This is a genomic window from Desulfovulcanus ferrireducens (assembly GCF_018704065.1).
GTDB classification, from domain to species: Bacteria; Desulfobacterota; Desulfovibrionia; order Desulfovibrionales; family Desulfonatronovibrionaceae; genus Desulfovulcanus; species Desulfovulcanus ferrireducens.
Genome location: NZ_JAGUQP010000018.1, coordinates 1 through 57,671 on the forward strand (window position 1 = coordinate 1; position 57,671 = coordinate 57,671).

Below are 57,671 nucleotides of genomic sequence, written 5' to 3' on the forward strand. Positions count from 1 at the left end.
AAAATTGTTCTTGAAAACAAAATAAACTAACCAATAAATTTTAACCATTAACTATTGACAAAAAACACAGTTGCTGAGTTAATTTGCAAGCGCATTTTCTTCAATGCTAACAAAGAGTTGGACACATCTAAGGCTTGCTTGCGGGCTGTGCATAATGGGGTTAGTTAATAGAATATTATTTAACGCCTTTTCTGTTGTTATGATGGGTTTCGAAAGTTCGATGGAATAACCTCCCTATGCACAGCACTTCCGCAATTTTCGCCAAGATGTGTTACCCAACCCGTTTGTAATGCATTTCAGAAAATGCACTCTTCAATTGTGCAGTAATTTTAGGATGTTAATCATGTCAGAGTTGAGTTAACTGACCAGCCTCTAGAGGTGACGCTGAAACTGACAAATTTTGTCTAGGCTAATGGGGTAAGTTCACTAATTAATGAGATTGATAGAAAAAATGTCATTGACGAATACACTACTTACGGGGTGGTATATCTGCTCCGCAGAATTTACAGCGCACTCTTTCCCGTCTTTTGCTCGCAGGGACAACCTGGTTTCTCTTGCACTTAGGGCATGTGCGTTTGAGGCCAAGAAGAGTACCGATAGCTGCCGGTATAAATAGTAGATTCATGACCCCTCATTTTTTTCGTGTGAATATGAAAATATGTTAATAGCTTCTGATATTTGCTCAGAAGAGCCAAGGACAAAAAGCACATCGTTGGACTGAAGCTGCATGTCTGCTCCGGGGTTGGACAATATTTGTGAATCCCGTCGTATTGCCACTACGGAAACCCCATAACGCCTTCTTAACTCGATCTGGGCAAGGGTTTTCCCAATTAGCGTTGAGCCTTGCGGGATTCTAAATGTACTTATATTGACATCATGAAGCTGAAGTTTCAAGTCAGAAAAAGATGCCGACGCTTTAGAAAGACTCCGAAACATCTCGTAACCATCTGCTCGCACCTCAGCAACCAGCCTTTCGATTTCATCTCTGGGCACAAGATATTTCGTCAAAACCCGAGTAAAGATTTCTACTGATGTCTCAAACTCTTCCGGGATGACGTCGTCGGCCCCTAATTCATACAGAGGCTTCATCTCTTGGAGATAACGGGTTCGTACGATCAAATGAAGTTTCGGATTAAGTCTCCGAATGACTTCAGTAATTCTGCGGGTTGCCGTTGGATCGTTAATAGCAACTACAACAATTCTCGCATCTTTAATGCCTGCGTACTGAAGTGTGGTCTCCCGGGTTGCATCGCCATAATGAATTGGTTCACCCTTTGCTTGTTCGCTTCTTACTGTTTCGGGGTTCATCTCAATGATTGCATAGGGGATGCCAGCTACTCTGGCGGCTCGTGCTACATTTCTCCCGTTCACTCCGAAGCCGATGATAATAAGGTGGTCTTTCCTGTCCATGACCTCTATGTCTGAAACAGGATAAAAGCCTGACACTAATCTTTTCGGCAGAGGCAACCGCAGGATGATATCCACTAGGCGGGGTGCCAAGGGTATAATGAAGGGTGTCGCCGCCATGCTAAGAACAGAGACAGATAGAAACAGCTGGTAAATATTTCCAGCAAGTAAACCGTGTTCAACACCGGCTCTTGATAAAATGAAAGAAAACTCACCGATCTGGCCGAGTGCAAAGCCGACTAAAATTCCGGTGCGAAGTGGGAATCCCAGTAAAATGGTAACAGAACCAGCGATGATGGCTTTCAAAACCAAAACGCTTAGTGTAATCAGCGTGATGATTCCTGGCTGCTGGAAGAGAAAACCGACATCAAGCATCATGCCAATGGAGACAAAAAAGAAGGTTGTAAAGACATCCCGAAAGGGTAAAATATTCCCGAGTGCATGGTGGCTGTATTCAGATGCAGAAATGACCAGTCCTGCTAAAAACGCGCCCAGGGCAAGTGATAGCCCTGCCTTGGAGGTTAGCCACGCAACCCCAAAGCATATTACAACCACGCTTAACAGGAAAAGTTCATGATTACGTGTTCTGGCGATTTGATACATCACCCGGGGAACAATCCATCTTGCAGAGACTATCACCAACAGTATGATGCCGATTCCTTTGGCCAGAAGAACGAGGAGGGATTCGCCTAAATTCCCAGTTGCTCCAGCCAGTAGCGGCGTGACCAAGATCATCGGAACAACAATAATATCCTGGAAGATAAGGATGCCAAGAGTTGTACGTCCGTGAGGGCTATCAACTTCGGCTCTTTCTTGGATTAGTTTGAGTACAATCGCCGTGCTACTCAGGGCTACGAGAAATCCGATAAAGACCGCCTCACCAAAAGCCTGGCCAAACTGCCTGGCTATGAACAAAGTAGCCGAAAAGGTTAACAACACCTGAAGCGAGCCGCCCAGCAAAACGGACTTCCTGATTTGCAACAGCCTTTCAAGCGAGAACTCGATCCCGATAGTAAAAAGCAATAACACAATACCTATTTCGGCTAAAATTTCAACTTCATGAATTGCCTCAATCAGTCCAAGTCCGTACGGCCCGACAAATATACCCGTAAGGAGGAAACCCACAACCGTCGGCAGGCGAAGTTGATGGCATATAAAGAGGACAGCAATGGACAGCCCAAATATGATGACTATGTCATTTAGCAGTGGTATTTCCATATTCTAATTTCATCTGTGTCTGGAGATATGTATCATAAGTTGAGTTGAGAATTTTGGGTTGTCGCATCCTCTAGGGAATGGGGCCAAAGTTTGTTCTCACAATGGTAGCTTAACATATCAAAGCTTAGGCTACATCTTTTTTGACAAACACCGGTGGTCTTTTCTCCTTTTTTGGGAGATCATTATAACAAAAAGGGGCGCCTTCTGGCGCCCCTTTTTGACTAAATATTATTTACCTAGCTTACCAGCCCAGGACATAGTAACGTACATAGATATAAACCATGGCTAAGGCAATGGTCATTATGGTTACTGGCACACCATATTTTAAAAAGCGGATAAAGGTAATTTTATGTCCTGCCTTTTCGCTCATACCAACGACAATAACATTGGCTGAGGCCCCAATGGGAGAACCGTTACCGCCCAGACAAGCGCCTAAGGCCAAGGCCCACCAGACCGGCATCATGGCTGCATGCTGGATGTGTTCCATCGTTGCTGCGTCAGTTAAGCCGTAAACCTTGTGGACCATATCAATGAGCAAGGGGTTCATGGTGGCCACAAAGGGGATATTGTCCACAATAGCTGAGGCAATTGCAGAGAACCAGACCAGGACCATGGACAGGGTGAGCATGTTATCCGGTTGGGGATTGGTTATTTGGATCATTTTTTGCGACATGAGCTCAATAAGCCCGACCTTGACCGTGCCGCCAATGATGATGAACAGGCCAATAAAGAAGAAAATGGTTGGCCATTCCACTTCGGCCAGGATTTCATGCGGCTCTTCTCCGGAGATGAGCAACAATGTGGCTGCACCCATCAAGGCTACTGTGGCCGGTTCATAGTGAAATACCCCATGCAGAATAAAGCCGATAACAGTTAGCCCTAGAACAAAGAGCGATTTTTTAAGCAAAAGAGGGTTTTTTATAAGCTCGTTTTCATTCATGGCCATGACGCGTTCTTTGTTTTTCTGCTCAACATGAAGACGCTTGCCAAAAATGATTTTCCAGCAAAGCATCCAGATAATAAAGATGATGATAACGGCCGGGGTTAGGTGGATAATAAAGTCCATAAAGTTTAGCCCCGCTTTAGATGCGATCATGATATTTGGTGGGTCACCAATTAACGTGGCAGTCCCGCCAATATTTGAAGCCAGGGCTTCGGTAATCAGGTAAGGAACCGGATCCACTTCCAGTTGCTCTGCAATTAACAGAGTTACCGGAGCCAGAAGAAGAACAGTGGTTACATTGTCCAGAAAGGCCGATCCAATAGCCGTAATCACGGCAAAGATGGCCATTATGGTATATGGTTCTCCTTTGGCTACCTTGGCAGATTTGATGGCTACGTATTGAAAAACCCCTGTTTTGGTCATAACATTGATGATGATCATCATTGAAATGAGCAAAAAGATAACGTTCCAATCTACACCAAGCTCAATGTCGTGCAGTGCTTCGTGTTGCAAAAGGATTTTTGTAATTAAAACCAGGGCAGCTCCAAACAGCGCCACTTTGGTCTTATGTACCTTTTCAGATACAATTACCGCATAAGATATGACAAAAATTAAGGTTGCCGTCCAAAACATTTATTCCCTCCCGTTTTTTGCAATTTTGATGCTTATGTAATTGAGCATTGGCGGTTTAAAAAATCGAATATTGGAGATAGATTAATTGCATGGTTCTTTTTGTAAATTAAGATTTGAACTTTACTCGAATTTATAAAACTTTTCACATAGAACAACTTTAGTCATTATTTCCTTCGTTTTGGAGATTATACAGATATTTTTTCTTATCTTCTTCCTTTTTTATCTTGGCCAGGTCAACTGTTTGTAGTTTTTTAAGATTACAGTTTAAACAGGTTTTGACCATATAGTTTAAAATGTCTCGTCGATGGACTTCACCCAGAAGTACGCCATCTTCATCCAGTACTGGGAGGGCATTTATTCTTTTTTCCACAATCAGAGCTTCTGCTTCCATGGCATGGTCTGTAGGTCTCAATGCTGTAAACTCAGTGATCATAATTTCTTTAGCTGTTTTACTTCTAGCAGCTTTTATACATTTTTTTAAAAAGTCATCACTGTCACTAAGGGAGCGGAGCAGATTGGAATCAATATAGCTTGGTAAAACGACCTTTAGGAGGTCATAACCTGTAATAATTCCTTTTAGTTTCAATTCGTCATCAACAACATATACTTGTCTGGGAGCTAGTTCAGCTATTTTACACATTAGTGTTTCAAAGTCACAGTTTGGGCTGACCAGCACCAGATTGGTGCGCATGATTTTCGAGATTAACATCTTCTCCTCCAAGGGGTTATTGGTTAAATGAGTAGTTGAGTGGGTAAAAGGTTGAGTAGTGGGGGAGTGGGGCAATTCTTCAAATTCCCCCTTTACCTACTCAACCCAATTAAGTCACTCAACTAATCTCCAGGTGCTTTATGTCTAGGGTTGGATATAGTCCCTTTAAAGGCCCGTCCGGATAAGGCTGGATAATATTAAAAGTAATGTCCTGTCCTTTTTGGGCATGCCCCTCTCCGTTTTTGCCGTCATAAAAAGCGCCATTGGCCTCTAATATATGTTCCAGGCGGTGTTTAAAGCCCTCAACAAATGCTTTGCCATTGCCCTGAAAAATCATGGCTCCTTTTTCTACTTTGCTGTCAACCCTAGCAAGTTCATCCAGATCAATGATATGTTTTTTTAAGTCTTCCCGGGAGCGAATAAGTCCCCAAATGAGATGGTTGGCCGGTATCTCCAGTGGTTCCTGGGCATCAATAATACAATGGGGCATGACAATGCTTCCCTCACCGATTGTGATAGGGGCATCTTTTTTCCCACAGACAAAGGAGTTGAATCCGACAAAGATGTTTTGTCCGAGTTTGGTATGGATGACTTTGCCGCCGTGAGCAGTAATATTGTTACCTTCAAGAGTTGAATTTATGATATAACAGTTTTCCTGGGCATTGGAGCCTTTGCCAAGAAAAGCGTTTTCCAGATAGGCCCTTTGTGCTACAAGGACATTTTCACCGATTTGCACATCCCCTTTAACCACGGCATAGGGACTGACTGAAGCTCCCTTTGCTGATGGAAGGGCTCCGGACGGGACATGTTCAAAAATATCTTCAAAGTCTTTTTTCCGGCTTTCAACAAAGTCTATGAGAATTCCCTTAGGCTGTTCTCCAGGCTTTAAGCTGATATAGGTCTTTAAACTTTCCAGTTGGAAACGATAACGGAAATCGAAATTTCCTTCCGAACGTACCCAGATTAGACCTGGTTCTACCCAGTGGTGAGCAAGTTCTCCTACCTGGACATAGGCATAGTTGCCTATGATACAGTCATGGACAGTGGTCAGGTCAACGGTGGCAAACGGGGCAATGAACGAGCCTTCTACAGGAGCGCCGTGAATATTGGCATAGTGCATGGACAAGGTATTTTTTATCCAGAACTCTTCTGGCTCTTCCGGATCATGGGAAAAACTATGAATAAGGGTTTTAATGAGGAAACTATCCCGGATTTTGATCTCCTCATCTTTGTGTAAAGGGATGTCTATTCCATCTACCTGAAAAGACTCTCCTTTGGTTTTCAGTTCATCACCGCGAACGTCTGTTTTATATAGTATAGAGTGTTCAACACTACATTTTCCTAGAAAATAACTGCCAGCAAGACTGGAATTAAAGAAATAAAAATGCAGTGGATGTCTTAAGGAAAGGCCGTAAAAGGCATAAAACTTTGAGAATTGCTCAATGGGAATGGTCTCCAGGATGTACTTACTGCAGTCAAAACTAGGTTCACGTAAGTTAACATTAATTCGATTGATGATGCGGTGCATTAACTTTGTTAGGCTGCTGTTGTTCATAATACCTCCTTTTTGACAGGGAGCGGTTTTACGAACCGTCACCTGCATTTTGTTTTATCCGGTTGTTACGGGCATACCCATTATTGGCCATAGTACATAAACCGCCAGTCCAACGACAATCATCAGTAATATACTGGCGGGAATTCCATATAAGAAGAACTCTCCGGTTGTAAACTGTTTTGAGTCGTAAGCAATGGCATTAGGTGCGGCGCCAACCAAGAAAAGGAATGGCATACCAGCGGTAACTAATGATGCATAAAGGATAACATCAGGAGCTACACCAAGATAAGGGGCAATAACCAGAGCTACTGGCAGGGAAATGGCAATTGCTGCCACGTTCATGATAAAATTTGTCATGAGCATGACAAAGAAGGCAATGCTCATGACAAAAATAAACCAGTGAGATTCCTTAAACATGTTCAACCAGTTGACAGCTAGCCACTTGGCTGCCCCGGTTTCCCAGAGACAAAAACCAATACTCATGGCGCCGGCAAAGAGGAGGATGATGTTCCAGGGGACTTCTTCAAGATCTTTGAGGTCCAGGATGCGAAGTATGAAGAATAAGATGGTAGAAAGCAGGATGATGGCTGTTTTATCAATGGCCTTTAGCTCCGGAATAAATGAGCGCAAGGACATGACCACAATTACGCCAATAACGATTATCCCGGCAATAATTTCGTCTCTGGTAATTGGGCCTAGCTGGGCGTTGAGTTCTTTAGCCTTCTCTCGAAGCCCGGGGATTCTGTCTTTTTCCGGTTTAAGAAAAATCATGAAAAATCCCCAGAGTAAAAAGGTCATGAGCCAACCAATAGGGGCCATGTAATATGTAAGCTGGAAGAAGGTTACGTCCTTGTTCACTATTTCGTTAAAAAAACCGAGAGCAACAGCCCCGCGGGCAGCACCAAGCAGGGTGACGATACTTCCAGCACCGGCCACATAAGCCATACCCATGAATAGACCCTTACCGAACTTTGTTGGCTTGTTGCCTTCGCCATATAGAGAATAAATGGCCAGAAGAAGGGGATAGATGGTGGCAGCTACAGCAGTATGGGCCATGAAATGGGTCATGGCTGCTGTGACCAGAAAGCATCCCAAGTAGATCATGCTTGTCCTTTCGCCCACAATCATGAGCATTTTATAGGCCAGTCTTTTGGTTAGGCCTGTCTTGGTGAATACAGTCCCGATGATTAACGAGGCAAAGATAAACAAGACTGATGGATCCATAAAATCTTTGAAAGCCACCTTAGCTGGACGGATAAGAAACATGGCCTGCAAGACCCCGATGGCCAGACTAGTCACACCAATAGGCACAACTTCAAAGACCCACCAGGTTCCAGCGAGCAAAAATACGGCTATTGCGCCTTTACCTTCTCGAGACAGTGGAAAATGTTTACCGAAAGGATCAATGGCATCGGGCCATTGCGGTGACTGGTAAACAATAGTGAACAGAGCAATGCCAAGAAAAATAAAAAGTACTCGTTTCCAATCAAATTTGTTGTCCAAGCTTTGCGCTGTCATCTATTAAACCTCCCTATTAATTTTCTGGTAGTGTACAGTTTTCAATAATAGAGCAGACAAGATTGAATAAATCGATGGACCTGAGCAGACCGATAAATTGACCTTGCTCATTGAAGACGATCAGAGCGTGACAGTGGTTCAAAATCATTTGGTGTGCGGCTTTGTCCAAGGTGGTGGTGGCAGATATGGTTTCAGATTTCTCTAATGGACGCATTATGTCTTTGATTAAAGTTTGCGGTACTTTTTTACATAGTTCTTCCAGGGGGTGTGCCCAGAGTTCATGAGTTTTTAAAATAGACTCCATAAAATCTGTACTATAGCCAAATCGGGAAAGATCTAGATCGGAGATTTCCCTGTATTTTGGCTCTATTCCTCTTAGAACATCCAGAATAGTCAACTGTGAAAGTACCTTGCCGAGTTTATCGACTACAATGATGGTCGTGTGGGTTTTTTCCTTAGTTTTTACGTGCTGTTGCTTGAGCTTTAAAATGGCTTCATAAAGAGTAGTATCTTTTGTTACACAAACGTACTCGTCTTTAGGGATCATGATATCTTGAACAAAAGTCCGTCTCATGTTTACCTCCTTATATTTCACAAAAGGATCGTCTTTGCTGTTAGTTTTGGATTTAGAATCTTGATTTTTTAATTGCTTTATTATGATATCGGACTAGATTGATGTGTCTACAAAAATTAAGGTGTTTACGATTTTGTTTTAAATTTTTAAAATTGATCAATTAAAATATACAATATTATCTCATTTAAAAAATATGGAAGATTTCACAATCTGAAACATTTTAAATTTAATATTTTATCTGAACAATTTTTCTGCATGACCGGCCTATTTATCTAATGCCTCATTAATCAGCTTGATTAACTTATTTAGGTCAAACGGAGTGTATAGATCATCAAAAACACCCATTTGCATGGCCTTGATGGACAGGTGGATGTGTTCTGTATCGTTTATAATAATTATTTGAACGTGGGGTAGTTTTTTTTTGATTTTTTTTATGATTTCCAACCCCTTATTTTGTAAACCATGCAAGTCGAGGATGACTACTTTTGCCTGAGATTGCCCAAGTTCCTCCAGGATATTTTCAAAGTTCTGAGCATGGAAAATATCGAACCCCTTTTCTTTGAGTCGAAAAATTAACTTTTGCAAAAAGAGGTTATTAGATTCGATAAGAAAGATTCTTTTAGCCATGCCAACCAACGTTTTTTTTTGTTAAAATTTTCTCAAAGCAATTTAGTATACAGCAAGGATGGTGCCAAGAAAAATGGTATGTTATTTTAATGTGTTGGATAAGGTGCGGGTTGCAGGTGAAACATAGTGAAAAGACATGTTTTTGTTGATGTTTTATTGTGAAACAAATTGAAAAGGCAACGATAAAAAAAAGGGGGGCTGTGCCCCCACTTTTTTTTATCGTTTAAAACGTGATTTAGTTCGTTCGCCTCGTTTTCGCGACGGTCCAGAACGAGCTGGACGGGCAAAAGAAGAAAGGTCTACTTTTTCACCGTTCTCCTCCTGAATAACAGCTGAACGACTCAGGCGAATCCGGCCGTTGTCTTCAATCTCTATTACCTTTACCTTTACCCTGTCTCCTACCTTTAGCAAATCAGAGACATTCTCGACCCTTTCTTTCGCTAGTTGGGAAATATGCACCAGACCGTCCACTCCGGGCAGGATTTCCACTACTGCCCCGAAGTCAAGAATTTTCTTCACCAGGCCCTCGTAGTTTTTGCCTAGTTCTGGTTTTTGGTTGAAAAACAGGATCATTTCAATAGTTTCATCCAGCGCCTTTTGCGAAGGTGCAAAGATGGTGATTTTTCCTGTATCTTCAATGTCAACTGAGGCGTTGGTAGTGGCAGTAATGGCCTTGATGTTTTTGCCGGATGGTCCAATAACATCTTTTATTTTCTCCGGCTCCACATAAATCACTCCCATCTTGGGGGCATAAGGTGAAAGCTCTGTCCTGGGTTTGTCCAGAACCTTGTTCATGGTTTCCAGAATATGCAGCCGGGCATCCTTGGCCTGGGCCAAGGCTTTGGCCATGATTTCAGAGGGGATGCCGGAAATTTTGATATCCATTTGAATAGCCGTGACCCCATCTTTAGTCCCGGCCACTTTAAAGTCCATATCGCCCAAATGGTCCTCATCGCCCAGTATATCAGTGAGAATAAAATAATCCTCGTTTTCCTTAATCAGTCCCATTGCAATACCGGCTACTGGTTCTTTAATGGGGACGCCTGCATCCATTAAAGCCAGGCTGCTTCCGCATACAGTGGCCATGGAAGATGAACCGTTGCTTTCCATGACTTCCGAAACGATTCTTAAAGTAAAAGGAAACTCTTCTGCAGACGGTAGAATAGGCAAGAGAGCCCGTTCAGCCAGAGCTCCATGTCCTATTTCTCGCCTCGATGGTCCCCGCAACATCTTTACTTCGCCTACGCAATAAGGAGGGAAGTTGTAGTGGAGCATAAATCTTTTTACGCTATCTCCAGCCAGAGTTTCAATGCGCTGTTCATCAGTGGTGCTGCCCAGAGTAGCGATACATAGAACTTTTGTTTCTCCCCGAGCAAAAATAGCTGAGCCATGAGTCCGGGGTAATATTCCCACTTCAATTGTTAGGGGTCTGACAGTTGTTAAATCCCGCCCATCAATTCTGGTTCCTGATTCCTTGATTTTTTTGCGTACAATCTCTTTTTCCAGTTCTTCCAGTATAGTAGAAACCATACTAAGTTTAGAAGAAGCGTCTGGTTCTTCAGAAAATTTTTCTGTCAGGGCTTCTATGACCTGGTTGTAGACTTCTTTTTTCGCCTGTTTGCGAGGAAGCTTTTCAGGGACTTCCAGAGCCTTACTTAAATCTGAATAAGCTAACTCCCGTACAGTACTTTTCAGGTTTTCATCTAGCTCAGGAGGAGTAAATTTCAGTTTTTCCTGACCACACCTCTGGCGAAGAGTTTCCTGGGCCTCTATTACTGGGAGTATTTTTTCATGTCCCCACTCAATGGCTTCAGCCAGGATTTTTTCGGGAAGGAATCTGGCTCCTCCTTCAACCATAACCACACCGTCTCTGGTAGCAGCAAGAACCAGATTCAGTTTACTTTGCTGGATCAGGTCTTGTGTGGGGTTCAGAACAAATTCTCCGTTAATATATCCGATTCTAGCGCCAGCAATCGGGCCAGAAAAAGGAATTCTTGAAATATGTAAAGCTGCAGAGGCTCCGGTCAAGGCCAGTATATCGGGATCATATTGGGGATCTGCCGATAAGACAGTGGCAATTATTTGTACTTCATCGCGGAAGCCATCAGGGAAAAGGGGACGAATTGGGCGGTCGATAAGCCGAGAAACAAGGGTTTCCCGTTCGCTGGGCCGACCTATCTCCCTGCGGAAATAGCCGCCGGGGATTCTTCCAGCAGCATAAGACATCTCCTGGTAGTTGACTACCAGGGGCATAAAGTCTGTTTCTCGGTCAAGGGTCTGGGTAACTGCAGTAACTAAAACAACGGTGTCACCGCATTGGACCCAAACAGCACCGTCAGCCTGTAAAGCTAGCTTTCCGCTTTCCAGGATGATTTCACTGCTTCCATAAGGTGCACTTACCCGAGATGAATCAAAATTCTGTTCCATTTTTTTCAAGTCCTTAAGTTTGTGAGAATAATTAGCTTGGCTACTTTTGCTCTCTTTTTTTGGTTTTATAGTTTTGAGTTTTGAGTTCTGAGTTGACTTTATATGCGTCCAAGATTTTACATTCCGTTTCAATAAAAATCAGAATGAAGATCAGAAGAGCGCATCAAACAAACTCAGAACTCAAAACTCTTCTCAGACACTCTATTTTCTAAGTCCTAACCGTTTGATGAGATTACGATATCTTTCGATATCTTTATTTTTCAGGTATTTGAGCAGGTTTCTTCTTTTACCGACCAGTTTTAAAAGCCCGGTGCGAGAATGGTAATCTTTTTTATGTACTTTAAAGTGTTCGGTCAGGTACTTAATCCTGGCGGTTAAAAGAGCTACCTGTACTTCTGGAGAACCAGTATCTCCGTCATGTTGCTTAAACTCATCAATAATCTTTGCCTTTTCTTCAGGGGTCATAACCACAGCAATATCCTCCTTGAGTTTTAGATTTTAGTTCTGCGTCCATAGTCCGCGCAAAATGGTCCACCTAAGCCGCCCATCCTTTACCTTGGCCTGAACCAAAGCCAGTTCCTGTCCTTTTTCATTCACTAGCAGTGCCCTGGCATCTTTTTTTTGTGGCAACTCTGGAACCAGTTCCGGATCCAAGGCATGGCCATGACGGATGAGCTTTTCTGCCTCGGTAGAAACAGTTGCCTGTGGCCAATGAGACAGGGCCTTGGGTATGGACAAAATAAAAGGTTCCAGTTGTTCCGCTTTTAAGACCTCCTCCAGGTCAAAAGCTTGTTCAAGCCCGAAAGGATGGCATTTTTCCCGGATGAGTTCGGTTAGAACAGCCCCGCACCCTAAGCGCTTCCCCAGGCTGTGGGCCAGGGAGCGTATATAAGTGCCCTGGGAGCAAGTCACCCGAAAATTTATTTCTGGCAAGTCTATGTGTATGACTTGTGCCTCAAAAATTTTTATTGCTTTTGTCTTTAAAGGGACCTTTTGTCCAGTCCTTTTTAGGACATAAAGTGGTTTCCCTTTATATTTTGCCGCTGATACAGGAGGCACCTCCTGTTCTTGAAGATTTTTCCAGTTCAGAATTTCCTGGACAACATCTTCCTCGCGGATATTGTCCCAGGGAAGTTCTGCTTCGATTTTCCCTTCAATATCATAGGTATCAGTGACAAGGCCAAGTCGTAAGGTCCCTGCATAGGTTTTTTTGCCTTGGCCTAAATAATTAGCCAGCTTCGTAGCCTGCCCGAATAAGACCAGAAGAACTCCTTGAGCTAAGGGATCCAAGGTTCCGGCGTGGCCGATTTTCTTTGGTTTAAATCTTTTTTTAATTCTATTTAGACACGCAGTTGAAGTAGGCCCTTTGGGTTTATTTAAAACCAGCACGCCACTGGGAAAAGTCGATGTGCGAGAGTCGAGAGTTAAAGAGGAAGTAATGTTATTCATATTTAGACAAATATTGGCTCACAGTATCTAAAACTTTTTCCTTGGCCTGGCTTAAGGACATTTCTAATGTCCCTCCGGATGCATTTTTATGTCCCCCTCCGCCTAAGGAACTGGCCATCTGTTGTACGTCTATTTTGCCGTATGAGCGGAGGCTGAACTTAATCTTTTCTGCCCCATCTTCGCGTAAACTAATGGCCACCTTAACACTTTTTATATTTCGTACGTAGTTTACCAACCCTTCGCAGTCCTCAACAGTGGAGCCTGTCTGTTTGAACATCTCTTCCGTAATAGTGATCAGGCCGATTTGGTCATTAAAATGCAGTTCTGTCCCCTGCAGAACTTTGCCCTGTAATTTGATCTTGTTTATAGTCCATTGTTTTTGCATCTGGGCATTCACGAGGCCAAAGTCCAGTCCTTGACGAATGAGATGGGCTGTAAGCTCCAGAACTTCTGGAGTTGTGTTGCCAAAGGAAAAGCCGCCAGTATCACTGGCAATGGCCAGATAGATAGCCTCGGCCAGAGGCCCCCGTAAAGGAACTCCTAATTTTCTGGCTATTTGGGCCACCATTTCTCCCACCGAAGAAGAACGAGGCTCGACCCAGTTGATTAGCCCAAAGTCAGGATTACCCAGGTGATGGTCAATATTGATGGTTCTAACCTTGGTTATCAGGTTCTTGATTTTTTCTCCAGGTCGACTGCTATCTCCACTATCAAGAACGATTAACCATTTAGGCTCTTGCTCGGGCAGTTCCTGAATGATTGGTCCCGGCAACTTTAACCAGCTAAGCCTTTGCGGTAGTCCAGACTCGTTATACAGAACAAAATTTTTTTTCAGGCTCTGTAAAATATAGCCCATAGCAGCCATAGCACCGACAGCATCGCCATCTGGATTGGCATGGGCTGTGACCAGAAAATGGTCGTTTTCTTTTATAACTGTTAGTATTTGCTCAAGGTTTTTGGTCATAGACCATTTCCTCAAGAAAGGTATCCCAAACAAAGCGCAGTTCAGGAACAAAACGCAGGCGCAAGTTTTGTCCAAGACTTGAACGTAAAAACCCCCGTGCGTGATTCAGAGCCTGAGTAAGTTCATCGGATTGACCATGAATATGGGTATAGAGCACTTCAGCCACGCTCATATCCCGGTTTAAACGCACTCCGCTTATAGTTATGAGTTGTAGACGAGGATCCTGAATGTCCTCGACCATAATTTTGGCCAACTCCTGCATGATCATGTCGGCCAGTTTTGCGGCCCGTCTTGAAGTTGCTCTACGCATTACTTTTACGCTCCAAATACTTCCATGTGCACATCTATTATTTCGTCGGTACTGATTGCCTCAATCATCGCCAGGGCCTTGTTCAGTATTGATTCTACTCTTTTGGTCTCATTGGCTACGGTGACAATGCCCAAAGTCAAGATATCCAGACTATCTAAATGTTCAATCTCAGCAACAGCCACATTGAATTTATTTTTTAGCTTTTGCTTCAAGCTATTGGTGATCTGCCGTTTGCCTTTTAGAGAGAAAATACCGTATAACCTAAATTTAATGATTAATGATCCAATCAACATTTTCTGAGTTTTTGAGGCACGTATTAAGTTTTATGTTTGACGGGGACACTTACATATCCATTTAACTATTTAACTACTCAGCTAAACACTAAGCCTTTGGCTTTCGCTTTGGAATAAAGTTACAATTTCGCCTTTTCTTCTACTTCTTCAAAGGCCTCGATTACATCACCAACTTTGATGTCATTGTAGTTTTCCAGACCTACACCACATTCAAATCCTTTTTGTACCTCTTTGACATCATCTTTAAATCTTTTCAAAGAGCTTAATTTTCCAGTATAGATAACTACTCCATTCCTGAGCAATCTGACCTTGGCGTTGCGCATTAGTTTTCCGTCTACAACCATACAGCCAGCTACTGTGCCGACTTTGGGGACACTAAAGGTTTGCAATACTTCGGCCTGACCAAGATATTGCTCCTTGATGATTGGAGCAAGCATGCCTGCCATGGCATCTTTGATGTCGTTAACGAGATCATAAATGATGTTATAGAATCTGATTTCAACGTTTTCCTTTTCAGCCACTTCTTTGACTTTTGCTGTGGGTCGGACATTAAAACCAATGATAATGGCCGAGGAAGCCGAAGCCAACATGATATCAGATTCAGAAATAGCTCCTGTGCCACCGTGGATAATATTGATCTTGATTTCATCGGTGGATAGTTTGCGCAAGGCTTCGGAAATGGCTTCCAGGGACCCCTGGACATCAGCCTTGAGAACAAGATTGAGGGTTTGGGTTTCGCCTTCCATCTTGGCTGCAAGTAAGCTCTCCAGTGTGATTTTATTTTCCTTGGCAAGTTCCCTTTCCCTCTGTTTGACCTGCCTTGCCTCGGCAATGCGTCTGGCTACTTTCTCGTCTTTGACCACTACAAACTCATCACCGGCCTCTGGCACGCCATCAAAACCCTGTACTTCCACGGGAAATGACGGCCCTGCTTCTTTTACTTTTTTGCCTTGATCATTGAACATGGCTCTGACTTTTCCATGCTTAAGACCACAGACAAAGGCATCTCCCTGGCGCAGAGTACCGCCCTGGATCAGGACTGTACCAACTGGGCCGCGCCCTTTATCCAACCTGGCTTCTATTATGTGTCCGTGCGCCGGCTTGTTTGGGTTGGCCTTTAGTTCTAATACCTCAGCCTGCAAGAGAATCATTTCCAGAAGTTCGTCAATACCAATTTTCTTTTTAGCTGAGACATTAGTAAAGATGGTTTCGCCACCCCAATCTTCGGGAACCAGCCCAAGTTCAGCCAACTCCCTTTTTACTCGATCAGGATTGGCCCCTTCCTTGTCGATTTTGTTTACAGCTACGACAATGGGTACATTAGCAGCTTTGGAGTGGTTTATGGCTTCTCTGGTCTGTTCCATAACGCCGTCATCAGCTGCTACAACCAGAACAACTATATCTGTGACCTCGGCTCCGCGGGCGCGCATGGCTGTAAAAGCCTCGTGTCCCGGAGTATCCAAAAAGACAATGTCCCCTTTTGGAGAGGAGACGTAATAGGCTCCAATGTGTTGGGTTATGCCACCTGCTTCTTCTGCAGTGACTTTAGACTTTCTAATAGCATCTAAGAGAGAAGTCTTACCATGGTCTACATGACCCATAATTGTCACCACCGGAGGCCTGGGACGCAGATCTTCGGGTTTATCTTCTTCCTTGGGCAAGAGGAATTCATCTTCTGAAAAGCCCACTTTTTCCACTTCATAACCAAATTCAGCTGCCACGATAGTTGCCGTTTCAATGTCAATAGATTGGTTAATGGTGGCCATAACGCCTAAAGAAAGTAAAGTTTTGATGATATCCTGAGCCTTGATTCCCATTTGTTTGGCCATGTCCGCCACCCTGATGGCCTCGTCAATTTTTACTTTGCGTTTGGAGGCCTTGATGGGCTGGGTGGTTGGTTTGGCAGGCTCTTCAGGAGCCTCCTTTTCTACTTTTGCTCTGGCTTTTGGTTTCCCTGGCCCTTTGTCTTCTGGTTTGACAGCTTTTTTCTTCTTTTTGGCCTTTTTGTCTTCCTCTTCTTCATCGTGATAGAAATCAGAAAAATCGACAACTCGTTTTTGTTTTTTCCCTTTTTTCTTCTTTTTGCGTTTTTTCTTTCCTTCTTCTTTTTGCTCTTCAACTGGAACCTGGACTACCTCTTTAACTTCAGCTTTGGGCAAGAGTTCGGATTCTACTTCAGGCTCTGTTGAAGGTTCAGCAACAGGGGGCTCAGGCTTGGAAATAACCCTGACTTGTGGCTCAATGACTTTTTTCTTCTTTTTAAATTTTTTTCTGGCTTTTTTGCGCGGTTTAAGTTCTTTCTTTTTCTGATCTAACTCTTCTTTACTTTTTTCTTCTTTTTCAGGCTTTTCAGGGGCTGCTTTTTTAATTTCTTTTTGTGGGGGCTCGATTTTTTGAGGGACTTCTTTGGCTGAGGTTACTTCAGGAGCAGTTTCTGGAACTGGCTTTTCAGTGACCTCTTTTTTTAGTTCAGGTTCAGGGAGAGCTTTATCTTCCTCTTTTAAAAGCTCTACTTTCTGTTCTGGCTTGGGTTTGGGCTTTCTTCTACGCCTAACAATAACTCCAGACTCAGCTTTTCTTTCGACAACTGTCTCCTGAGGTGTTTTAGTTATCTTCTCCCGGACTAGTTGCACCTCTTCATCTGTCAAACCGCTCATATGGCTTTTGACATGAATGTCCAGTCCCCTCAGGATTTGAATCAATTCCTTGTTGGAAATTCCAAGCTCTGCAGATAACTCTCTAACGCGCATTTTGGACATGCCTTACCCCCTTACATTTATTTCGCCATCCCCTGAATTTGGATATATTTTTTTGGCATCTCTCTTTATGACAAACATAAAAGCCCCGCCCAGGGCTTTTCCCAGTGGGATCGATTTGGAGCTCGTTTTCTGTCCGTGGACAGGTGAATCGGACAAGCTCGTGTTTGGGATATTTTTGCCGGCATATAACACAAGTTCTAATAGGGATATGTTTGTTAGCTTTGCTCATTTATTTTTTTTAAGTCCTCTTAAGAAGATGAAGGATCCTCCTCTGATTCTTCCCCTTCTTTTTTTTCTTTATCCGGTCTCAAAAGATTTATGGCTGCCCTTAAATCTGAGACTTTGTCCGGGTTAAACCCTGGTATTTGCAGAAGTTCTTCATCACTGGCCTGTGCTAATTGGTCCATGGACTCAAAACCAGCCCGGAGAAAATCTTGCATTGAAACTTCTGCAGCGCTCGCCAGTTGTTCGAGCACTTTTTTATGCTCGTTTATCTGATTATATCTGGTTTCAGTATATACATCTATCTTCCAACCCAAAAGTTTAGAAGCAAGTTTAACATTCTGGCCTTTTTTGCCGATAGCCGGAGTAAGTTGATCATCAGGAACAATCACTTCTAGAGTCTTTTCTTCTTCGTCAACGAAAATTTTAGAGATGCGTGCCGGAGATAGAGCATTGGCTGCATATGTGGCTATATCCGGGCTCCAGACAACTATATCGATCCTTTCCCCTTTAAGTTCTTGGACAATATTATGGATACGAGAGCCCTTGACTCCAACGCAAGCGCCAACAGGATCCACGTCCAAATCTTGAGTCATAACAGCTACTTTGGCTCGTTTGCCCGGATCTCTAGCTGCTCCCATGATTTTGACTGTACCGTCAGCCACCTCCGGAACCTCGCGATGAAACAGGGCAATCAGATAGTCAGGATGAGAGCGGGAGACAATGATTTGCGGGCCACGTCCTTCTTTGCGTACATCAATTATAAAAGCCTGGATCCTGTCTCCACGACGATATCTTTCCTTTGGGATCTGTTCGTTTTTGGGCAAAAGCGCTTCTGTTCGGCCTAAATTAATGATCCAGCCTTCCTTGTCTCTGCGTTGGATAATACCACTTATGATTTCACCCTTTCGATCTTTATATTCTTCATAAATGATTTCCTGTTCTGCATCGCGCATTCTCTGGATTATTACCTGTTTGGCAGATTGGGCAGCAATACGGCCTAAGTCTTCCACTTTCAGCTTGAAGCCCAATTCATCGTCCAGTTGCACATTGGGGTCATGTTTTTTGGCTTCTTCCAGGGAGATTTCTGTATCCGGGTCATTTACATCCTGGACAACAATCTTGAATTGATACACATCAATTTCCCCGGTTTCTTCATTGTAACTGACCTCGATGTCCAAATGGTCACCATACTTTTTGGCCACTGAAGACCGGACTGCCTCTTCCAGGGTATCCACGAGTAAATCCCGATCAATACCTTTGTCTTTGCTAATCTGGTCGATGGCCTTTTTAAGCTCTAAACCCATTGCTGTCCTCCGCTCTCTTTTATAGTCCGGAATTTTATATATTTAATCGTTAAATTCAAACTTTAACTGCACCTTTTGCGTATCGGCAAAGTCGAATTCCCATTTCTCGCCTGAATCTGAGATAATAGTAAACATATTAGCTTTTACTTCCTGCAGGGTACCTGAAAAATTTTTTCGGTTGTCAATAGGATGAATTAATTTAATTTTCAATTTTTGACCAATATAATTTGTTAATTGCTCCGAAGAAAAAAAGGTACGGTTTAAGCCTGGAGAAGATATTTCCAGATTATAAGAACCCGGTATAATATCTTCTACATCTAAAATAACACTTAACTCTCGGCTGAGCTTGGCACACTGGTCAACATTAACCCCGTGTGGAGCGTCCACATAAACTCTAAGTAAACCTCGTTTTTTGCCTGCACCCGGGGCAAACTCTATGCCCCATAGAGAAAGTCCAAATAGTTGACACTGAGCTTTAACTAATTGGGTGATCTTCTCCTTGATTTCTTCAAGTTCCATAAAATTTACCGCTATCCAAAAAATTATCGTTTCCAAAAAAAAAGTGGACCTTAAGGTCCACTCCACTAAGGCCTTGCAGGCCAATTATTTTAGCCAGGAGTGGAGCGGGTGACGGGGATCGAACCCGCGACACCAAGCTTGGGAAGCTTGTACTCTACCAGCTGAGCTACACCCGCTCAAGTAAGTTTTCTCATATTGCTAATAAATAAGTGTTTGTCAAGAGTAAAAATCCTCTTTTTTGGACTCGGAAGTGAGGTAGCCAAAGGTTTGGTCTGGTATTTGCTACTTTTTAGGTGAGGAGGTAAATTATGCAACAAGGTATGTACACCGCCCTGTTTGGGTCTCTAACTCAAGAATACAGGATGAATATTATTGCTAACAACCTGGCTAATGTGAATACAATTGGATTTAAGAAGGATAAGTTGTCTTTTCGTGATGTGTTTAAACATTATGCTGCAGACTATGTAAATCCCAAAGAAGCTCTGAAGGACAAGATATTGTGGCCAGAGGCAAAGGTTTATGGTCAGACAAGGATTGCTGAGTCCAGTATAGACTTTAACCAGGGTGCTATGCGGCTTACCGGGAATAAACTGGATCTGGCTATTGAAGGAGAAGGTTTTTTCCGGGTCAGGACTCCTGATGGACAGACTGCCTATACTAGAAATGGTCGTTTTCAAAGGGATCCTCGCACGGGGTATATGGTTACTGGTCAGGGGTTTGTACTTCTTGGTGATGGCGGTCCTATAGAGCTTCCTGAGAATGGTGATGTAGTAGTCACGGAAAAGGGACAGGTAGTAGTTGGTGGGGAAGTAGTCGACAACATTTCCCTGGTTTCATTCAACGATCTAAATGGGCTGGAAAAGTTGGGCCGACAATTATTTCGAATTAAACCAGGTTTAAATATGGCGGAAATACCCGCTGAGCAGGCCTGGGTTAAACAAGGTTATTTGGAAGACTCAAATGTAGAAGTGGTGCAAGAAATGGTTAGTATGATTGATACTATGCGAACTTTTGAGTCTTTGCAAAAGGTCATGACCTCTTCGCAGGAAGAGGATCAAAAGGTTATTCGGGAAGTGGGAACGGTTAGATAAAGTCAATTGTTGAATTGAAGGGGTAATGGGTTAATGGGGTATAAATATTTGCTATTAAACTTTGCTCTATCCACTCATCTGCTCAACTTTATTAAAGCGCGACTCCTGTCCCGGAATACAGGAAAATCGCCAAAAAGCTAAGGGATTTAGGTTAGAATTTAAACCAGACATACAAAGGAGTAGCAAGCCATGATGCGTTCACTATGGACAGCGGCTTCGGGTATGATAGCCCAGCAATTGAATATCGATGTTACTGCCAATAACTTGGCTAATGTAAACACCATTGGCTTTAAAAAGAGCAGGGCTGAGTTTGAGGATTTAATGTATCAAAATTTAAAAATAGCTGGAGTACAGAATCGATCAGGTGATCGCATTCCCACAGGGTTGCAGATCGGCATGGGAGTCAGACCTGTAACAGTACATAAACTTTTTTCCCAAGGAGACTATCAGAGCACAGGGAATCCTTTGGATTTGGCCATTGAAGGGGATGGTTTCTTTCAAGTTTTGGTTAACGGCGAAATAGCCTATACCCGAGCTGGGGCCTTTAAGCTGGACCAGGATGGCCGGGTGGTTACAGCCAATGGTTATCCGCTGCAGCCTGAGTTTAATGTGCCAGCGGAAACGCAAAATATAGTGGTTACAGAAAACGGGCATATGGCCGCCTTGGACAAGTCCGGGAATGAATTGGCAGCGGTAGATATTCCCCTGTATACATTTATAAACCCGGCTGGACTAAAAGGTATTGGCCGCAATCTGTACTTAGAAACAGATGCCTCTGGTGCGGCTACCGAGGGCGTGCCTGGCGAAAACAATGTTGGGACAATAGCCCAGGGTTTTCTGGAAATGTCGAATGTGGAGTTGGTAGAGGAGATGGTGAATATGATTGTGGGACAGCGGGCCTATGAAATAAATTCCAAGGCCATTACTACTTCCGATCAGATGCTCCAGATCGCTAATCAGATGAAACGTTAAAAAGCTCAGGAGGCTGAGCTTGTGAGGTTGGAAAGTGTTTAGTTCAGGTCAGACAAACTTAACAAGCTCAATGAACTTAACGAAGCCAATAATTATTTCTTTGCTGCTTGTGGTGAACTGTTTTTTAATGCCTGGCCAGGGGCTGGCTCAGGTAAAAGAAGGTAGGTTTTGGATCAAAGAATGGGTTGCTGTACAGGGCGAGCGGGTCAGGTTTGGAGAAATAGCTGTGCCTGAAGGGGAGTGGGCACAAAAGAAGTGGTCTGAGCTGAAGGATGTTTTATTGTGGCCAGTGCCTGCAAAGAAAATGATGGTTATTCCCAGACAAAGGCTTTTGACAAGTCTAACTCGTTTTTTAGGGGATATTGCCAGTGTTTGTTTTTTGCCCAAACAAATAGTTATAAAACAGGCTGCAGGTGGCTTAGGAAAAGAGATTTTAAGAAAAAAAATCGTCACATTTTTGACAGACAAGGTAAAGGCCCTAGGTGGGGAGGTAAATTTTCGGGACTTTCGTTTGCCAAACGTAATTTTTTGGCAAAAAAATGAGTCCGTTCGCATTGAGCTTATGCCTGATGTAAAGCCAGGGCGTAACTCCTTACGTCTTCTGGTTGAAGATGCTTTTGGAAACTTGGTTAAAAGTTATACCGGTACTGTTTTTATCGATGTGTGGAAGGCAGTACCTTGTGCTGCTAAGCCTTTAAATAGAAAAGAAGTTGTTTATCCGAGCACTGTTCGTTTTGAAAAAAAGAATTTGGCCTATGTGCATGGGCAGGTCTGGAACGGACAGGGTGGTCCCTGGAGGGTAAAGAGCCCTGTGGGCAAAGGACAAATTCTTGTCATGTCTAACCTAGAGCCTGTTCCTACCATCAGTCGGGGTGAGAAAGTTAACTTAAAGTTTCAAGGACAGTTTGTATCTCTGGTAGTGCCAGCCATGGCCTTGGAGGATGGAAATCTGGGCCAGTCTATTTTGGTGAAGAATTTGCAAAGTAAAAACCAGGTATTGGCCAAGGTCGTGGATAAAAATACAGTGGTTGTCGATTGATGAAAGTTAGGCGCATTAAGGTGTGTTTGAAAAAATAAACTTTATTCTTGATGACAAGTAGGTCTTCCTGGGGGTAGATTCAGGATGACGTGTCTAATTGTCGCTATTCTGAGCGCAAGCGAATAAATTTCCGGCAAACGCGGGAAGAGTTACTGTTGGTTTAATCGTTTTTACAGACGCATCCATTAATTTTGGGAGATAGAAAATGTTAAAGGGAATAGTTTTTGTGCTTATTTGTTTAAGTATGTTTGCTTGTGCTCCGGCAAGTAAACAATCAACTCCTATGCCTGCGTTTACTCCGCCACCTCCCGAGCATGTTGTTGATCAGAAAGTTGAAAATCCAGGTTCTCTTTTTGATCCGAATCAGGCCAGTTATTTATTTACTGATAACCGGGCTAGACGAGTAGGAGATATTGTCGTGGTCAATGTCGTGGAGACTGTTACTGCCAAAAATAAGGCCACGACTAAGTCTGAAAAGGATTCGTCTATAAATCTTGGGGTGCAGAACTTGTTTGATCTTGGACATATGCGAGCACTACCTTTGGGTTCTATTGTTGGAGCAGGGCCAAATATTGGTCCGCGGGGTACGGTAGGGGCTACGCCTATGGTTAAAGCAGGTTCTGTAAGTAAATTCACTGGCAATGGTGAAACCAAGCGAGAGTCAGATATTTCAGCCAGCGTGGCAGCCCGTGTGGTCAAGGTGTTAAATGGAGGTATTTTGCAAATTGAAGGAGCCAGGCAGATCAGGGTGAATGGAGAAACGCAGATCATAGTTGTTCGCGGTTTGGTTCGGTCCAGGGATATTAGCCCTGACAATTCAGTATCTTCTAACTACCTGGCGGATGCACATATAGAGATTTATGGGCAGGGTATATTGGCAGACAAACAAAAACCAGGTTGGTTAACCAGAATTCTAGACCATATTTGGCCATTTTGAGTCGTGAAAGCTGAAAAACGCAAGTTTATCTTCTTCAACACCCAAAAATTGGGAGCCTCAGATTATGCGTATGCGTAAGTTAATATTATTTTTTTTAATAGCAGGGTTGTATTTGCTGGGGGTCTGTAAGCAAGGTCAGGCTGTTCGTTTAAAAGATATTGCTACTTTCGGTGGGGTGAGAACTAATCAGTTGGTTGGTTATGGCCTAGTGGTAGGCCTGTCCGGAACTGGAGACAAAAGTGGAACCCAATTTACCATTCAGTCCCTGGTGAATATGCTTGAAAATATGGGGGTCAGGGTAGATAAAAATGCCCTGAAAGTAAAAAATGTAGCAGCAGTTATGGTTACGGCCAGGATGCCGGTTTCGGCGAAGCCGGGAACAAAGCTGGACGTCACCGTTTCCTCTATTGGTGATGCCAAAAGTTTACTTGGCGGGGTGCTCTTACAAACGCCACTCAAAGGAATTGATGGTAAGATCTATGCTTTGGCCCAGGGCCCCTTGGTTGTCGGTGGGTTTTCCGCAGGAGGAGCAGCAGCCACTGCAACCAAAAATATTACTACCGTAGCTCGCATTCCTGGTGGGGCAATGGTGGAAAGGGCAGTGCCCTTTAAATTTAATCGCCAGGAAAACGTGATTATTAATTTAAGCACGCAGGATTTTTCAACCACAGCTCAGATTGTAGACAAGATCAACAATAGTTTTAACCGGGATGTGGCCAAGGCCGAGGATATTTCCACTGTTAGAGTAAAAGTACCGGAGAGATTTCGAGGTAATTTAATTCCTTTTCTAGCCTCATTGGAAAATTTGGATATCAGCCCTGACAGTCCTGCCAAGATTGTAGTGGATGAAAAGACAGGAACAGTGGTCATGGGCGAGAATGTGACCATTTCCAAGGTGGCCATTGCCCATGGGAACCTGCATATTGTGGTCCAGGAGCAACCTCAAGTTTCCCAGCCTGCTCCGTTTTCTCAGGGTCAGACACAAGCGGTGCCCAGAACTCAACTTGGTATCAAAGAGGAGCAGCGTAACCTGGTTTTTGTTAAGGGAGCGACCATTAAAGAACTGGTCGATGGATTGAATGCTATTGGGGCTTCGCCTAGAGATTTAATTTCTATTTTAAGATCGTTAAAGGCAGCAGGGGCTCTGCATGCTCAGCTTGAAGTGATATAGAACACAGAGTGGAAATCCGCCTATGATGGGGGAGTGAGGCGGAGTGTTTGGGGTTCTTGTGTGGGTGTAATATAAGGGAAGTATTATATTACTAATGCCGTCAATTGGTTATTGTATTCTTAAAACTGTTCCTGGATCCATTCTGATGGAGCAAAACGACCGAAGGACTCTCAGACAAATTTACGAGATTCTTCGCTTCTCTCAGAATGACGGGAGGGGCCCTCAGAATGAGCCCGTCAAACGCCGGGTAAAGTAAAGCGGTTTGAGAAATAAAAGAATAATTTTCCACTAACCTATTATATAGAGTAAAAAAAATAACACTTTAGTTCTCTTTACTCACTTCAAAGAGGATAGTTATGTCTGATCAATTAATGCAACAGGGAATCATAGCAGCGCAAAAGGCCAAGGACAATGCTTTTCAGCAACGATTGGCCAGGTTGAAACAAAATCTAGGGCCGAAGAAAAATCAGGAAAAAGAGCTGCGTAAGGCCTGTGCTGATTTTGAGGCAATTTTTATTCAGAAGCTGTGGGAGCAAATGCGAGCAACTGTGCCCAAAGAGGGCTATCTTCATAGCAAAGAAGAAGATATTTATCTTTCTTTATATGACCAGGAGTTATCAACCAGATTGGCTAAAAGAGGTGGTTTGGGCCTAGGCGACCTTTTATTTTCACAGTTACAAAAGAGGCTGGAAAAGAGTAGTGCTGAAACTGATCCTGCCGCAGCTCCGGTAAATGAGCTTAAGAGAAGTCAACCACAGCCCGAGGCAAGCAACACATGCAACAAGGTTCGACCAGTTGAGAAAAGTATTCATGAGTTGAAGGATGCACTGGTGCATGAAAGGGATCCGTTAAAGAAAGTAGATATCCTGGCTAGACGAATTGAGGCCAGATCAAGGTCGGGAAAAGGTGGGCTGAGTCCTTTGCAGGAATCTCTTCAAATTGACCCGGTAAAAAATATAAACATAGACACCGGTCCATTGCCTCAATTACATTGGCCAGTCCAGGCACAGGTAAGTTCCGGATTTGGCTGGCGTTTGGATCCTTTTACAGGCCAACAGGCCTGGCATGCAGGCATTGACTTGGTTGTCTCAGAAGGAACTCCTATTGAGGCTTGCTGGCCGGGTAAAGTCGTCTTTTCCGGCTCAAGAGGTGGTTATGGTCAGGTGGTTATTTTGGAGCACAAAAATGGGTGGCAAAGTATTTATGCACATAACACAAAGAATTTGGTCCGGGAGGGGGAATTTGTTCGTTCTGGCCAAAGAATTGCATTATCAGGGAATACAGGTCGCTCCACTGGGCCGCACGTGCACTTTGAACTCAGACAGTATGATCAGGCTTGGAACCCCTTGCAGATAAGAGAAAGATTGCTGGCTGGTCTGAGCATCGGCAAGAAGACGGATAATGCCTAAATGGGTGAGTGGTAAGCGTGCAAGATAAAAAGAGATGTCGAAATTTAATGAATTCTCAATTACGAAAAAAAGGGGAGTTGTTCATGCAGGCAAAGATCGAGCAAAGTCTTAAAAGGCAAAAGCAAGGCCTCGTTCTTTTGAGGACTCTTTTACAGGAAGAATTTTCCGTCCTGCGCGGGCATGACCCTAAAAAAATTTCCTCCCTAGAGTTTTCAATCCAGGAATTAATTCGGCAGCTTGTTGACGAGAAGGAAGCGTTAAAAAGTTTACTCCAGCAGATAGGTTGCATTTCCATTAAGGATTATATTCTCGAACTGAGTGATGGCGAGAAAGCTAAGATAGAAAATCTTCTTGGTAGCCTGGAAGAAAACGAACAGAAATGTGTTGTGCAAGCGGCAAAAAACGCAGAATTAGCGCAGGCATTGGCGGAACAAACTACAAAACTGACCAAATTTTTGTATGAAAGGCTTCTGCCCAGGAATAAGGATACTTACTCGGCTCGTGGCAGGTGGCAACAGAAAACTGCCCGAGCTACGTTGCTTCGAGGTACTTTATAATGCCTGGTATTAGTTCGCTGTTAAATATTGGTCGGGGAGCCCTGTTTGCTTCCCAGTCAGCTATTGAAGTTGTTGGCAATAACATCGCTAATGCCAATAATCCTGATTATCGTCGTCAAGAAGTACGTCTGGAAGAGGGCATTGGTATTGATTCTGTCCCAGGGCAACTAGGTTCCGGAGTAAAGGCTGCAGAAGTTATTCGCCACTTTGATCAGTTTATTGAGGAAGAATACAACTTTACGGCTTCAAACAGAGAGATGTGGGATAAATTGCAGACTTATTTGAGTGACGTTGAAGGGTTATTAAATGGAATGGAGGATGGAGGGTTAAGTGAGGTTTTGAGTCAGTTCTGGCAGGATTGGCAGGACTTGGCCATGCGACCAGAGGACACCAGTACCAGGACTGCTTTGATAGGGCGTACGCAGAATTTACTCCATGTAATGGGATTAATAAATGGTGACCTGGACAATGTGCAAAAGCAGATGGATGATTACATTTCGCAGGATGTGGACAGAGTCAATGAGATTTTGCAGCAGATTGCAGAGTTAAACCGTCAGATTAATATGCATGAAGAAGCAGGGAAGAACAATGCCAATGAGCAAAGAGACAAGCGGGCAGCCCTGGTCAGGGAGTTAGCTGAGAAAATTGATATCAATTACATTGATAATGGTGTTGGGAACGTGACTATTACTACCAGGGCCGGACATACCCTGGTGGACGGAACCACATACTTTGGATTGAAGTTTGAAGGTCCAAAGTCCATTGCCAATTTAACTGCCGGTTCAGTCTTTACTGACAGTATTTATTTTGAAGGCACTTCTGATTATGAATATACAATTGAAGTTGTTACGGATGGCCCGGCAGATGGTTCGGCTGGCGCGGCTACATTTAAAGTGTCTATAGACGGCGGACAAACGTGGCTAAAGGATGAAGATGGCAATGTGATGCTATTTACAGCTAATGATTATGATAATCGTGTCAGGATACCTGGTCACGATATTGCCATCTGGTTTGGGGATAAAAGTAATTCCCAGAGTCCAGCTTCTTCGAATTTAAGTGTAGGAGATAATTTTACCATTATTCCTAAAAAGGGACTTTACTGGTATAAAAATAGCTCTACGGCCATGAATATCACACCACAAACATTCAGTAATGGTGCGGTGAACGAACGCCGTTTAGTAGGCGGAAGCATTGCAGGTTATTTTAATTTTCGGGACCATTACGTAGGCCGCTATAGAGAAAAATTCGATGCATTGGCTAAAAGCCTTGTCTGGGAGGTGAATAGGATACATTCTCAGGGCGCGGGCCTGACAAAATTTTCCTCAGTGACCGGGACATATGGAGTGACCAGTACCGTTAATCCTTTAGGTGATTTTTCTTCAGGACTTACTTTTGGGGATAAACTTCAAGCGGGCAATTTTAATATATATATTTACGATGAAAACGGCCAGTTTTTACCTGGTGTTTCCGGACCTTTAGATTTTGATGCAACAACCAGTGGCATACAAAATTTTGATCCTAATGTGCATAGTCTTGAAGATGTACGAGATGCCATTAATAATACATTTAGTGGCTACCTTACAGCAGAAATTGTGAATAATAAATTGGTCATTAAAGATGATCTTAGTGATAGTACTAATTACAAGTTTGCCTTTGGGAATGATAGCTCTGGATTACTTGCGGCTTTGGGGATAAATACATTTTTTGACGGATCCGATGCAGGAAGTATATCATTAAATGTCCAGGTGCGCAATAATCTTAATTTTATCAATGCAGGACATGTAAATGGAGATGGTGCAGTAAATCCAGGAGATAACCAGATTGCCAGATCCATTGCGGAGCTGCAGTATAGTGATGTTAGTATTACTACTACTTTTGAAGGTACTACAACACAAACTATTCAAGAGTACTATAATTCTCTGGTCAGTAATGTGGGCGCAGATACAGAAATGTCTGAATTTAATTTTCAGTACAACAAGACTTTGGCGGATGATTTAAATGATCGGCAGCAGGCAGTTTCAGGCGTGAATATGGACGAAGAGATGAGTAATTTAATTAAGTTTCAGCATGCTTATGAAGCTGCGGCCAAACTTATATCCACTGCCGACCGCATGATGCAGACTTTACTTGCTTTGAAGCCATAAGAGCTTGTAGCCAAACCTTTTTATAAACTTAATTTCCATGGTTTATTCTAGTCTTGATTTCTTTCATGCTGGTACAAAGACTTGGACCCAACTAAACTTGCTTGCGGACAGAGCATAATGGGATACTTTGGGTAAACAAATATTATTTTATTATCGATAGTTATGGTCAATATCGCAAAATATTTAGCCCATTCATCCCGATGCTCTGTTTTCCCGCAAGCTTCGTTAAGACTGGGTTACCCAAGCCGTTTGTAATGCATTTCAGAAACCAAGACTTTCAAGCAGCGGTTAAAATGGGGTTTGGCCACAGACTCATAAGCGTTTGTTTGGTTTGAGGGGATAAAACTATGCGCGTAACACAGAGCAGCCTTTATAGCAGTATCATCAATCAGTTGGGCAGTTCTACTTCAAAGCTTATGGAACTGAACAACCAGATGGCCAGCCAGAAAAAAATTGATCGTCCATCAGATGATCCAGTGGGGGCAAGTAGGATCTTATATCTTCGGGATTCTTTAGGAGCTCTGGGTCAGTATCGGGAGAATGTAGACACTGCCAAAGGTTGGCTAACTCTTGCTGACGAGACTTTGTTGCAGGTGAATAATGTTCTGACCAGATTTAAAGAATTGGCAGAACAGGCAGCAACCGGTACATTGACAGATAAAGATAGAGAGATTGTTTCTTATGAAGCCCGTCAGCTTTTTGATCAAATGATAAATTTAGCCAATACAACCTATGAAGGCAAATCTATTTTTGCTGGACATAAAGTAGACAGCAACGCCTATGAAAAGGGCATGATGGTTTATGCTCAGGATGGGAATGTTGAGCCTTATTTGCAGGAAATTTCCGGGTATAGTGACCATTCAATCCTGGTTCAATTTGTTGGGGCCAGCAACAGTCAGGCTACCGTAGGAACTGACAATATCAATTATAGATTTTCCAGGGATGGTGGTAAAACATGGTCGAGCAATAAAACTATTACTGCTGCCGGGCCGTATGAGCTTGATCTGGATGGAGTGACAGTAAAATTAAGAGAGGGATACCAGGTTGACCTCAGCCCTGAGACGAACCTGGATACCTCAAAAGGTACCTGGTTGTATGTGACTTCTACAGCTATTTATAACGGAGATGATGAAACTCAGGCCGCGGTTAAATTTGGTAGCACTGGTTCCCCGGAGAACTTTAATGCTGTCCTTAAGGGCGCTTTTGACAAGGATGTGCGAGTTGAGATTGTTTCAGGAGATCTGTCCATACCAACAGATGTGACTTATAGATACAGTTATGATGGGGGAACGACATGGATTCCCGGAGACACAACAACCTTTACAGCTGCAAGCACGACTGTTGGGCAGACCATTATAGATTTGCCTGATGGACAGGTGGTTTTAAATGGAACAGGAGATGCAAGTGGAGTTACTTTTGATGTTTTAACTAATAGTATCGCGGTCCAACAGAGGGTGAATGGCGGAGAAATTAATGCCTATGCTCAGGGTGAGATTGACTCCGATATCATGGTCCGTATTGATTATGGTCTGGACAGTGGAGGAAATAAAGTAGAGACTTCTTTTGTTTTGGGAGATACTACTACAGTTTCTAGCGTAGTTTACTCATACAGTACCGATGGAGGTCGCAGTTGGACTCAAGGGACAACAGCCAATACGGCAGAGGCTGATCTGCTTATTCCTGGGGGGCATCTCTATCTTTCTGCCAAGGGCACTCAAGACCAGATCAAAGCTGGCGATCAATTTGTTGTTCACCCCAAAACAGCCAGCCTGGATGTTGAGATTTCTCCCAGCGATACAATTCAAATAAATGAAATTGGCTGGGAAATATTTGGTGGTCACAATCAATATGGCGTTAAACCTGCTTTTGCAGATACTGAACCTGGAAAAAATTTATTTGTAACTCTTGGTAAATTTGTGGCCGCTATGGAAAACAATGATCAGGATACAATAGCTCAGTCTTTGGAAAATATAGAGACAGCACGACAGCATATTTCTAATCGGCTGGCCAGGGTTGGGGCCAGGGAAAATCGTTTGGATGTTGTGGATACGGTACTGTCCGGGCTCCAAGTAAATAAGACCGAGAGGTTAAGTAAGCTGGAGGACGTGGATGTGGCTGAAGTGATGACCGACTTGAGCCAGCAGCAGTTCGTTTATGAGGCTATACTTAAGTCGTCGGCTATGATTATGCGCATGAGTTTGGTTAAATATATTTAGTTAGAAGTTTTCAGTAAGGGTAGCTACGAACTTTGAACTAGGAAATATTTTACTACAATGCTTATTCTTTCCCGTCGACCAGGTGAGAGTATTCACATTGGTGACGATATAAAAATAACCATACTTGCCTTGAAGGGCAAGCAGGTCAAAATTGGCATTGAAGTGCCGGAAGATTTGCCTGTTTATCGAGATGAAGTATACAAAAAGATCCAGGACGAGAATAGGCAAGCCATGCTAACTAGAGAAGATGATTTTTTGGTAGTAGCGAGTTTATGGAAAAGAGAGAAATAAAATCACGCATAGGACAGTTTGTTATAGAAGAAGAAAAAATCCTTCGTTTCCCGCGGGGGTTAATAGGGTTTGAAAGTGCGCGGGAGTTTACCCTGCTTCAGGTCAAACCAAATTCTCCTTTTCTTCTGTTACAAAACATTGAGAACCCAAAACTGGGTTTGATTGTGGCTGATCCCTATACTTTTTTGGCCAACTACTCCGTAGTGATTGGAAAAAGTGAAGAAAAGATTTTGCGTCTGCAAAGCGTATATGACTTGACTGTTCTGGTTACAGTAACCATCCCTCCTGGAGAGCCAGAAAAGACAACTTTAAACTTGGCGGGACCAATTTTGATTAATACCAAGGCTCGGTTGGGGCTGCAAGTACCTCAGGTGGAACTGACCGGAGCTTCTAGGGTTGTCCTGGCTGATTTGCAGAAAGCAAATAGTGAGAAGCAACTAGTAGGCAGGTCGGGAGGTTGAGTTGTTAAGGGGCGATGAGGTAGGAAGTTTAAAAGTCGAAAAGAGCTTTTTTGTGAGCTATCGGAAGCGGTAAAATAAAAGTTTAAAATAATAAGTTAAAATTACGCAACAAATAGATATCCTCCTGAAGGATGTATCTTCCCCTCATTCTTAATCCCGCCTTCTGCGAGTTGAAGTGAATAACCTCGGCGAACTCGAAAGACAGATAATTCGACTATCTCCTGAAGAGCAGCAAACTTAGACAGTATATTTTTTTTGTAGGTGTAACTGTTGTAATTGTTTGTATGGTTTGAAAAATTAAATCCACAAGTCCATCTCATCCTCGAGTATCTTCTGAGCAATTTTTTGCTCATCCGGATGGTAATCTCCAGCCTCAATCTTTTCTTTTAACTCCTGAATTTTTTCCAGACGTACTTCAGGACTTTGCTTGGCCGTATCAAGACCGGTCTTGTAAAGTTTGGCAGTTGAAGAGAGAGAAACTTTATCCTCAGTGGATATTGAATGTTGCTTTTTTGATAAGGGCTTTTCCTCTTTCTCGATTTTCGTTTGCTTGTAGGTTTGAATACCTGTTAAAATATTTTTTATTTCCATGAGTTATCTCCTTAAATATGATTAAACATTTAGGATTAAGGATTAAATGGTAAGAAAGAACTTTCTGTTTCTCAATCCCTTATAACATGGTTTCATTGACCTTAACCAAGGTAATTTCCCAGAGCTTGTTCAGAACCGCATCTTTTTCCTCGGGCTTTAATTCTTCCGGACCATGAGGACCTAGCTTCAAAATTTGCATTTCTTCTCCGGATGGAGGATAGCGAAAAATTAGTTTTTGTTGAAATTCTTTTTCTAGCTCAGACTTTATTTCTTGCACAACAGGATTATTGCTGTCAGAGGTTAGTAAGTTCTCTATTATTTCTCTGGATACCCTTTCCACCAGTTGTTTTCTTTTTGCTTCTTGTGAGATGGTTACGGAGTCCCCCCCTCCAGACTGTTGCAAGTATTTTTTTAGTCTGGCTATTCTTCGCCCATTGGTTAGTTGGCGATCATAGACGCGTATGACGCTTTTGACAAGAAAGGGGTTGATAGTCATGCTTTTCCTCTTCTATTCGTCTGTATCGGCAAGTTAGAAGAAAACTTTAGGGGAAAAAGGATTCTTGAGCGAAATTTATCTGCTCTCGCACCAAGTTCTTTTTACTTGAATGATTTGGCTTGATTAGCTAAAGTTCTCATATGTACAATCATTTTAAAAATATAGTCATCATTACCAAGGCACAAAATAAGGATGCCCTCTCTTTGGCTTTGCAGATTGAGGCCTGGCTGATGGCCAGGAATCTTAAATCCTGGACACTGGATAATCAAGTTCAAAGTACTATAATCGATATAGGTTCGTTAAAGCCGGATCTGATTTTAGTTCTGGGGGGAGATGGGACTATTTTAAGTGTGGCCAGGAAGATCACTACCTCTGATGTTCCTTTTTTGGGTGTTAATTTAGGTCAGGTGGGTTTTTTAGCCGAGATTTCGCCCGTCAATTGGCAGGAACAATTGGAAATTATTCTAGGTGGAACTTACCGTATTTCCGAACGACTGGTTTTAAGTTTTAAGGTAATTCGTCAGGGAAAAGTGTTTAAAGAAGGTCAGGCCATAAATGATTTGGTCGTTCATCGGGGAGGCCTGGCCAGGTTGATTAATCTGGACCTGACCTTGGGCAGTCAAAAGTTCGGGCATCTTCGAGCGGACGGAATTATATTCGCAACTCCTACAGGCTCTACGGCATATTCTGTCTCAGCCGGCGGTCCTCTTGTGTATCCGGAACTCGATGCCTTTGTTGTCACTCCGATTTGTCCTTTTTTGCAAAATTTCAGGCCCTTGGTTTTGCCTGGCCGGGAAAGGGCCCGCATCTACATTCAGGATATAGATCCGGAAATAATGTTAACTGTTGACGGGCAAGCCGGCTATAGCCTGAATTTTGGTGATGTCGTGGAAATAGAAAAGTCAGAAAAGAGATTTAAACTGATCAGCCCTGAGAATGTTGATTTTGTCCAGAAGCTGGTCGAAAGAAAATTTCTAAACAGGGGGTAGGTCTTGCCCAATTTGCCTAAAATTTCATCGGTCTTAGAACTTTACTATGGCCGAGACCCTTATCTTGATGCCTGGCTGCTTCATTTCATGACCGAAAATAACATTGAGCATTTGGCCAACCCGCGTGAGAATGCTTCCCCGGAACAAATGCGATTTATGGTCGATCTTGATGAGAACCAAGTGTTTGCGCCGTGTAGTGATTGGATGTTGAAGAACCTGTTAATGTCCAAAATGACAGAGGAATTGCGGCTGGAATACCGTTCCAAGTGGCGCCAATTGGTAACCTTGATCAAAGATTTTACCGGTGATGAGTATATTAAAAAAAAGGTACTGGCCTTATGTAGGCATAAATTCCAAAAAGTATTTAAATCGCCGTTTGTTATTCCTTCCAGGTTAATAAAAAGGCTTTTGACAATTTTTTTAAGTCAGACTGCTCAGCAGGATCCATTTGAGGCCCGGAAAAGAGAATTCAATAAAAGGGCCAAAAGAGTTGTAGAAAGCCCTCTATTCTTTCGTTTTTTAAGTGCCTGCCCCAGTTCCACTATGGGGTGTCAGCGTATTCAGGACCTGAGATGGGAACTGGATCTTTTGGAGTTGAAAAGACTTTTTTGCCTCTCTACATGGGATGCTATCTGGAAAAACGAACATTTTGCCCCGGAAACTAACTTGGTTAATGGTGAATTGGCTAAAATTTGGGATGAATTTGATCAGGTCATGACCAAGCTTATGGGGCCGGGCATAAAAACAGAACTGAAAATATTGTATCTGCCCAACAGTGCGGGGGGAATTCTCTTCGACATCATGGTTATCAAATCTTTGATCAGACAGGGGCATAAAGTCATATTGGCATTAAAAGAAGGTTTTTACTATGACTATCCTGTTTTCTGGGATTATGAAAATGATCCTATTCTTGCCGAGGAACTGAAAGGGGCTACTTTCCTGGAGAATCACCAGGTATCCAAAAGAGAGCTACTCAAGGCCCTCAGGGAAAATGATTTGGTGGTTATCTCTGACGGAACCAGGGAAAGATTGAACCTCTGCCGCACTAGTGTCACTTTTGCACGGGCCTGGAAGGAATCTGACCTCATCTTTGCCAAGGGCGAAGGCAACTTTCGGCGTCTCATTATGACTTCACACAAGTTTACACGGGATATTCTGGCTTTTTACCGAGATAAACAGGGTCAGTTACATTTTGCCTTCAAAGAAAAGAGCCCTCGGGTGCGTAAGGTTACGGAAAAGGAGATTTTAGCCAAGGCTGAAGAGATCAAGCGACAGATGAGAGAAGCCAAGGCCAATGGCCAAAAGGTCATGTTTTATAGCGCTATTGTTGGCAGTATCCCGGGGCAGACTAAGGTGGCCATAAATATTCTAAATCGTTTTGTGGATTATTTGCGCTCGCGTCTGGATGGCACTTTTATTATCAATCCAGCCGAACATTTTGAGCCGGGCCTGGATGGGGATGACTTGATGTATATGTGGGAGATTGTTCAGCGCAGCGGGTTGATTGATGTGTGGAGGTTCCAGACCGTGGCCGATATAGAGAAGAGTTTTGAACTCATGGGCCAAAAAGTTCCGCCTATCTGGGCAGGGAAAGATGCTACATTTTCTACCGGTTGCACTAAAGAGATGCAAATCGCCCTGGAGGAACAGCGCAAGTATCCGGAAATGCAGATAATTGGGCCAAGTCCGGAAAAGTTTTTCCGCCGTAGAGAGTATGGGGTCGGTAAGTTTTTTGATGCCAGTATTGAGAGGTAAAAAGGAGAGCAGGTAAAAGGCAAAAAGACTAAAAGGTAGAAAAGGTTAAAGAGTCTGTGGCCAAACCTTGCTTAAGAGGACAAATTTTCATAATTTTTTTCAATCCTGATTTCTAATCTGGTAGTCAAAATGGTGTTGAGCCATAGACTCTAAATAGGAGAAGACCAGGGGCATGTATTGTTTCTGTAAGTTGCGACTCACAAAACTATATCTTTGCTGCTTTCTTTTAATTCTGGTTTGGGGCTGTGCTCCTAAGGCGCCGGAGAAGCCTTATTTTGATTATGTGCAGGGAAGAAAGATAGTATCCAGGTTGCCACGTTTGCCTATTGGGCAAGAATTGCGATCATGGCAGGAACTTAAGCCGAGTATTCAAAGAAGTTTGGAGTTTGTGCGTCGTAAAAATGGCTCTGAGGTGGTTTTGAAACGACCGGACTTAACCCTTACTTGGCAGGATTTGCAGGAGACACTGGAACTACTCCTTGAACTCCTGCCCCGCCTGGATCAAGACCCAAAGATTTTAAGCGACTTTTTTGATTTTTATGAGCTAAAACCGGATGTTTTGCTTACAGGCTATTATGAACCGTGGCTGGAAGGCTCGCTTGAACCATCTCCTGAATATCCCTATCCTGTTTACGCCTGTCCGGATGATTTGAAAGTAGTGGACCTGGGTCTGTTTCATCCACGCTGGCAGGGGCAGCGTTTAGTGTATCGCCTGGATAATGGGGAGATAAAGCCGTATTATTCCAGAGCGGAAATTGATGGACAGGGAGTTCTCGCTGGAAAGGGTCTAGAAATTGCCTGGGTTAAAGATAAAATAGCTCTTTTTTTTCTGCATATTCAGGGATCAGGGCGGCTAGTTTTACCGGACGGCCAGGTTAAGCATGTTCTATACGCAGGGAAGAATGGCCGGCCCTATGTATCATTAGGTCGAGTCTTGGCTGATAATGGTTATTTAAGTTTAGAGAATGTCAGTCTCCAATCAATAAGGAAATTTTTAAAGGAACATGCAGAAATTGCTGACGATCTTTTATATACTAATCCCAGTTATGTTTTTTTTCGTTTAGGTGATAATGGTCCCTTGGGTAGCATGGGTCAGCCGTTGACGCCGTGGGTGAGTGTGGCTAGTGATCATTCTTTTGTTCCTTTGGGGTCTGTCTTGTTTTTGCAGACTCGACTTCCGGTTGAGGAAGGTAGAGAAAAGGAATTTTCAGGTCTGGTTCTGGCTCAGGATAGGGGTGGAGCCATTAATGGTAACCACTTTGACCTTTTTTGCGGCTCGGGCAGTCGTGCAGAATATATGGCCGGACATTTAAAAAAGAGGGCGGAAATTTTTCTATTGGTAAGAAAAAAATAGATGAATCTGTGGCCAAACCTTACATAAATAGAGGAAAAATTTTCATAATTTTTTTCAATCCTGATTTCTTTCATGCTGGTGCAAATGTCTGGAACCATCTATAGCTTGCTTGCGGACAGAGCATAATGGTACATTTAGGATAAATGAATATTATTTTTATTATCGATAGTTATGGTAAATAGTCCCGGATATTCAGTTTTGTCACCCCGATGCTCTGCTTATCCGCAAGCTTCGTCAAGATGGTTTGTCCAGCCCTTTGCAATGCTTTCAAGAAACCAGGATTTCTAATCTGGCAGTCAAAATGGGGTTTGGCCACAGATTCAGAAGCGCGAGACGGGAATTATAAAGATTATGCATGAAATAATCAGCAAAGACTCTCTTAAAAATCTCCTTCGTGATTGCTGGAGCCTACAATTAAAAAAAGTGACAGAATGGCATCAGAACGAGCCGGGATTGTTTTTAGACGAATTGGATGACCAAAGTGATTTGAGAGATATAGTTCTGGCCCAGCATTTGTGCAATTTTAAATTGTGGCATGTGGAGGATAAGGCCAGAAGGACAGACGTCAGCCCTGAGGTCATTGCCAATTGTAAAAGAGAAATTGATGGGTTAAACCAGCAGCGCAATGATCTTATTGAGAAGATGGATGCCTGGTTAGTACAAAGGATAGAAACCATACTGCCAAAAGAGGCGAAAACGAGATACAATACTGAAACCATTGGCTCTGCCCTGGACAGGATGTCGATTTTAAGCTTGAAAATTTATCATATGCAGGAGCAGACACAGCGTCAGGACGTTGACAAGGAGCATATTACCCGTTGCCGAGAAAAACTTGTCACTTTGTGGGAACAGCACGAAGATCTGGGGCAAAGTATTCTGGATTTGATCGAAGAATATGCTTTGGGATTAAAAAGACCCAAAGTTTATTTTCAGTTTAAAATGTATAATGATCCAAAGCTTAATCCTGAATTATATAGTAGGTCTAAGGGATAAGGATTAAGGTGTAAATTTGAAAAATGGAGTGTTATAAATGCCTGAATATGAGAGTGTAATTGGGTTGGAGGTCCATGCCCAACTAAAAACCAAAAGTAAAATTTTTTGTTCATGTTCCACAGAGTTCGGTAAGGATCCCAATGAGAATACCTGTCCGGTATGTATGGGTATGCCCGGGGTGTTGCCGGTACTGAATAAAAGGGCGGTGGAATATGCCGTTAAGATGGCATTGGCCGTGAATTGTAAGGTTAACAAAAAGTCAATTTTTGCCCGCAAAAATTATTTTTATCCGGATTTACCCAAAGGTTATCAGATTTCACAATACGAACTGCCTGTGGCTGAGCATGGCTATATTACTATTCAAGTGGGTGGAAAGGAAAAGAAAATCGGCATCACCCGGATTCATATGGAGGAAGACGCGGGCAAATCAGTTCACTCGTCAGCGGAAAATGTTAGTTTTGTGGATTTGAACCGCACAGGAGTACCCTTGATTGAGATTGTTTCTGAACCGGATATTCGCAGCCCGGAGGAAGCTGTAGCTTACTTAAAGGCCCTGCGTAGTATTTTGGTCTATTTAGATATCTGCGATGGAAACATGGAAGAGGGCAGTTTCCGCTGCGATGCCAATGTTTCTATTCGGCCCAAAGGGCAGAAAGAGTTCGGGACCAGGACTGAACTCAAGAATATGAATTCATTTCGTCACGTGCAGCGGGCTTTAGAATATGAGATAGAGCGTCAGATTGACCTGGTCGAAGATGGTGACAAAGTGGTTCAGGAAACCAGGCTCTATGATGCAGATAAAAATATTACCAAGCCCATGCGTGGTAAAGAAGAGGCCCATGATTATCGTTACTTCCCGGATCCTGATCTGGTACCATTGGTGCTGAAAGATGAGTGGATTGAGGCCTGGCAACAAGAGCTTCCGGAATTACCTGCTGCCAAACAGGACAGGTTTGTTCAGGAATACGATTTGCCGGTTTATGATGCGGAGGTGTTAACTGCGGAGAGAGATCTGGCAGATTTTTTTGAACAGACAGTAAAAATTTACAACCAGCCCAAAAAAATCAGCAACTGGATTATGGGCGAAGTCTTGCGCGAACTTAACGAGGCCAAAATAAATATTAGCCAGACTAAATTCAGACCGGAGAATTTGGCCAAACTGATAAAAATAATTGATGATGGTTTGATTAGCGGTAAAATCGGGAAGAGCATTTTCTCCGAAATTTTTAATACGGGTCAGGATCCCGAAGAATATGTTCGCGCCAAGGGCATGGTTCAGATCTCTGATAGCAGTGCTTTGGAACAGGTAGTGGAAGAGGTTTTGGCCAGTTTGCCCAGCGAAGTTGAGAGGTATAAGAGCGGTCAGACCAAGTTGCTCGGTTTTTTTGTTGGTCAAGTGATGAAAAAGACAAAAGGCCAGGCCAATCCAGGTTTGGTGAATAAAATTTTGAGAGAAAAGTTGAGTTAATTTATGAACCACATTTACTTCGACCCAGAAAAGAATGCCCTGGTCCTGCTCGATCAGCGCTGTTTACCTTTAAAGGAGGAGTGGTTTCTCTGCACTAACCTGGAAGATGTAATTTATGCCTTGAAAGAGATGGTCGTTCGAGGAGCACCGGCCATTGGGGTTACAGCGGCTTTTGGTTGTTATTTGTTGGCCCGGGAAGCGGCTGCCGCTGGAGACTGGAAGGCTAAAATAGACCAGGGGCTGAACGAATTATCGCAGGCCAGGCCCACAGCCGTTAATTTAGTTTGGGCTGTGGATTTTATGCGTTCGTCCTGGGAGAAGAGCCAAATCAATTCTCCTGTGGAACTTGCTCATTTGTGGCTTGAGCTGGCCCGGAAAATTCTAGCTGAAGATATAAGTATAAATAGAAAAATGGGTCGGTTTGGTGCGGAGCTGCTACATGATGGAGATGTGGTTATGACTCATTGCAATGCCGGAAGCCTGGCCACGGGTGGATATGGCACGGCCCTAGGAGTTATTCGGGCAGCTATCGAGGCTGGAAAAAAAATTGAGGTCATTGCCAATGAGACAAGGCCTTTTTTGCAGGGGGCAAGGCTTACGGCTTATGAGCTCAAGCAAGATGGTATTCCGGTTAAAGTGGCTTGCGATAATGCCGCGGCCTTACTTATGCGTAAAGGCTTGGTGAACAAGGTCATTGTGGGCGCAGACCGTATTGCCAGAAACGGCGATGTGGCCAATAAGATTGGCACATATGGAGTAGCTCTTCTGGCTAAGGCCCACAATATTCCGTTTTATGTGGCCGCACCAATGTCTACCATTGACCCAAAAACTCCAACCGGTGATGACATTACTATTGAAAAGAGACCGGCCAGTGAAGTAACCCATATCAATGGTCAAGCTGTTGTTCCGCCGGGGGTAGAGGTGTTTAACTTTGCCTTTGATATAACCCCAAACGAGCTTATAAGTGCTATTATTACAGAAAAGGGAGTGTTTAGGCCTCCATATAGTTTTGAGTCGTAATTCACGATTCATGAAAAAATGTGGCAAAGCAATTGTATTGTGTCTAAAGAGTCTGTGGTCAAATCTTACTCAAATGGATATTTTTTTATTATCGATAGTTATGGCGGCTAGTACCAGATATTCAGCTTTGTCACCTCGATGCTCTGCTTATCCGCAAGCTTCGCCAGGATGGCTTGCTCAACCCTTTGCAATGTTTTCAAGAAACCGGGCTTTCTAATCTGGTAGTCAAAATGGGGTTTGGCCATAGATTCTGAATAGAAACCTGAATCCGTAGAAAGTGAGCAAATTTTGTTTATTGACAACTAGCAATCCGGAAATTTTGTCAAACAGGCGAAAAAACTCCCTCGAAGGCAGCCTGAATTAAAGTTTTAACACGATTAGTTGGATTTATGGGGCTATATTTTCAGGTTTTTAAGCAAATTTTGGAGCTAACGACTTAAAAAGATTTTAATTAAGGTTGCCTAACTCGGTCAGACAGTTTTCTCTGTTTTGCAAAAGCCTCGGGTTGTTACAGAAGTCGTTGTTGGGTTAACCTTCACGGATCCGGGTAGAAATTAAAACCAAATTTGGATTTTGTATAAGTAACTCAACTTTTTGAGTTAATTTGCGAGCGCATTTTCTTCAATGCTGACAAAGACTTGGACACATCTAAGGCTTGCTTGCGGGCTGTGCATAATGGGGTTAGTCAATGGAATATTACTTAATGCCTTTTCTTATGATGGGTTTCGAAAGTTCGGTGGAATAACCTTCCTATGCACAGCACTTCCGCAATCTTCGCCAAGATGTGTTACCCAACCCGTTTGTAATGCATTTCAGAAAATGCACTCTTCAATTGTGTAGTAATTTGAGGATGTTAATCGTGTCAGAAAGTTGAGTAAGTAAATAATTATATCATTATTAATTTTAGGAGGAAATATGGCCTTAGATGAAAGAATTGTTACCGAAGCTATTATCACTAAATATTTTGAAAAGTTCAAAGAATGCCTGGACCTGGATGTGGCTATTGTCGGAGCCGGACCTTCAGGTATGACTGCTGCCTATAAGCTGGCTGAAAATGGACATAAGGTTGCCATTTTTGAGCGCAAGTTGTCCATTGGCGGTGGCATGTGGGGCGGAGGAATGACCTTTAATTATATCGTGGTTCAGGAAGAGAGTCGAAGAATTTTAGAAGAAGTTGGCCTGACTTTAGAAGAATTCAAGCCAGGTTATTATACTGTGGATGCCGTGGCAGCCACAACTACTTTGGCTTCAAAGGCCTGTCTTGCCGGTGCCAAAGTTTTTAACTGTATGAGTGTCGAAGATGTAGTGGTTAGAGAAGAAAACGGGCAAAAAAGGGTTTGTGGTTTGGTTATAAATTCCAGCCCCGTGGAAATCGCCGGTTTACACGTAGACCCTCTGGTCATTCATTCCAAGTTTGTAATCGAGGCAACAGGCCATGACACAGAGCTTTTACAGACCTTGCTCAGGAAAAATGATCTCAAGCTTCTCACTCCTTCAGGCAAGATTGAGGGTGAAAAATCCATGTGGGCCGAAGTTGCAGAAACTAACACGGTCAAGAATACTCGAGAAGTTTTCCCAGGTGTATATGTATGTGGAATGGCAGCCAACGCCAGCTTTGGTTCTTATCGTATGGGTCCTATCTTTGGTGGAATGCTTCTGTCCGGGGAGAAGGTGGCCAAAGAGATTGATGCCCGTTTAAAAGGCTAAGAGCCTAATAAGCAGGTTAAAAGGCAAAAGGTTAAGAGTATTAAGTTGTTAAAAGTTAGAATGCAACGTCAACTTACTCTTAACCTTTTTTAGATAAACTTTAGATCAGACAGGGTGGGTAAACGTGCTTCCTTTTGTAGTTATTGCTGGTCGTCCCAATGTGGGCAAGTCCACTCTTTTTAATCGTCTGATCGGTAAGAATAAGGCCCTGACTCACGATCGTCCAGGTGTTACCCGTGACCGCATCTATGGTGAGGTGCGCAGAGGAGGAACACCATTTGCTCTGGTCGATACGGGTGGTCTTATTCTGGATGCTGATGAGGGGATAGAAAAAGAAATTTTGGCCCAGGCCCAGGAGGCCATTGAGGCTGCCGACTTGGTTTTGTTGGTAGTGGATGGCCGGGAAGGGATAAATCCCCTGGATGAGCAACTGGCTGAAATGCTCAGGCAGAGCAACAAGCCCATCCATCTGGTGGTGAACAAGGTGGATGGGCTAGAAAAAGAAGATGCTCTGGTGCCTGAGTTTTATGAACTAGGATTTGACTTGACCCCGGTATCAGCAGCGCATGGACATAATATTACCGGGCTTATTGAGGAAATTCGAGCCAAATTGCCTCCAATAGAAAGGGAGCAGGAAGTTCAGGACAAAGCTCCTGGTCTTCGTCTAAGCTTACTTGGCCGCCCCAATGTGGGTAAGTCCTCCATGATTAATGCTTTAGTGGGAGAAAACAGGCTCATTGTCAGTCCCGTGGCCGGTACAACCAGGGACAGTGTTGATGTGACATTGGAAAAGGATGGAAAACTTTATACATTTGTGGACACTGCTGGGGTGCGCAAAAAGAGGCGAATTCGGGATAGTTTGGAACAGTTTAGTGTTTTGAGGGCTTTAAGGAGTAGCAAGAGGGCACAGGTGGTACTTTTGGTTCTGGATGCCCTGGAGGGAGTTCTGGCTCAGGATAAAAAGTTGCTTTCATTTCTGGATCGGGAGAAGACCCCGTTTATTGTGGTTGTAAATAAAATTGACCTCATCCCGCGGTCCAAGCTCGCTCAGCTTAAAGAATATTTCAGGCAGGAGCTTAGGTTTTGCAGTCACGCTCCTATAGTGTATACTTCCACAATTTCCAAGGCCGGTCTTGGGAGCCTACTGCCACTGGCCGAAAATCTGTGGGCTGAGTGCCAAAAAAGGGTAACTACCGGACTGTTGAACAGGTTAATCAAGGAGGCGACATACAGGCATCAGCCACCTTTGATTAAAGGCAAGCGGGCCAAATTTTATTATATGACACAGGCCGGGGTATGTCCTCCGGAGTTTGTTTTTTTTGTGAATAATAAAGAACTGGTAAAACCCACTTATGTCCGCTACCTGGAACGACAGATAAGAAAGCTTTTTGGTTTGAATATGGCGCCAATAAGGATGTATTTCAGGGATAAGGGGTAAAGGGAGAATCTCTTAGAGTTTATAGGAGGATGTGGGTCATGAGAGACAGTTATTTAATTAGAGTCCAGTCGGTTGTTTTCCTTTACCATTTATCCTTACCTATTAATCCATAATCCTTAATTCTAAAAAAATGGAGGTTATATGGTTCAAAAGGCCGATAAAATCTGGTTTGATGGCCAGCTAGTTCCTTGGGACGAAGCCAATGTGCATGTACTCACACATACCTTGCACTATGGCGTGGCTGTATTCGAAGGTATTCGCTGTTATAAGTGTACTGATGGTTCTTCTGCCGTTTTCCGTCTCAAAGAGCATGTGGATCGTTTTTTTGATTCGGCCAAGGCAGTGGAGATGAATATCCCGTTTACCCGGGAAGAAATTAGTGCGGCCATTCTAGAGACCTTAAAAGTGAACAGGCTGGAGCAAGGGTACATTCGTCCTTTGGCTTTCATTGGTGACGGGGCCATGGGAGTGCATCCAGGTGACAATCCTATAAGGGTGATAATTGCCACTTGGCCATGGGGAGCCTACCTGGGAGAGGAAGCTCTGCAAAAAGGCATTCGAATAAGAACCTCCAGTTTTACCAGGCACCATGTCAATGTCATGATGACCAAGGCTAAGGTAGCGGGCAATTATGTTAATTCTGTGCTGGCAAAAATGGAGGCTGTAGCTGATGGATACGACGAAGCCCTGATGCTGGATGTGGATGGATATGTCTCCGAAGCCACGGGCGAAAATATTTTTATCGTCAAAAAGAGTAAGCTAAAAACTCCGCCTCTTGGCTCTATTCTGGGTGGAATTACCAGAGACACCTTGATCACTCTGGCCAGGGACATGGGTTATGATGTTGTTGAACAAAGATTTACCCGTGATGAGCTTTATGCTGCCGATGAGGCCTTTTTCTGTGGTACGGCTGCAGAAGTGACACCTATTCGGGAAGTGGATCGCCGTGTGATAGGAGCTGGCAAGGCCGGGCCGGTGACTATGCTCTTGCAGAACGAATACTTTAAGATTGTTCATGGTGAAAATCTCAAATACGCTGGTTGGTTAACTTCTTATGAGCTTTAGATAAATGTCCAAGGTCAGTCTGACTGCTAAATACAGGCCCCAGACCTTCGCCCAGGTTGTAGGACAAGACTATATCAAGTCTATTTTGTCCCGTGCTTCCGCTGAGAGTAAAGTTGCTCCGGCATATTTGTTCAGCGGTACTAGGGGAGTTGGGAAAACTACTGTTGCGCGCATTTTTGCCAAGGCGATAAATTGTGAAGAGGGTCCGGGGCCTGAGCCATGTAATAAGTGTAGCCATTGTGTCCAGATTACAAAGGGAGTGGCAACTGATGTGCTGGAAATAGATGGCGCTTCCTATAATAGAGTTGACGACGTGCGCAAACTAAGGGAAGAAGTGCCATTTCCTCCCCTTAGCTGCCGGTATAAAGTGGTCATTATTGACGAAGCCCATATGCTTTCCAAGTCGGCCTTTAATGCCCTGCTAAAGACCCTGGAAGAGCCTCCCAAACATTGCGTATTTATCATGGCTACTACAGAGCCGGAGAAGTTCCCCATCACCATTATCAGCCGTTGTCAACACTATGTCTTTAAAAGAATTCCTCAAAATGAGCTCACCAGTCATCTACAATCGGTTCTTGAGGCAGAAGGTGTAGAATATGAATCTTACGCCATAAGTCTTATTGCTCGTCGAGGCGGGGGAAGTGTGCGTGACAGTATGTCCTTACTGGCCAAGGTCTTGGCCTTGGGAGAAAAAAAGCTCATGACCAAGGATGTGAGAAAAGTCCTTGGGTTGGCAGGTCAAGAGACTTTTTTTCAGGTCATTGAAGCCATTTATAATCAGGATTTGATACACCTGCACCAGATTGTTGAAGAACTGCAAAATCAGGGTTTGGACATAGGCTTTTTTTTGCGAGAGCTTGCTTTATGTTGGCGAAATCTGTTTTTATTGGCTAAAGGTGGACAGCAGGCCAAAAATATTATTGATCTTCCAGAAGAAGAGTTGGATGCCTGGATTGAGTGGGCGCAAAAGTTTCCTTTGTCCAGAATCCATGCCAGTTGGCAGATGGTTTTGGAAGGACAAAAGAATGTGCTTAAAAGTATGGAGCCAGGGCTTGCTCTTGAGCTTTTACTTTTAAACTTGGCTTACTTGCCGGATCTCTTGCCGATTGCCAAGGTACAGGGAGATTCCTGGAAATCGGATTCAAAATCCAATACTTCAGTCCGGCCAGGGCCTATTCAGGCCCCGGCTGCCTTGGGTAAAAAAGTGCAGGAGGATCCTGCATCATCAGTAGGGACAGAAAAAAAAACTCCAAAGTTTAAAAGCGAGAAAAAAGGCTACGTAAGTTCTAAAATTTCTGGCAAGTTAACTTCTTTCCCTGAAAATAATAGGCCTAAGGTTTCTGAATTAAAAGAGAGAGTGAGACAACATCCTGTGGTGCAGAAAGTTTTGGATGAGTTTAATGCTCGTATTGTTGATATAAGGTTTCGTGAACGCTAGGTTAATTGGTTGAATAGTTGAATGGGGAAAAAGGTAAAAAGAATAGGGTTAACTTTTTTATATCTTTAAGCCTTACACTTTTAAACCCCATACTGAGGAGGAAAATAATGAATGATTTAATCCGACAGGCTCAGATGATGCAGAAAAAGATGATGAAGATGCAGGAAGAGCTATCCAAAAAAGTTGTTGAAGCTTCTGCCGGAGGAGGCATGGTCACAGTCAAGGCGACTGGCGGTCAGGAAATCGTAGAAATCAAGATTGATCCCAGTGTAGTCGATCCGGATGATGTGGAGATGCTCCAGGATCTGGTGTTGGCTGCTACCAATGAGGCCTTGAAAACAGCCCGGGACATGGTTCAGTCAGAGATGTCTCAGCTTACCGGGGGGTTAAAGATTCCAGGATTATTTTAGGGGGAAAAGGTGACTAGCCTGCCTAAGCCACTGCAACTTGTTGTGGAACAACTATCTGCCTTGCCCGGGGTGGGCCCCAAAAGCGCCTTACGTATGGCCATGACAATATTGGCCTGGCCCAAAGACAAGGCCCAAAATTTGGGGCAATCTATTTATAATTTAAGGGATGCCCTGTGTATCTGCTCTAAGTGCGCAAGTCTTTCGGATTCAGATCCGTGTAAGATTTGTGCCGATCCTTTGCGCGAGGATGAAAGATTATGCCTTGTGGCTGAGTGGGATTCGGTTCTGGTCCTGGAAGAAGCCGGTTTTTTTAAAGGCAAGTACTTGGTTTTGGGAGGCCTTTTATCCCCCTTGGATGGAGTAGATGCACATAATCTTGAGTTAGAAAAGTTGAGAGCAAGACTTGCCGAGGGGGTGGTTGAGGAAGTTATTCTGGCCTTGGGAACAACTATGGAGGCAGAAGCAACCGCATCGTATGTCAAGAATATGGTCCAGAAAGAGTTTCCCAAGGTGGAGGTTACCAGGTTGGCCCAGGGAATTCCTCTGGGAGCTGAATTAAAATACATTGACAAAGAAACCTTGCGTCAATCTCTGCATTGGCGCCAGAGTTTTTGATACGTAAATGAGTTGGCATTCATCCAATACTCTATCCATTCACTCACCACAGATATACTTATAAATTAACCTTTGACACCAATAACACTAAACTCAACAAACGCATATGCAGGAGGAGGTTATGATTGAGACAAGAATCCATGGACGCGGCGGACAGGGAGGAGTGACCTCGGCTGAACTTTTGGCGAAAGGAGCCATTGATAAGGGTAAATTTGCCCAGGCTTTTCCCAGTTTTGGCCCTGAACGGAGGGGAGCTCCTGTACAGGCCTTTGTCCGTGTTTCTGATGAGAGAATAAAGCTCAGGGAAAAGATTTACGAGCCTAATATTGTCCTGGTTTTGGACCCGAGCTTACTAGATATAGGTAATGTCGCCGAGGGCCTAAAGAGTGACGGCTTGGTTGTGGTTAATTCATCAGAATCAGCCCAGGCAATTAAAGATAAATATGGATTTCCAAAAGTAGCTCAAGTGGATGCGACCAAGATTGCCTTGGAAGAGCTTGGTGTGCCCATCACCAACACGACCATGCTTGGTGCATTGCTTAAAGCTGCAGGTATATTGGACGTTAAAGACTTGCAGGGTGTAATTGAAGAAAGATTTGGACCGAAACTTGGGCCAAAGAATTTTGCTGCCTTGGAAAGGGCGTATGAAGAAACAGCAATAGTTTAAGTCTTAAGTGCAACTAATGACTTTTTTGTACCTACCTGTTGTTGTGGTCAATCATGTATTGTTATCAAGGTCATGAAAAAAGCCGGTCTTGAAAAAGGCCGGCTTTTAATTGATTCCTGAAAAATATCACGAACTCTCTATGCGCTAGTTTGTCACGCTTTCTTTATACCCTCTAGAAGTTCTTCAATAAGATCTTTTACCTTAACGATCTTTTCAGACCGATAGGTATTGCTGCCAGCAAAGGCAAAGCCTTCATCTAATTTACCTTGTTGGGCATTGATTAAGGCTAAAGAAATACAATAGGGTGATTTCTTGGGCTTACATGTTTTTATACAGTGATGAGGACATTTAAAAGGCACCTTTTCTCCCCGTTCCACTGCCTCTAAAAACTTATTTTTTACTGCCCGTCCGGGAAGCCCAACCGGACTTTTGATAAAAACAATGTCTTCTTTTTTGGCTCTCAGATGTTCCTTTTTAAAACCTTCCGAGGCATCACATTCTTCGGTAACAACAAAACGTGTTGCCATTTGGACCCCGCTTGCCCCAAGGTTTAGAAATCGGGCAATATCTTCACCGGAATAAACTCCTCCTGCAACAATCAGTGGGATAGGTTTGCCCGCCTTTTGAGCATAGGGGGTTATGGCCTGAAGAGTTTCTAAAACCAGCTGTTCCAGTCTGTATTTTTTGTTGGTCAGCTCTTCTAAAGAGAAACCGAGGTGTCCACCTGCTTTTGGGCCTTCCAAGACAAAAGCGTCGGGCAGATAATTATAACTTCGAAGCCATTTCTTGCATAAAATGTCGGCTGCCCGAGCTGAAGAAATGATAGGAACTAGAGCGGTTTTGTTCCCCGGGTACTTTTCTTTGAGTTTTGGTAAATTAAGTGGAAGTCCGGCTCCGGAGAAAATAATGTCAGCTCCAGCTTCAAAAGAAGCAGTCACCAAATCTTCATAATCACTCAACGCTACCATGATATTGACGCCAATAATTCCGCCAGGGGCCAGATTACGTGCCAGTGTGATTTCTTCTTTTAAAGTGCGAATGTTGGCCAACTGGGGATGTTTGTCAAAGTCGGGTGCTAAAAAACCCACGGCAGCGGCTGCTATTACACCGATCCCACCCATTTTAGCTACTGCGCTGGCTAAAGAATGGAGAGACACCCCTACTCCCATTCCTCCCTGAATTATAGGCACTTCTGCTTCATGAACGCCTATTTTTAACTTTGGAATAAGCATTGCTAATCTCGTTCTCCTTCATCCAAAAATTTCGTTTCTGTTTAAAACAGAAAACTCATTATTATGTTAAAAAAGTAAAAATTTCGAATTTGGCTCAATAATCTTTTTGAGCATATTTAACAAGTCCTAAAAACAGAAAATCAGGCCACTGTTGTTATCGAAACTAATAGACTGAAATAATTAATTTAACGTCATCAAATATATACAACTATTTGGTTTGACCTCCCTATCCATTTAACTCTAATGATCTTTCCCTCACGACACACTGGCTTTTTTCTGCTTCTCAATGGCCTTTTCCAAAGAACTGGCTACTTCCTGAGGGTCAAGGTTTTCGCCGGCTTCATAAAGGGCCAAAGTAACATTTATCTCTCTTTGAATTAAGGGCTGATTGATGTTGAAATAGGATTTCCACATCTTAACCGCATCTTTTAAATTTCCTTCTCGGGCAAAAGAAAGTCCCATATGTAGCACGGCAAAATTGTCCTTGGGCCTTATCTCCAAAACCTTATGCCAAAAATTCCTGGCCGTGCTCATTTCATTAAGACGAAAATAACAATAACCTGCTTTTTGCAAGGCTTCTAAATGGTCAGGCTCCTTTTCAAGGTATTGTGAGTAAAGTTTGGCTGCACGGACATAATCACACTGCTTCAAAGCCTGATCAGCCTCGATCAGTTCCGGGCTAAGCCCTGAGGCTTGATCGTCTTCCAGATGTTCAAACTTTATTCGTTTTATAACTCCTCGTAGAAAACCTCGACGAGAGACTTTTTTTTGCTTGCCGGTGGCCATAGTGTTGCTTGATTGGTTTGGTTAAGTTGTTGAGTGAGTTATTTGTTGGGTTGGTGAGTAGGCTGGTTAAACCGAACCCAACTCCTGACCCGGAAAACAAAATTAGTTTTAGGCATAATTAAAACTTATATATCCTGCGCCAATCTGTACAGGGCATTGACCACGGCAGCGGCTACAGGGCTTCCACCTTTAGGCCCTTCATTAGTAATATAAATCAGGTCGCTGTCCATGAGTGCTCGCTTAGACTGGGCCGCACCCACGAAACCTACGGGTAAAGCTACTACCAATGCCGGCTGAGGCCCTCCTTTGGCGCAGATATCCAGAAGTTTCCACAGTGCTGTTGGGGCATTGCCAATGACTACCAATGCCCCGTCTAAATTAGGGAGCAAATTTTCAAAGGCCAAGGCAGCCCTGGTTGTATTTTCTTTTCTGGCCCTGGCTAACACATCAGGATCATCTATGGCACAATAGACATTGTCCAACTTGGTCAGAGCGGTTCTGACCATCTGGACATCGCAGATAATCTTTCTTTGTTCTCTTATACATCTAATGCCCTGTTCAATGGCCAGAGGGTGGAATCTCAGTGAATGGACAAATGAGAAATCAGCACTGGCATGAACCACACGGGCGGCAACTTGTTTTTGCTCTTTGTCTAAGTGTGACCATATACCTTGGTTTAGAATAAAATCCAAGCTTTTCTGCTCAATATTTTCTCCCGAAAAAAACTTATCTTCCTCTGTATAAGACCAAATTCGTTCATAAATAATTTCCTCAACCAGGGGTTCATTTTCTAAAGTGGCCAAAAGCCTAAATTCTACTCCGGAATATTTTTGCCTTAAATTTTGGAGCATAGCCGGAATATCTTTTTCCACGTGGTTGCCGTTATATAAGAAATAGGGGAAAATTATTATTTCTCTACAACCCTGTTCAATGAGTTCCCTGGTTTTTTCCTCAAGCGTGGGCTGACCCAGAGAAAAAAAAGCTGGTTCCACACGGGCCTTGCCTATGCGCCGGGCTATTCTTCTAACCATGCGAGTAAAGCTCTCGCTCACAGCGCCGCGCCTGCTTCCATGCCCCAAGATGATAATTCCTTTTGTCATTAACATTCCTTTATTTTTTGTACAAAATATTTGGCAACCTCAGGTTTATGCCCGAAATACAGGTGCACATAACTGGCTAAAATATTTTTTGTATAGATTCCTAATGTGTAAAGCTTTTGTCCAGCGGCATTTTTTACAGCAAATACATTAATCCAGCGGGAGTTGCCATGAACAGGTTCAATCTCTGAATAATGGAATTCGTGTCCGCGAAGGGTCAAGTCTTTTTCCCCGAGGAAGGTATCTTTTAAAAATTTTACTTCAACATACCCCAGCCTTTTTCTGGTCCGGAGCATTCTGGCATTGAAAGGAATAAGCCCAAGCATAGGATATGTTTTATTGTCTACGGTCTCTATTTGCTGACATAAATACATAAGCCCGCCGCATTCAGCATAAATTTTGCCGCCCAAGGCAGCGTGAGTGCGGATACTTTCTACCATGCCTTGGTTTTGAGCCAGTTCTTTCGCCCAAAGTTCCGGATAGCCTCCGCCCAGATAAATAGCATCTAAGTTGGGAGGCAAGTGGTCATCCTTGAGTGGAGAAAAAAATACGAGCTGTGCACCAGCCATTTCTAATATGTCCAGGTTCGCCTGATAGTAAAAATTGAATGCATCATCCAGGGCTATGCCCAGGCGTACTTTTTTTTGAGGACTGATTATATTCTTTGCAGTTCCGGGAAGCGTTTGATGATGAGTCTTGCGGTCATAACCAGCCAGGCGCAAAATTTCATCTAGCTGAAGAAACTCTCTTGCTGCCTGGGCCCAATTTTCAATTTCATCCTTATTCATCTGGCTGGCACCTACGCTAGATAGCCCTAAGTGTCTGGATTTAAGTGTAGGGAGGCTTCCTTTGGGAATGGCCCCTACCAAAGGCGGCAGGTGAGCGCTTTTTAATGCTTTTTCCAATATTTTTTTATGTCTTTCGGAACTACAGCCATTGGCAATGACCCCAGAGATGTTCTGTCCAGCTTGCTCAAAACTACAATATCCTTTGACCAGTGCGGCAAAACTTCTGGCCATGGCTTTTGCCTGACAAACGAGGATAACCGGGGAATTCAGTACTTGGGCCACATGAGCGGTAGATGCAAAAGACGAATCTGCCATGCAACCGTCATAATAGCCCATCACCCCTTCAATCAGGGCCACCCCATGTCTCTGTGCAACGAGCTGTTCAATATGCGTCTTGTCGCTCATCCACAAATCCAAGTTGTAACAGGACCTGTCACTGAGCTTGGTCAGATACATGGGATCCAGATAATCCGGCCCAACTTTAAAAGGGCTGACAGCAACTCCCATGGCTCTAAGACCAGCAGCTAAGGCCAGGCAGATAGAAGTTTTACCAGCTCCGCTGTTTGTTCCGGCAATGACTATCATAATTTAATTGTGAGTTTTGAGTAATGAAGTTCAAGAAGATTACTATTCTTTTCCAACCTCCACAACCCAAATTTTCTTTGTCCGGGCGTTTTCTTCATAACTCAAGATTTTGACCTTAAGACCCTGTGGACCAACCTCGTTTTGGCTACCAGATTAGAAATCAGGATTGAAAAAAATATGAAAAGTTGCCCTCTTAAGTAAGGTTGGGCCACAGGATCTTAAAATGTCTTAAGAACTTGTAGCCAAACCTTTTTATAAACTTAATTTCCATGGTTTATTCTAGTCTTGATTTCTTTCATGCTGGTACAAAGACTTGGACCTGTTCTCAAAACTTGCTTGCGGACAGAGCATAATGGGATGTTTTAGGTAAACAAATATTCTTTTTATTATCGATAGTTATGGTCAATATCGCAAAATATTTAGCTCATTCATGCCGATGCTCTGTTTTCCCGCAAGCAAAGTTCAAGATTGGGTTACCCAAGCCGTTTGTAATGCATTTCAGAAACCAAGACTTTCAATCAGCGGTTAAAATGGGGTTTGGCCACAGACTCTTAAATCATAACCAGACAAAAAATAGCGTTCAGTAACACTTTTAGTAAAAAACATTCAAAAAAATACCGCTGTTTTTGCCTAAAAAAAGTGCCTAAATTTCAAAACCTCGGTTGCGATCTGTTTATAAACATGTCATTATAAATAAAAATGATTAACGGGAATATTTATTGGGTTTTTTAATCGGAGCTGTTAATCTATTATGGAAAGCCTCTGTATGCTTAGAGGAAAAACTATTGGATATAACAGATAATTTCCTAAGGAGGAGTTTATGGCAGAAGCAGCACTGAAGTTAGACGCAGAGCCTAAAACCACCTTTATGGATAAGGTCAAAGAGATCTTGCCTGAACAAGGGCATCTGAATCTTTGCCTTACCTGTGGTGCCTGCTCTGCTGGTTGTCCCGCCAGTGGCCTTGAGGGAATGGACCCCAGAAAATTTTTACGCATGGCTGCCTTAGGGCTTGATAAAGAAGTCACCTCCACCCCATGGGTATGGATGTGCACCATGTGTCGTCGTTGTGTTCACGCCTGTCCCATGAACATTGATATCCCCCAGTTGGTCTTTTACGGACGCCAAAGCTGGCCCAGAGAAAAGAGGCCCAAAGGGATTATTGGGTCCTGCGATCAGGGGCTGGCAACAGAAGGCAACAGTGCCATGGGAGCTCGTTCTGAGGACTTTAAATTTGTTGTCGAAGACGTTTTAGAGGAAGTCCGCGAGGAGCAAAAAGGGTTTGAAAATTTACAAGCACCCATTAACAAAAAAGGCGCTACTTTTTTTCTCAATCAGAATTCCAGAGAGCCAGTGACCGAACCTGATGAAATGGTCCCATTGTGGAAAATTTTGCATATTGTAGGCGCTGACTGGACTTATAGCACAAAGGGTTGGGCTGCTGAGAACTACTGCTTGTTTGCTGCCGATGATGAAGCCTGGGAAAAGATTGTGCGCAATAAAGTTGAAGCTGTGGAGGAGCTGGGTTGTAAAATCTGGCTCAATACGGAGTGAGGACACGAATTCTTTGCAGTCCGGGCCGGATTGCAGAAATTCAACATCAAAGCTAACTTTGAGCTCGACAGCATTATTCGTTGGTATGCCATCTGGATCAGAGAAGGCAAGCTTCCGGTTAACTCTGACTGGAATAAAGATCTGAAGATCAAGTTTACCGTTCAGGATCCCTGCCAGTTAGTACGTAAGTCTTTGGGTGACCCCATTGCCGAGGATTTGCGCTTTGTAGTTAAGTCAGTTGTTGGGGAAGAAAACTTTGTGGAAATGTATCCCAACAAATCCAACAACTTCTGCTGTGGTGGCGGTGGTGGCTACCTGCAATCAGGTTTCCCTGAACAACGTAGGAAATATGGCAAGGTTAAATTCGATCAAATTAAGGCTACCGGAGCACAGTATTGTATTACTCCATGCCACAACTGCCATTCTCAGATTCATGATCTGAGCGAATACTACAATGGTGGCTGGCATAGCGTGCATTTGTGGACCTTGATCTGTCTCTCCCTGGGCATACTCGGTCCCAACGAACGAGAATACTTAGGTCCCGATCTGAAGGAAGTCGGCCTGTAAATATCCGGTTACCATAAAAGCAAACTAAAACCCCGCCTTAAGGCGGGGTTTTTTTATGGACACACCGGATAAATCAGATTAAAAAAGATCCTTGTGTCTCGCCTCAAAATATCTACATCCTTCAGCCTTTATGTCCTTTTGCTTATGGGCCTTAGCCTGATCAGTATCTTGGGAGCCATCTATCTCGGCCCCTTGTCCATACCATGGTCTAAAGTATCTTCCTGTCTCTGGCACGTGGGAGTACAAGACTCTGTTGCCCCACGAGAACTGTGCGACCCGAACCTTTCACTGATTATTTGGCATCTACGTATGCCTCGGGCTATTTTGGCCTTTCTTGTCGGTTCCAGTTTGGCCCTCTCCGGCGCAGTCTTTCAGGGTCTTCTGCAAAATCACCTGGCAGATCCTTTTACCATAGGCGTATCCACTGGCTCTGCTTTTGGAGCCAGCCTGGCCATTTTTTTTGGGTTGACCTCACTTTTTGGGCCGGTGACTCTGCCCATTTTTGCCTTATGCGGGGCCGGGCTTGCTCTGACCATAGTCCTTGGTCTGGGCTACAGGGGAGGTAAACTTAGCAAAGAATCCTTGGTCCTGGCCGGAATAGTGGTGGCTACATTTTTATCAGCTTTAATTTCTCTGCTGAAATCTCTGGATGAAGAATCCGTAGCCGGTATAGTCTTCTGGATCATGGGCAGCTTTCAAGGCCGCTCCTGGGAACATGTATCCATTTTTCTTCCTTACTATATTCCGGCCTGCCTCATAATTCTTTTCTGGGCCAGGGAGCTGGATATATTAAGTCTGGGCGACATCCATGCCAAGACGTTAGGACTTAATCCCAATAGAGTCAGGCTTTTTCTTCTTGCTGGAGCGAGCCTCCTTACTGGGGCGGCCGTATCAGTATCCGGTGTGATTGGTTTTGTGGGGCTGATCATTCCACATTTAATCCGGTTGTCCATAGGCAGCAACCATAAAAAACTGCTTCCACTGTCAGCTCTTTTGGGGGGTAACTTGATGATCTGGGCAGATATTCTGGCCAGAACTATCTTGTCAGGTGGAGAGGAATTGCCAGTAGGCGTACTAACTGCCCTCCTTGGTGGGCCGTTTTTTTGTCTGCTATTAGTTAAAAAGTTTAAGGCATAGAAAGTAGAAAGTTTATCCAGACATTAAAAATGATTGAAGTTAAAAATCTTAGCCTAGCCTACGGTAAGCAACGGGCCCTGCAGGATATAAGTTTCAAGATAAAACAGGGCCAGATGGTGGGCATTTTGGGGCCCAACGGGAGTGGCAAGTCCACTTTGCTTTCGTGTCTATGCGGGCTTTTAACTCCACAACATGGTCAGATACTTATTAAAGACCAGAAAATAGATGCTTTTAAGTCAAAAGATCTTGCCAAAATTTTAACCATATTACCCCAAGATAATCACCCACCACTGAGTATGTCCTGCTTCGAACTGGTCCTTACGGGCAGGTATCCATATCTTGGTCTTCTGGGTACGTATAGCTTTGAAGATAGGCAGAAAGCAGACCAGGCCATGCAGGATACAAAAACTTTTTCATTCAAACTAAGAATGACCGCAGAAGTCTCAGGAGGCGAGCTGCAACGTATCCTCCTGGCCAAGACCATTGTCCAGGAAACAGAAATCATTTTTCTGGACGAGGCCACAGCAAACTTGGATATCGCCCATAAAATAGAAGTGTTTAAGCTTCTTAAAAAATTGCAAGCCAGTGGCAAGACCATAGTCGTGGCTATCCATGATTTAAACCTGGCCGCGCTTTTCTGTCCACACCTGATTTTTTTGAAAGAGGGTCAGCTTAAATTTTATGGTCCGACAAAAGAAGTCTTTAACCAAACTAACCTGGAGCAAGTTTATGCTACGCCTACGTCAATTTTCAGACACCCGCAAACTGGTGCCCCGCAAGCTGTTTTCCATCTTCCTTAGCCTGTTTTTTTGGGTCTCACCTGCCTTTTCCGCTACAGTTATCGATGATTTGGGCCAAACTATCCATCTTTCAAAGACTCCCCAAAAAATAGTAACCCTTTACGGAGCCTTAACCGATATCCTTTTGGAACTGGGACTCGGCTCAAAAATCGTGGCTTGTACAAAAGAAGATAAAAATCTAGAACCATTAAGAAATAAGCCTGCCATTGGCACGCACATACGCCCAAATATAGAGCTTATTGTCAGTCTCAAGCCAGACCTGGTCTTGCAAATGGGCACTCGCAGACACAGCCTTATGCCGGTACACAGGCTCCAAAAATTGTCCATTCCTGTAGGTGTGTTCAATGTGCAGAACTTTGACGAGCTTTTTGTGACCATTGACAAAATTGGCAAGCTTTGTGGGGTGGAGCGTAGCGCCCGTCATCTGATTTCCAAGTTGCAGAATAGACTTAAAAAGGTGGCTGACTTGCGGCCTAAAAACTTTAGTCCCCCCATGGTTTTTTTTGAAGTCCGCTACCCTAATTTACTTACTGTGGGTAAACGATCCATTGTTACGGAGATCATCGCAAAAGCCGGCGGGATAAATCCGGTGAGTAAGGATAAAAAGCTAGTCAGGATAAGCGAGGAAATGCTTATTGCCCTTAACCCGGATATCTATATTGTCCAAAGAGGGCCGATGAATAAAGACCCTTTACCCTTAAATAGCAGGCCTTTATTTCGTAATCTAAAAGCTGTTAAAAAGGAAAATATCTTATATGTAGATGAAAAAAAGTATTCCCGGCCTGGACCTAAAGCAGTGCAGGCTGTAGAGGAATTGAGCCGGTTTATCAGGAAGTTTGTAGCAAAGAAGAGTTATAGTGCAGGTGGAAGTGATTGAGCAATAGTTCAAATCACCAGGAGAAGAACAACTTGTCCTGGTGATTTTTGGGTCCACTTGAAGAGTGGATCGCAATAGATCCAGCCGACCTGGTTCAGCGGAATGCCGTCTCTGGCGTCATTCTGAGCCCCGCTAGAAGCGGGACACACTTTGCGGAAGAATTTTCTCTACATTGCACGATATTCTCTGTTGTAATCAGAGTAACATAAGTAAACGTTCAAAGTAACACTAAGTGGATGTCAAAAATCAATATTAAACGAGACAAACAAGGGTAGTTGAATAATTTATCTATTGTTGTTGCTCATGTGCGTGTTCGTGAGCCGGAATTACCTCTCCTGTAACAGGATCGTGTTCATGATCGTGTTCATGAGGGTGTGAGTGGACCAAATCCCCATGCTTATGCTCGTGTTCATGGACGAATTTTGCGTATTTGGACTCTTTTTGGGAGCCGCAACCACATCCTTTACACATTTTGACCTCCAAAAAAACTGATTTCTTCTTATTTAACCCACCCTCGCCTAA

Annotated in this window: 54 protein-coding genes and 1 tRNA gene; 28 read left to right on the plus strand and 27 right to left on the minus strand. The window is 43.4% G+C overall.

Annotated features, from left to right (window positions below):
- Positions 1 to 469: 469 nt before the first annotated feature.
- The 19 genes from KFV02_RS07420 to KFV02_RS07510 form a co-directional block, all read right to left on the minus strand.
- Entirely contained in the window at positions 470 to 625 is a 156-nt protein-coding gene (locus tag KFV02_RS07420) for a hypothetical protein (RefSeq protein ID WP_252380912.1), read from the minus strand.
- A complete protein-coding gene (locus KFV02_RS07425) occupies positions 622 to 2,625 on the minus strand; it encodes a monovalent cation:proton antiporter family protein (RefSeq protein WP_252380913.1) in 2,004 nt (667 codons plus the stop codon). The genes KFV02_RS07420 and KFV02_RS07425 overlap by 4 nt, the downstream gene beginning before the upstream one ends.
- 241 nt (positions 2,626 to 2,866) lie before the next feature.
- A complete protein-coding gene (locus KFV02_RS07430; protein WP_252380914.1) occupies positions 2,867 to 4,201 on the minus strand; it encodes an ArsB/NhaD family transporter in 1,335 nt (444 codons plus the stop codon).
- Positions 4,202 to 4,358: 157 nt separating this feature from the next.
- Positions 4,359 to 4,910, minus strand: a complete 552-nt coding sequence (locus KFV02_RS07435) for a CBS domain-containing protein (protein ID WP_252380915.1) — start codon at positions 4,908 to 4,910, stop codon at positions 4,359 to 4,361.
- 118 nt (positions 4,911 to 5,028) lie between these two features.
- A complete protein-coding gene (locus KFV02_RS07440) occupies positions 5,029 to 6,465 on the minus strand; it encodes a transferase (protein WP_252380916.1) in 1,437 nt (478 codons plus the stop codon).
- A gap of 54 nt (positions 6,466 to 6,519) precedes the next feature.
- Positions 6,520 to 7,983 (minus strand): SLC13 family permease, encoded by a 1,464-nt coding sequence (locus KFV02_RS07445; protein WP_252380917.1) that lies wholly within the window; start codon positions 7,981 to 7,983, stop codon positions 6,520 to 6,522.
- Between the two features lie 16 nt (positions 7,984 to 7,999).
- Entirely contained in the window at positions 8,000 to 8,557 is a 558-nt protein-coding gene (locus KFV02_RS07450; RefSeq protein ID WP_252380918.1) for a CBS domain-containing protein, read from the minus strand.
- Positions 8,558 to 8,821: 264 nt separating this feature from the next.
- Entirely contained in the window at positions 8,822 to 9,184 is a 363-nt protein-coding gene (locus KFV02_RS07455) for a response regulator (protein WP_252380919.1), read from the minus strand.
- A 216-nt stretch (positions 9,185 to 9,400) separates the two neighbouring features.
- Complete coding sequence (gene pnp, locus KFV02_RS07460) at positions 9,401 to 11,611, minus strand: polyribonucleotide nucleotidyltransferase (protein WP_252380920.1); 2,211 nt, start codon at positions 11,609 to 11,611, stop codon at positions 9,401 to 9,403.
- A 201-nt stretch (positions 11,612 to 11,812) separates the two neighbouring features.
- On the minus strand, positions 11,813 to 12,082 hold the full coding sequence (gene rpsO / locus KFV02_RS07465) for a 30S ribosomal protein S15 (protein WP_252380921.1): 270 nt from the start codon (positions 12,080 to 12,082) through the stop codon (positions 11,813 to 11,815).
- 27 nt (positions 12,083 to 12,109) lie between these two features.
- Positions 12,110 to 13,060 (minus strand): tRNA pseudouridine(55) synthase TruB, encoded by a 951-nt coding sequence (gene truB, locus KFV02_RS07470; protein WP_252380922.1) that lies wholly within the window; start codon positions 13,058 to 13,060, stop codon positions 12,110 to 12,112.
- On the minus strand, positions 13,053 to 14,024 hold the full coding sequence (locus tag KFV02_RS07475) for a DHH family phosphoesterase (RefSeq protein ID WP_252380923.1): 972 nt from the start codon (positions 14,022 to 14,024) through the stop codon (positions 13,053 to 13,055). The genes truB and KFV02_RS07475 overlap by 8 nt, the downstream gene beginning before the upstream one ends.
- Positions 14,008 to 14,334: a 30S ribosome-binding factor RbfA gene (gene rbfA, locus KFV02_RS07480; RefSeq protein ID WP_252380924.1), complete on the minus strand. Its 327-nt coding sequence runs from the start codon at positions 14,332 to 14,334 to the stop codon at positions 14,008 to 14,010. The genes KFV02_RS07475 and rbfA overlap by 17 nt, the downstream gene beginning before the upstream one ends.
- A gap of 5 nt (positions 14,335 to 14,339) precedes the next feature.
- Positions 14,340 to 14,627 carry a DUF503 domain-containing protein gene (locus KFV02_RS07485; RefSeq protein ID WP_252380925.1) on the minus strand — a complete coding sequence of 96 codons (288 nt, stop codon included), beginning with the start codon at positions 14,625 to 14,627 and terminating at the stop codon, positions 14,340 to 14,342.
- A gap of 119 nt (positions 14,628 to 14,746) precedes the next feature.
- On the minus strand, positions 14,747 to 17,386 hold the full coding sequence (infB, locus tag KFV02_RS07490) for a translation initiation factor IF-2 (protein WP_252380926.1): 2,640 nt from the start codon (positions 17,384 to 17,386) through the stop codon (positions 14,747 to 14,749).
- Complete coding sequence (locus KFV02_RS07495) at positions 17,367 to 17,615, minus strand: YlxR family protein (RefSeq protein ID WP_252380927.1); 249 nt, start codon at positions 17,613 to 17,615, stop codon at positions 17,367 to 17,369. The genes infB and KFV02_RS07495 overlap by 20 nt, the downstream gene beginning before the upstream one ends.
- A gap of 19 nt (positions 17,616 to 17,634) precedes the next feature.
- Positions 17,635 to 18,915 carry a transcription termination factor NusA gene (nusA, locus tag KFV02_RS07500; RefSeq protein WP_252380928.1) on the minus strand — a complete coding sequence of 427 codons (1,281 nt, stop codon included), beginning with the start codon at positions 18,913 to 18,915 and terminating at the stop codon, positions 17,635 to 17,637.
- Between the two features lie 42 nt (positions 18,916 to 18,957).
- Positions 18,958 to 19,434: a ribosome maturation factor RimP gene (gene rimP / locus KFV02_RS07505; RefSeq protein WP_252380929.1), complete on the minus strand. Its 477-nt coding sequence runs from the start codon at positions 19,432 to 19,434 to the stop codon at positions 18,958 to 18,960.
- Between the two features lie 100 nt (positions 19,435 to 19,534).
- Positions 19,535 to 19,610, minus strand: a tRNA-Gly gene (locus KFV02_RS07510).
- Between the two features lie 132 nt (positions 19,611 to 19,742).
- Between KFV02_RS07510 and flgF the strand changes: the two genes are divergently transcribed.
- The 11 genes from flgF to fliW all read left to right on the plus strand — a co-directional run bounded on the left by flgF (position 19,743) and on the right by fliW (position 31,722).
- On the plus strand, positions 19,743 to 20,525 hold the full coding sequence (gene flgF, locus KFV02_RS07515) for a flagellar basal-body rod protein FlgF (protein ID WP_252380930.1): 783 nt from the start codon (positions 19,743 to 19,745) through the stop codon (positions 20,523 to 20,525).
- Between the two features lie 189 nt (positions 20,526 to 20,714).
- Positions 20,715 to 21,497, plus strand: a complete 783-nt coding sequence (gene flgG / locus KFV02_RS07520) for a flagellar basal-body rod protein FlgG (RefSeq protein WP_252380931.1) — start codon at positions 20,715 to 20,717, stop codon at positions 21,495 to 21,497.
- Between the two features lie 70 nt (positions 21,498 to 21,567).
- Positions 21,568 to 22,536, plus strand: a complete 969-nt coding sequence (flgA, locus tag KFV02_RS07525; protein ID WP_252380932.1) for a flagellar basal body P-ring formation chaperone FlgA — start codon at positions 21,568 to 21,570, stop codon at positions 22,534 to 22,536.
- A 205-nt stretch (positions 22,537 to 22,741) separates the two neighbouring features.
- A complete protein-coding gene (locus KFV02_RS07530) occupies positions 22,742 to 23,473 on the plus strand; it encodes a flagellar basal body L-ring protein FlgH (RefSeq protein ID WP_252380933.1) in 732 nt (243 codons plus the stop codon).
- Positions 23,474 to 23,537: 64 nt separating this feature from the next.
- Entirely contained in the window at positions 23,538 to 24,644 is a 1,107-nt protein-coding gene (locus tag KFV02_RS07535) for a flagellar basal body P-ring protein FlgI (protein ID WP_434800287.1), read from the plus strand.
- A 356-nt stretch (positions 24,645 to 25,000) separates the two neighbouring features.
- Positions 25,001 to 26,053: a peptidoglycan DD-metalloendopeptidase family protein gene (locus KFV02_RS07540; protein ID WP_252380935.1), complete on the plus strand. Its 1,053-nt coding sequence runs from the start codon at positions 25,001 to 25,003 to the stop codon at positions 26,051 to 26,053.
- Positions 26,054 to 26,136: 83 nt separating this feature from the next.
- Complete coding sequence (gene flgN / locus KFV02_RS07545; protein ID WP_252380936.1) at positions 26,137 to 26,610, plus strand: flagellar export chaperone FlgN; 474 nt, start codon at positions 26,137 to 26,139, stop codon at positions 26,608 to 26,610.
- Positions 26,610 to 28,754, plus strand: coding sequence for a flagellar hook-associated protein FlgK (gene flgK / locus KFV02_RS07550; RefSeq protein ID WP_252380937.1), 2,145 nt, complete (start codon positions 26,610 to 26,612; stop codon positions 28,752 to 28,754). Before flgN ends, flgK begins: the two co-directional genes overlap by 1 nt.
- A 347-nt stretch (positions 28,755 to 29,101) precedes the next feature.
- Positions 29,102 to 30,970 carry a flagellar hook-associated protein FlgL gene (gene flgL / locus KFV02_RS07555; protein ID WP_252380938.1) on the plus strand — a complete coding sequence of 623 codons (1,869 nt, stop codon included), beginning with the start codon at positions 29,102 to 29,104 and terminating at the stop codon, positions 30,968 to 30,970.
- A gap of 57 nt (positions 30,971 to 31,027) precedes the next feature.
- Complete coding sequence (gene csrA, locus KFV02_RS07560) at positions 31,028 to 31,261, plus strand: carbon storage regulator CsrA (protein ID WP_252380939.1); 234 nt, start codon at positions 31,028 to 31,030, stop codon at positions 31,259 to 31,261.
- Positions 31,243 to 31,722 carry a flagellar assembly protein FliW gene (gene fliW / locus KFV02_RS07565; RefSeq protein ID WP_252380940.1) on the plus strand — a complete coding sequence of 160 codons (480 nt, stop codon included), beginning with the start codon at positions 31,243 to 31,245 and terminating at the stop codon, positions 31,720 to 31,722. The genes csrA and fliW overlap by 19 nt, the downstream gene beginning before the upstream one ends.
- Before the next feature lie 297 nt (positions 31,723 to 32,019).
- On the opposite strand, the gene flgM is transcribed toward fliW, so the two are convergent.
- Together flgM and KFV02_RS07575 are read right to left on the minus strand one after the other, a co-directional pair.
- Positions 32,020 to 32,313, minus strand: a complete 294-nt coding sequence (flgM, locus tag KFV02_RS07570; protein ID WP_252380941.1) for a flagellar biosynthesis anti-sigma factor FlgM — start codon at positions 32,311 to 32,313, stop codon at positions 32,020 to 32,022.
- Between the two features lie 79 nt (positions 32,314 to 32,392).
- Entirely contained in the window at positions 32,393 to 32,809 is a 417-nt protein-coding gene (locus KFV02_RS07575) for a DVU0524 family FlgM-associated protein (protein ID WP_252380942.1), read from the minus strand.
- A 140-nt stretch (positions 32,810 to 32,949) separates the two neighbouring features.
- On the opposite strand from KFV02_RS07575, the gene KFV02_RS07580 reads away from it, so the two are divergent.
- From KFV02_RS07580 to mtnA, 6 genes are all read left to right on the plus strand, one after another.
- Positions 32,950 to 33,798 (plus strand): NAD(+)/NADH kinase, encoded by an 849-nt coding sequence (locus KFV02_RS07580; protein WP_252380943.1) that lies wholly within the window; start codon positions 32,950 to 32,952, stop codon positions 33,796 to 33,798.
- 3 nt (positions 33,799 to 33,801) lie between these two features.
- Positions 33,802 to 35,553, plus strand: coding sequence for an ARMT1-like domain-containing protein (locus KFV02_RS07585; RefSeq protein ID WP_252380944.1), 1,752 nt, complete (start codon positions 33,802 to 33,804; stop codon positions 35,551 to 35,553).
- A gap of 172 nt (positions 35,554 to 35,725) precedes the next feature.
- Positions 35,726 to 36,907 carry a murein transglycosylase A gene (mltA, locus tag KFV02_RS07590; protein ID WP_252380945.1) on the plus strand — a complete coding sequence of 394 codons (1,182 nt, stop codon included), beginning with the start codon at positions 35,726 to 35,728 and terminating at the stop codon, positions 36,905 to 36,907.
- 351 nt (positions 36,908 to 37,258) lie between these two features.
- Complete coding sequence (locus tag KFV02_RS07595; RefSeq protein WP_252380946.1) at positions 37,259 to 37,900, plus strand: DUF4254 domain-containing protein; 642 nt, start codon at positions 37,259 to 37,261, stop codon at positions 37,898 to 37,900.
- Between the two features lie 37 nt (positions 37,901 to 37,937).
- Entirely contained in the window at positions 37,938 to 39,368 is a 1,431-nt protein-coding gene (gatB, locus tag KFV02_RS07600) for an Asp-tRNA(Asn)/Glu-tRNA(Gln) amidotransferase subunit GatB (RefSeq protein WP_252380947.1), read from the plus strand.
- A gap of 3 nt (positions 39,369 to 39,371) precedes the next feature.
- The gene (mtnA, locus tag KFV02_RS07605) at positions 39,372 to 40,388 is read left to right on the plus strand and encodes an S-methyl-5-thioribose-1-phosphate isomerase (RefSeq protein ID WP_252380948.1); all 1,017 of its coding nucleotides are present in this window, start codon (positions 39,372 to 39,374) and stop codon (positions 40,386 to 40,388) included.
- A gap of 107 nt (positions 40,389 to 40,495) precedes the next feature.
- Here the strand turns inward: mtnA and KFV02_RS07610 are convergent, their stop codons facing one another.
- Positions 40,496 to 40,633 carry a hypothetical protein gene (locus KFV02_RS07610; RefSeq protein ID WP_252380949.1) on the minus strand — a complete coding sequence of 46 codons (138 nt, stop codon included), beginning with the start codon at positions 40,631 to 40,633 and terminating at the stop codon, positions 40,496 to 40,498.
- A gap of 670 nt (positions 40,634 to 41,303) precedes the next feature.
- On the opposite strand from KFV02_RS07610, the gene KFV02_RS07615 reads away from it, so the two are divergent.
- The 7 genes from KFV02_RS07615 (at position 41,304) to KFV02_RS07645 (ending at position 47,728) form a co-directional block, all read left to right on the plus strand.
- The gene (locus KFV02_RS07615; protein ID WP_252380950.1) at positions 41,304 to 42,095 is read left to right on the plus strand and encodes a sulfide-dependent adenosine diphosphate thiazole synthase; all 792 of its coding nucleotides are present in this window, start codon (positions 41,304 to 41,306) and stop codon (positions 42,093 to 42,095) included.
- A 124-nt stretch (positions 42,096 to 42,219) separates the two neighbouring features.
- On the plus strand, positions 42,220 to 43,533 hold the full coding sequence (gene der / locus KFV02_RS07620) for a ribosome biogenesis GTPase Der (RefSeq protein WP_252380951.1): 1,314 nt from the start codon (positions 42,220 to 42,222) through the stop codon (positions 43,531 to 43,533).
- 141 nt (positions 43,534 to 43,674) lie between these two features.
- Positions 43,675 to 44,598, plus strand: a complete 924-nt coding sequence (locus KFV02_RS07625; protein WP_252380952.1) for a branched-chain amino acid transaminase — start codon at positions 43,675 to 43,677, stop codon at positions 44,596 to 44,598.
- Positions 44,599 to 44,602: 4 nt separating this feature from the next.
- Positions 44,603 to 46,036 carry a DNA polymerase III subunit gamma/tau gene (dnaX, locus tag KFV02_RS07630; protein ID WP_252380953.1) on the plus strand — a complete coding sequence of 478 codons (1,434 nt, stop codon included), beginning with the start codon at positions 44,603 to 44,605 and terminating at the stop codon, positions 46,034 to 46,036.
- A gap of 107 nt (positions 46,037 to 46,143) precedes the next feature.
- The gene (locus KFV02_RS07635) at positions 46,144 to 46,446 is read left to right on the plus strand and encodes a YbaB/EbfC family nucleoid-associated protein (protein ID WP_252380954.1); all 303 of its coding nucleotides are present in this window, start codon (positions 46,144 to 46,146) and stop codon (positions 46,444 to 46,446) included.
- Positions 46,447 to 46,455: 9 nt separating this feature from the next.
- A complete protein-coding gene (gene recR, locus KFV02_RS07640; RefSeq protein WP_252380955.1) occupies positions 46,456 to 47,061 on the plus strand; it encodes a recombination mediator RecR in 606 nt (201 codons plus the stop codon).
- A gap of 121 nt (positions 47,062 to 47,182) precedes the next feature.
- Positions 47,183 to 47,728, plus strand: coding sequence for a pyruvate ferredoxin oxidoreductase subunit gamma (locus tag KFV02_RS07645; RefSeq protein WP_252380956.1), 546 nt, complete (start codon positions 47,183 to 47,185; stop codon positions 47,726 to 47,728).
- Positions 47,729 to 47,880: 152 nt separating this feature from the next.
- On the opposite strand, the gene KFV02_RS07650 is transcribed toward KFV02_RS07645, so the two are convergent.
- The 4 genes from KFV02_RS07650 to KFV02_RS07665 form a co-directional block, all read right to left on the minus strand.
- Positions 47,881 to 48,960, minus strand: coding sequence for an NAD(P)H-dependent flavin oxidoreductase (locus tag KFV02_RS07650; protein WP_252380957.1), 1,080 nt, complete (start codon positions 48,958 to 48,960; stop codon positions 47,881 to 47,883).
- A gap of 255 nt (positions 48,961 to 49,215) precedes the next feature.
- Positions 49,216 to 49,746, minus strand: coding sequence for a tetratricopeptide repeat protein (locus tag KFV02_RS07655; RefSeq protein ID WP_252380958.1), 531 nt, complete (start codon positions 49,744 to 49,746; stop codon positions 49,216 to 49,218).
- Between the two features lie 125 nt (positions 49,747 to 49,871).
- A complete protein-coding gene (locus KFV02_RS07660; protein WP_252380959.1) occupies positions 49,872 to 50,846 on the minus strand; it encodes a precorrin-8X methylmutase in 975 nt (324 codons plus the stop codon).
- The gene (locus KFV02_RS07665) at positions 50,846 to 52,216 is read right to left on the minus strand and encodes a cobyrinic acid a,c-diamide synthase CobB (RefSeq protein WP_252380960.1); all 1,371 of its coding nucleotides are present in this window, start codon (positions 52,214 to 52,216) and stop codon (positions 50,846 to 50,848) included. Before KFV02_RS07665 ends, KFV02_RS07660 begins: the two co-directional genes overlap by 1 nt.
- Before the next feature lie 820 nt (positions 52,217 to 53,036).
- Here KFV02_RS07665 and KFV02_RS07670 point away from each other — a divergent pair.
- The 4 genes from KFV02_RS07670 to KFV02_RS07685 all read left to right on the plus strand — a co-directional run bounded on the left by KFV02_RS07670 (position 53,037) and on the right by KFV02_RS07685 (position 57,149).
- Entirely contained in the window at positions 53,037 to 54,335 is a 1,299-nt protein-coding gene (locus tag KFV02_RS07670) for a (Fe-S)-binding protein (protein WP_252380961.1), read from the plus strand.
- Positions 54,336 to 54,428: 93 nt separating this feature from the next.
- Complete coding sequence (locus KFV02_RS07675) at positions 54,429 to 55,472, plus strand: FecCD family ABC transporter permease (RefSeq protein ID WP_252380962.1); 1,044 nt, start codon at positions 54,429 to 54,431, stop codon at positions 55,470 to 55,472.
- A gap of 29 nt (positions 55,473 to 55,501) precedes the next feature.
- A complete protein-coding gene (locus tag KFV02_RS07680) occupies positions 55,502 to 56,272 on the plus strand; it encodes an ABC transporter ATP-binding protein (RefSeq protein ID WP_252380963.1) in 771 nt (256 codons plus the stop codon).
- Positions 56,202 to 57,149, plus strand: coding sequence for an ABC transporter substrate-binding protein (locus tag KFV02_RS07685; RefSeq protein WP_252380964.1), 948 nt, complete (start codon positions 56,202 to 56,204; stop codon positions 57,147 to 57,149). The genes KFV02_RS07680 and KFV02_RS07685 overlap by 71 nt, the downstream gene beginning before the upstream one ends.
- 288 nt (positions 57,150 to 57,437) lie before the next feature.
- Here the strand turns inward: KFV02_RS07685 and KFV02_RS07690 are convergent, their stop codons facing one another.
- Positions 57,438 to 57,620, minus strand: a complete 183-nt coding sequence (locus tag KFV02_RS07690) for a hypothetical protein (RefSeq protein ID WP_252380965.1) — start codon at positions 57,618 to 57,620, stop codon at positions 57,438 to 57,440.
- Between the last annotated feature and the right edge of the window lie 51 nt (positions 57,621 to 57,671).

Coding starts and splice junctions, on each gene's coding strand:
- csrA (WP_252380939.1), top strand. CDS start 31,028: ATGCTTATTCTTTCCCGTCGACCAGGTGAGAGTATTCACATTGGTGAC.
- rimP (WP_252380929.1), bottom strand. CDS start 19,434: ATGGAACTTGAAGAAATCAAGGAGAAGATCACCCAATTAGTTAAAGCT.
- KFV02_RS07680 (WP_252380963.1), top strand. CDS start 55,502: ATGATTGAAGTTAAAAATCTTAGCCTAGCCTACGGTAAGCAACGGGCC.
- mltA (WP_252380945.1), top strand. CDS start 35,726: ATGTATTGTTTCTGTAAGTTGCGACTCACAAAACTATATCTTTGCTGC.
- KFV02_RS07690 (WP_252380965.1), bottom strand. CDS start 57,620: ATGTGTAAAGGATGTGGTTGCGGCTCCCAAAAAGAGTCCAAATACGCA.
- KFV02_RS07635 (WP_252380954.1), top strand. CDS start 46,144: ATGAATGATTTAATCCGACAGGCTCAGATGATGCAGAAAAAGATGATG.
- KFV02_RS07580 (WP_252380943.1), top strand. CDS start 32,950: ATGTACAATCATTTTAAAAATATAGTCATCATTACCAAGGCACAAAAT.
- KFV02_RS07595 (WP_252380946.1), top strand. CDS start 37,259: ATGCATGAAATAATCAGCAAAGACTCTCTTAAAAATCTCCTTCGTGAT.
- KFV02_RS07660 (WP_252380959.1), bottom strand. CDS start 50,846: ATGACAAAAGGAATTATCATCTTGGGGCATGGAAGCAGGCGCGGCGCT.
- KFV02_RS07445 (WP_252380917.1), bottom strand. CDS start 7,983: ATGACAGCGCAAAGCTTGGACAACAAATTTGATTGGAAACGAGTACTT.
- fliW (WP_252380940.1), top strand. CDS start 31,243: ATGGAAAAGAGAGAAATAAAATCACGCATAGGACAGTTTGTTATAGAA.
- truB (WP_252380922.1), bottom strand. CDS start 13,060: ATGAATAACATTACTTCCTCTTTAACTCTCGACTCTCGCACATCGACT.
- KFV02_RS07655 (WP_252380958.1), bottom strand. CDS start 49,746: ATGGCCACCGGCAAGCAAAAAAAAGTCTCTCGTCGAGGTTTTCTACGA.
- flgK (WP_252380937.1), top strand. CDS start 26,610: ATGCCTGGTATTAGTTCGCTGTTAAATATTGGTCGGGGAGCCCTGTTT.
- KFV02_RS07615 (WP_252380950.1), top strand. CDS start 41,304: ATGGCCTTAGATGAAAGAATTGTTACCGAAGCTATTATCACTAAATAT.
- dnaX (WP_252380953.1), top strand. CDS start 44,603: ATGTCCAAGGTCAGTCTGACTGCTAAATACAGGCCCCAGACCTTCGCC.
- KFV02_RS07495 (WP_252380927.1), bottom strand. CDS start 17,615: ATGAGCAAAGCTAACAAACATATCCCTATTAGAACTTGTGTTATATGC.
- KFV02_RS07645 (WP_252380956.1), top strand. CDS start 47,183: ATGATTGAGACAAGAATCCATGGACGCGGCGGACAGGGAGGAGTGACC.
- KFV02_RS07430 (WP_252380914.1), bottom strand. CDS start 4,201: ATGTTTTGGACGGCAACCTTAATTTTTGTCATATCTTATGCGGTAATT.
- pnp (WP_252380920.1), bottom strand. CDS start 11,611: ATGGAACAGAATTTTGATTCATCTCGGGTAAGTGCACCTTATGGAAGC.
- KFV02_RS07425 (WP_252380913.1), bottom strand. CDS start 2,625: ATGGAAATACCACTGCTAAATGACATAGTCATCATATTTGGGCTGTCC.
- KFV02_RS07420 (WP_252380912.1), bottom strand. CDS start 625: ATGAATCTACTATTTATACCGGCAGCTATCGGTACTCTTCTTGGCCTC.
- KFV02_RS07535 (WP_434800287.1), top strand. CDS start 23,538: ATGCGTATGCGTAAGTTAATATTATTTTTTTTAATAGCAGGGTTGTAT.
- flgN (WP_252380936.1), top strand. CDS start 26,137: ATGCAGGCAAAGATCGAGCAAAGTCTTAAAAGGCAAAAGCAAGGCCTC.
- KFV02_RS07440 (WP_252380916.1), bottom strand. CDS start 6,465: ATGAACAACAGCAGCCTAACAAAGTTAATGCACCGCATCATCAATCGA.
- infB (WP_252380926.1), bottom strand. CDS start 17,386: ATGTCCAAAATGCGCGTTAGAGAGTTATCTGCAGAGCTTGGAATTTCC.
- mtnA (WP_252380948.1), top strand. CDS start 39,372: ATGAACCACATTTACTTCGACCCAGAAAAGAATGCCCTGGTCCTGCTC.
- KFV02_RS07450 (WP_252380918.1), bottom strand. CDS start 8,557: ATGAGACGGACTTTTGTTCAAGATATCATGATCCCTAAAGACGAGTAC.
- flgA (WP_252380932.1), top strand. CDS start 21,568: ATGAACTTAACGAAGCCAATAATTATTTCTTTGCTGCTTGTGGTGAAC.
- KFV02_RS07575 (WP_252380942.1), bottom strand. CDS start 32,809: ATGACTATCAACCCCTTTCTTGTCAAAAGCGTCATACGCGTCTATGAT.
- KFV02_RS07455 (WP_252380919.1), bottom strand. CDS start 9,184: ATGGCTAAAAGAATCTTTCTTATCGAATCTAATAACCTCTTTTTGCAA.
- flgG (WP_252380931.1), top strand. CDS start 20,715: ATGATGCGTTCACTATGGACAGCGGCTTCGGGTATGATAGCCCAGCAA.
- nusA (WP_252380928.1), bottom strand. CDS start 18,915: ATGGGTTTAGAGCTTAAAAAGGCCATCGACCAGATTAGCAAAGACAAA.
- KFV02_RS07540 (WP_252380935.1), top strand. CDS start 25,001: ATGTCTGATCAATTAATGCAACAGGGAATCATAGCAGCGCAAAAGGCC.
- flgM (WP_252380941.1), bottom strand. CDS start 32,313: ATGGAAATAAAAAATATTTTAACAGGTATTCAAACCTACAAGCAAACG.
- flgF (WP_252380930.1), top strand. CDS start 19,743: ATGCAACAAGGTATGTACACCGCCCTGTTTGGGTCTCTAACTCAAGAA.
- KFV02_RS07650 (WP_252380957.1), bottom strand. CDS start 48,960: ATGCTTATTCCAAAGTTAAAAATAGGCGTTCATGAAGCAGAAGTGCCT.
- flgL (WP_252380938.1), top strand. CDS start 29,102: ATGCGCGTAACACAGAGCAGCCTTTATAGCAGTATCATCAATCAGTTG.
- KFV02_RS07685 (WP_252380964.1), top strand. CDS start 56,202: ATGCTACGCCTACGTCAATTTTCAGACACCCGCAAACTGGTGCCCCGC.
- KFV02_RS07625 (WP_252380952.1), top strand. CDS start 43,675: ATGGTTCAAAAGGCCGATAAAATCTGGTTTGATGGCCAGCTAGTTCCT.
- KFV02_RS07530 (WP_252380933.1), top strand. CDS start 22,742: ATGTTAAAGGGAATAGTTTTTGTGCTTATTTGTTTAAGTATGTTTGCT.
- KFV02_RS07435 (WP_252380915.1), bottom strand. CDS start 4,910: ATGTTAATCTCGAAAATCATGCGCACCAATCTGGTGCTGGTCAGCCCA.
- KFV02_RS07665 (WP_252380960.1), bottom strand. CDS start 52,216: ATGATAGTCATTGCCGGAACAAACAGCGGAGCTGGTAAAACTTCTATC.
- gatB (WP_252380947.1), top strand. CDS start 37,938: ATGCCTGAATATGAGAGTGTAATTGGGTTGGAGGTCCATGCCCAACTA.
- KFV02_RS07485 (WP_252380925.1), bottom strand. CDS start 14,627: ATGTTGATTGGATCATTAATCATTAAATTTAGGTTATACGGTATTTTC.
- KFV02_RS07610 (WP_252380949.1), bottom strand. CDS start 40,633: ATGGCCAAACCCCATTTTGACTACCAGATTAGAAAGCCCGGTTTCTTG.
- rbfA (WP_252380924.1), bottom strand. CDS start 14,334: ATGCGTAGAGCAACTTCAAGACGGGCCGCAAAACTGGCCGACATGATC.
- KFV02_RS07475 (WP_252380923.1), bottom strand. CDS start 14,024: ATGACCAAAAACCTTGAGCAAATACTAACAGTTATAAAAGAAAACGAC.